We start from the raw sequence: 52,772 nt of genomic DNA on the forward strand, positions 1-52,772 counted from the left end.
ACCTGATGCAGGAAGTCCGTGCCGCGTTCCTGCTACAGCGCGCCCGCTATGGCGTCACGAATGTCAGCCACAGGGATGCACTGCGATGGGCGACCAGAGGCTCGGCCGCCTGTGTCGGCCGTCCCGAACTCGGCGAGATCGCGGTCGGCAAGGCTGCCGACCTCGCGTTGTTCAAGCTTGACGAGTTGCGCTTTTCCGGTTCCGGCGACCCGCTCGCCGCGCTGGTGCTCTGCGGCGCGCACCGTGCCGATCGTGTGATGGTCGGCGGCAGATGGGCCGTGATCGACGGAGCCATTCCCGGGCTCGATGTCCCGGACCTGATCCGCCGCCACAGCGCGGCCGCCGCTGCGATGCGCGCGGGATAGTGCACAAGGCGGCAGGCTCGGGCGGTATTGCCCGAGCCGAAGCGTGTCAGACCTACTTGCCGGGAATCTTGCCGTCGATCCCCTTGACGTAGAAGTTCATGCCGAGGATCTGGGTATCCTCAAGATGATCGCCGCCCTTGCATGCGACTTCCTTGCCGTCCTGCGCGACGACGGGACATTTGAATGGATGCAGCTTGCCGGCGGTGATGGCGGCCTGGGTGTCCTCCGCCATCTTCTTCACGTCGTCAGGCATGTTGGTGTAGGGAGCCATCTCGAACATCTTGCTTTCGAGGCCTCCCCAGGTGTCTTCGGATTTCCAGGTGCCGGCGAGTTCGGCCTTGACGCGCTCGATGTAGTAGGGCGCCCAGGTGTCGAGGATCGAGGTGAGCTGCGCCTTGGGACCAAACTTGACCATTTCGGAGTCTTGGCCGAATGCGAGCTTGCCGCGTTCGCCGGAGACCTGCATTGCCGCTGGGCTGTCGGTGTGCTGCATGATCACATCGGCCCCTTGGTCGAGCAGCGCCTTGGCTGCATCGGCTTCCTTGCCTGGATCGAACCAGGAGTTCACCCAGATGATCTTGACCTTGATGCTCGGGTTGATGGTCTGAGCGCCCAGCATCGTCGCGTTGATGCCTGACACGACCTCCGGAATTGGGAACGAGCCGATATAGCCGAGGACGCCGGCCTTCGACATCTTGGCCGCGATCTGACCCTGGATGTAGCGGCCCTGGTACCAGCGCGCCGAATAGGTCGACATGTTCTTGTCACGCTTGTATCCCGAGCAATGCTCGAAATGCACATTGGGATATTTCTTGGCAACCTTCAGCGTCGGGTCCATGTAGCCGAACGAGGTGGTGAAGATCAGCTTGTTGCCGGCGCGCACGAGCTGTTCAATCGCGCGTTCGGCGTCCGGTCCTTCCGGCACGTTCTCGAGGAATGTCGTTTCGATCTTGTCGCCAAGTTCCTTCACAAGAGCCTGGCGTGCCAGTTCGTGCTGATAGGTCCAGCCGAGGTCGCCGACCGGTCCGAGATAGATAAAGCCGACCTTCAGCTTGTCGGCGGCCCAGGCGCCGCTGTTGATGCATGCGGCCAGGAGAACCGCTGCCGCAAATAATGCTCTCTTCATTTCAATCTCCAAACGGGGAAACCATAGTTCGGAACGTGGGCGCCCCATCGCGGCACGTACCGACATCAAGCTAGCGGTCCGGCACGAATACGGTTCCGAGCGCAGCGGGCGCCGTCGAGCCGCCGGTGCGCGCGCGAGAGAGCAGAACAAGAACGATGATGGTCGCGAGATAGGGGAGCGACGACATGAACTGCGATGGAATTCCGATGCCGGCGCCTTGCGCGTGGAGCTGAAGAATGGTGACGGCGCCAAACAGGTAGGCTCCGACGACCAGCCGGGCCGGCCGCCAGCTCGCGAAAACGGTCAGCGCCAGTGCGATCCAGCCGCGTCCTGCCGTCATGCCGGGAATGAAGAAGGGCGTATAGGCGAGCGGCAGATAAGCTCCGGCAAGCCCGGCGCAGGCGCCTCCGAACATCACCGCATAGAGCCGGATCCGCAATACCGGATAACCCAGAGCATGGGCGGAGATGTGGTTGTCGCCGCAAGCGCGCAAGATCAGTCCGGCCCGCGTCCGATACAGGAACCACCAGACGCCGACCACCAGGGAGATCGAAAGATAGACAAATCCATCCTCTCCAAACAGGATGCGCCCAGCCAGCGGAATGTCGCTGAGGCCCGGAATGTGGAGGTGCGGTGCAGGTGTGATGCGTTCGCCGACGAAGCCCGCGCCGATCAGGCCGGATAACCCGATTCCAAGGATGGTCAGCGCGAGGCCGGTTGCAACCTGATTGACCGCGAGCCCGAGCGCCATCAGCGCAAAGATCAGCGACATCAGGATTCCGGCAACCATGCCGCAAAGTGCGCCGACGATGATCGAACCGGAGAGCCAGGCGCCGCCGAAGCCGCAAGCGGCGCCGACGATCATCATGCCTTCGACGCCGAGGTTGAGCACACCCGAGCGCTCGGTCACGAGCTCGCCGGTAGCTGCGAGCAACAGCGGCGTGGAAGCCGCCAGCACCGACAGGATGATAGCCTCAATGAGCCCCACTTTGCACCTTTGGCGATGTGGAAATAAGCCGAAAGCGGTAGAGGATCAGAGAATCGCAGGCGAGCACGTAGAACAGCAGGATGCCCTGGAACACCTTGGTGACGTCCAACGGGATTTTCATCGCGATCTGGGCCTGCTCGCCGCCGATAAAGGTCAATGCGAGGAACAATCCTGCAATTAATATTCCAATTGGGTTCAGCCGCCCGAGGAAGGCGACGATGATCGCAGTGAAGCCATAACCTGGCGAAATGCCGGGCTGCAGATGGCCGACCGGGCCGGCCACCTCGATGATGCCGGCAAGCCCGGCCAGCGCGCCGGAAATTGCAAAGGTCAGCAGCACCAGCTGGTTGGCGTTAAACCCGCCGAACCGCGCTGCCCGCGGCGCGGCGCCGACGACCCGGATCTCGAAGCCCTTGATGGTCCTGCCGAGCAGCACCGCGCCGGCGGCCACCACGAACAGTGCGATGATCGAGCCAAGATGCAGCCGGCCGCCTTCGATCAGCGTCGGCACGGTTGCCACCGGATCGAACTCGGCCGTGGTCGGGAAGTTGAAGCCTTGCGGATCACGCCAGGGACCGCGCACGAGATAGTCCAGCAGGAGGTCGGCAACATAGACCAGCATCAGCGAGGTCAGGATCTCGCTGGCGCCGAACCGCACCTTGCAGATCGCCGGAATCAGCGCGTAGAGCGCGCCCGCGATCGCGCCGAGCACGAGCATCGCCGGCAACACCCAATGGCTGGCATCGGTGCCCTGGGTCTTCACCGCAAGCCAGCTCCCGGCAACCGCGCCGATCAGGAATTGGCCTTCGGCGCCGATATTCCAGGCGTTGGCGAGATAGCACAACGACAGGCCGATCGCGATCATGACCAGCGGCGTCGCCTTAACCGCGATTTCCTGCAGGGAATAGCCGTCGGTCAGAGGATCGATGAAGTAGACGGCGAGCGCGGAAATCGGATTCTTGCCGAGCACTGCGAACACGATGCACAAGGTGACGATCGTCAGCCCGATTGCGATCAGCGGCGAGATGAGCGCGATCGTGGTCGAGCGCTCAGCCCGCTTCTCAAGCACGAGTTGCATGAGATGTCTCCGGTGCTTCAATGCTGCTGCCGCCCATCAGCAGGCCAAGCGTCTCGCGGCTGGCTTCGGAGGTTGGCACGGGGACCGACAAGCGGCCATGGAACATCACGGCGATGCGGTCGGTGATTTCGGCAAGTTCATCGAGGTCCTGGCTCGTCACCAGCACCGCGGCGCCGCCGGCGGCAAGATCGAGCAGGGCCTGCCGGATCACGGCGGCCGCACCCGCGTCGACGCCCCAGGTCGGTTGGTTGACGACGAGCACGAGGGGATTGCGGAGGATTTCGCGGCCGACGATGAATTTCTGCAGGTTGCCGCCCGACAGGCTCGCTGCCTCCGGGTCGCGCTTGGCCTTGCGCACGTCGAAGGTCTCGGTGGTGCGGTCGACGGTCTTCAAGGTTGCGGCGGTGTTGACGAAACCATGAAGCACCATGTTGCCGATGGCATGGCCGGTGAGGAGGGCGTTTTCCGAGAGCCGCATGCGCGGTGCTGTGCCGTGGCCGAGCCTTTCCTCCGGGATGAAGGCGGCTCCCAGCCTGCGGCGCCTGGTGATCGACAGGTGTCCCGCCGCGTGTCCGTCGATCACGATTGTGCCGGGGTCTTTCGCCAGCCGTTCGCCTGAAAGGGCTGCGAACAACTCGTCCTGTCCGTTACCGGCAACACCGGCAATGCCTAGTATTTCACCACCTCGGAGCTCGAACGAGATGTGCTCGAGCCGCACACCGTGCGGATCGTCGGGTGGAAGGCTGAGATCATTGACCAGCAGGCGAGGCACGGTGATCTGCCGGCTCGCCGCCGCCTTCACCTCCTTGATCTCGCCGCCGACCATCATGCGTGCGAGCGATGCCGCCGTCTCGGCCTTGGGATTGCAGGTCTCAACTTTCCGCCCGCCGCGCAGAATCGTTGCGGTGTCACAGAGCCGTTTCACCTCTTCGAGCTTGTGGCTGATGTAGAGAATCGCACGGCCTTCGGCCTTGAGCCGGTCCAGCACAATGAAGAGCTGATCGGCCTCCTGCGGCGTCAGCACGGCGGTCGGCTCGTCGAGGATCAGGAATTGCGGATTCTGCATCAATGCGCGCACGATCTCGATACGCTGCCGCTCTCCGACCGAGAGCTGCCAGACCTCCCGCTTCGGATCGAGTGGAAGCCCGTAGGTGCGGGACACCTGCTCAAGCCGCGCCGAGATGTCCTTGAAGGCCTCCTTGCCGTCGAGGCCGAGTGCGACATTCTCGGCGACCGTCAGGTTGTCGAACAGCGAGAAATGCTGGAACACCATGCCGATGCCGTGTGCGCGCGCATCCGACGGTCCCGACAGCACGATTATCCGGCCCTGCCAGCGAATCTCGCCCTCGCTCGGCTGAATCAGGCCGTAGATGGTTTTGACCAGCGTCGACTTTCCGGCGCCGTTCTCGCCGAGCAATGCATGGATCTCTTGCGGCCGAATATCGAGATCGATCTTGTCGTTGGCGGGAAACGTGCCGTAGCGCTTGGTCAAGCCGACCGTCTGCAGAAGCGGCGTGGCACCTGTGTGCTGCGCGGCAGATGTCGTGTCTAGCATCCCGGGATATCGCATGCGTGAGGAGAGCAGGCAGCAATAGTGAGCCAGTTTTGACGCACGCGTAAGTAGGGAAAAAGCGCCATTGCTTGCTTAAGCCTTCGGCACAATTGAGCCTTTTCCGTAGATTTGCGGGGACATCCGTCGCTCGACCCGCCATTCACTTCGGGGAGTGTTGTTGCGGAACTGCAACTGTCGATCCAATTCGAATGGGGGGTAGTCAACGATGACGCGAAGTTGAGCAGAGCGCATTTGCAGTATTCCGGACGGATTTTTCGCGCTCCAGCAGCGCTCTCCGCAGTGCGCGGAAATGTCGCGGAAATCGAGCAATGATGGGCACAATTTGAAAATTTCCGAATTTCATCGAAACCGAATCTCGCAGCGATCAACACATGGAAGACTGGTCGGGCTCGGTTGATCTTGCGGAGGCCGTTGATCAAACGCGCGTCAGCACGTGGAAAAACTTCAGGCTTTCCGTTCGCCCCGAAGCTGCGCAACCCTCTTGCGGGAGCATGAATTCCTTGCGCTTCACTCTGGGGGTCTTTTCACGATGTTCAACATTCGCCGAACCTTGTCGGCCGCCGTACTATCATTGGGATTGATACCGGCGGCCAATCTCGCGAGCGCCGCTGATCTGCCGGTCAAGGCGCCCAAGCCGGCCGCCGACCTGCCATTTTTTCTGGTCATCGACGATCGCGTGACCTACTCCTACATTTTCTCCGGCACCGATCCGGGCGTATTTTCCGTACGTCCCGACGGCAGCATCAACGGAAAGACCGCCAAGCAGGTTTATTCGTTCACCCACTTCGACATCTGGGCCTATGGCCAGAACTTCTTCACGATCTCGATGTACAAGTCGGATCATAATGACCCGGCGTCACCGTGCTCGAATGTCGGTGTGACCATCACGGGAGCTCCGGCAACCTGCGCCGGCGCGACCGAGATCTACGGCCTGTTCCGCTCGACCTTCGGCTGGAATCAGATCTTCAACACCAAGGCGTTCAGCATGGGGCCGCTGAACAATATCTCGTTCGAAGTCGGCATGGACGCCAACACGGAGAACAATTTCCTGGCGCCCGCCAAGCGTGACGTCGTCGCCGGTCTCCAGTTCGAGTTCAACCTTCCCTACAAGGGTTACATCAACGTGTCACCGTTGATGTACTACGAGTTCTCCAATCACAACGCGTTCGACCAGTGCGGCCTGTTCGGCCCGGGTGTGCCCGGCGTGACCTGCCTCACCGACGGCAATACAAAGTTCAACCCGACCTGGGCCGTCGAAGTAAACTACTACATGGATCTCGGCTTCCTGCCCGAGAGCATGCAGTACTTCTCGATCAGTGGCCGCGCCGGCTGGTACGGCAAGAAGGGCACCGAGAACGAACCGATGGCGTTCAATCCGGTCACCAACATCAGCACGGCCGTCGAGCTCAACTCCGAACCGATCCGTCTGACCTTCGACGCGAGCAAGGCGCTCTGGGGTCCGAAATATTCGCATTTCGTGGACGTCTGGGTCGCCTATCGCTACTGGCAGAACAAGTTCGGCCTCGATCACGCCAAGAGCGTCGTCTGCAATGTCTCGCCTGGCGTCAGCAACAATTCCTGCACCGAAGAATCGCTCTACTCCGGCATCTCGGTGAAGTTCTGATCCACCTGATCCGTTCCATCGGTGGATCCCGGTGGCGCCGCGACACACCGCGGCGCCACCTTCCACGTTCCTGCACGGCGGGTTTCCGGCCGACGGGGTCGCTGCGCGACTATCGGGTCCAGATGCCCTCGTGCACGACCGCGGCCTCGTCTTCAAGCAACGGGCCGACGACCTCGGTCTTGCGTTGACCGCTGTCGAACACGTTGCGACAGGGCAGATCGAGCGTCGGATTGTCGGGGTGATTGCCGGTCAGCTCGCGCAGTCGTTGTTCGCCCAGTCCGTAGACCACGCGGCCGATGCCCGCCCAATAGATCGCGCCGGCGCACATCGCGCAGGGCTCGGCGGATGAATAGAGCGTCGCAGCCGCCAGCACTTCCGCTGACAGCGTCGTGCATGCCATGGTCGCCAGCAGTCGCTCAGCATGGGCCGTGCCGTCGCGCGACGGCATGAAGCCGTTCTCGGCCTCGAGCAGGACGCTGCCGGTCTGATCGACGAGAACGGCTGCGAACGGATGATTGCCGTGGCTGACCGCCCGGCGCGCAATCGTGAATGCGTGTCTGAGAAAACGCTCGTCGTCCTGCGCATGGTTGGAGTGGTCCGTCTCTGTCATGAAACATCTCCTTGCCGCCGCAAACCGATCGCCAAGCCAGGGGAGCAGGTCTGTGAGCCGGCCTGTTCTCTGGCACAAAGCGCTACGATGGCATCATCGTCGGCGATGCCAAGTGCGCTGACTAATCCCCTTTGCCCGTTTCCACAATCGGTGAAACAGGAACGCAAGGCCGTCGATTGGCCGCGCGGTCTCGCGCCCGGCCGTACCCGAAAGCTGTCGCTCCAGATTGCGTGCAAAGTCTGCGGTCGGGCGCGCTGCGAGGTCCCGCACCAGTCCGTCGCGCGCGATTTGAGCCAGGATGCCTTGCAGGCTGTAGCCGATCGATAGTTCGACGCGGGTTGCGACACCGGCGTCGATCGGCGCGAGGCGGTAGCGGATTTCACCTGTGGTCGAGGAGCGGCTGCGCTGGTCGTCTCCCGTTCCGACGATCCGACCCGACATTGTATCGGGATCACGCTCGATCCGGGCGGCTCCGCGGAAAGTCGCGGAAATCGGACCGAGCTTAACGCGAATCTGGCCTTCGACATGCTCAGCTGCTGGGTTGCCGGTCAGCGAAACGCCGGGAAGGCAGGCGGCAACCTGCTTGATGTCGGCGAACATCGCAAACACTTTCCCGATCGGAGCGGCAATGGTGAAACTCTCATCGAAAGCCTTGTCAGGCGCGAACTCCGGAATTGCAATCTCGCGGTTCACGCGTTCCGGCAATTCGCCGCGGGCCACTTGTTGGATCGTTTGCGAATCTCCACTGGCTGCGCCGTTGCCGGAACCCACGGGTCCAAGCTGCTCGCGGCCCGCGCCCGACACAGGCCGGATGCCGCGCTTGCGCCTGTCCTCGATGACAGAGCGCACGGCGCGGACGATCCCGACGTAGCCGGTGCAGCGGCAGAGATTGCCGCTCAATCCAACGCGGATTGCGCGGTCGTCGGCGGCTTCGAGGCGCAGCACGAGATCGCGCGCCGAGATCAGCATCCCCGGCGTGCAGTAGCCACATTGCAAGGCGTGCTCGCGGGTGAACGCAGCGCGAAGTTCGGTTGCGATCTCATCCTTGTCGAGGCCTTCGATGGTCGTGATGCGCGCGCCGGCGCAGGCGGCCGCAAAGGTGATGCAAGACCGTGCCGGCATGTCGTCGATCAGCAGCGTACACGCCCCGCAGACACCATGCTCGCAGCCGAGATGCGTGCCGGTGAGGTCGAGATGATCGCGCAGGAAGTCGGCGAGATGCGTGCGCGGCGCGGCGGATGCTTTCACGGCACGCGCATTGACGTTGAGGTCGATCGTCGTCACGCCGCCGCCTCGCCGATCGCCCGGCGCAGCACCGTGACATGGATGTGGCGGTCGGCAGGGCTTGTCATCCCGGCCTGAGTCAAGAGCACATCAGCGGCGTGGGCGTCGAACTGGTGCTTGAAATTGCAGGTGATGCGACCGCCGAACAGCTGCGTCGCGTCGCCAAGGACGATCGGGGCGGCCTCGATAGCGCCAATCACGGCACGCGCCGTACCCAGCTCCGGGTCGATCATCACAGCGGCAATCGCGTGCGCAAACTCACCCGGCTTGCGGCAAGCCTTGACGTAGCCCCAGCGGGCTGACACGCGCATCACCGGCACGCGCACGGCCTCGACGATCTCGCCGGCCTGCAGCGCCGATTCGAGCGCGCCGGCGATAAAATCCTCGATTGCAAGGTCGCGGACACCGTTTGAACTGCGCAGCGTTACGCTGGCACCGAGTGCGGGCAGGGCGGAAACCCAGTCCGCGGCCGGATCGGCATGGCTGAGCGAGCCGCCGATCGTGCCGCGGTTGCGTACGGCGCGGTAGGCGATGGCGCTGGCCACGCGTTGCATGGCGCCGCGCGTGACGTCGGGGATGCGCCCGTCCTCGATGTCGCCGTGGGTCACGCAGGCGCCAATCACGAGTTCGTCGCCGCGGCGCTCCGCCTGTTTCAACTCGGCAAGCCCCGAGATGTCGATGATCAGCTCCGGCTGGACAAGGCGGAGGTTCAGCATCGGGCCGAGCGACTGGCCACCCGCCATGATTTTCGTCGATTCGCCTGCCTCTGCCACGAGCGCGATTGCCGCTTTCAGGTCGGCGGGACGTTCGTAGGCAAAGGGAGCTGCCTTCATGCGGCCGGTCTTTCCGCCTCGTGCGCCGCAAGAACGGCTTCCACGATCCGCCGTGGTGAGATTGGTGAGTGCAGAAGCTCGACGCCGAGCGGCCGCAACGCGTCGTTGACGGCGTTGGCGATCGCGGCCGGCGGCGCGATGGCGCCGCCTTCACCGATGCCCTTGACGCCGAACATGGTGTAGGGCGAGGGGGTCTCCATGTGATCGAGCCGCGGTTCCGGCACTTCCGTCGCCCCGGGGAGCAGATAGTCCGCCAGCGTTGTCGCGAGCGGCTGGCCTGCGCCGTCGAACGGCATTTCCTCGTAGAGCGCAGTGCCGATGCCCTGTGCGAGCCCGCCAAAGATCTGGCCGTCGACGATCATCGGATTGACCAGTACGCCGCCGTCCTCAACGATGACATAGTCGAGCAGCTCGACATCACCGAGATCGGGGTCCACCGCAACGGCGACCGCATGCACGGCATAGCTGAAGGTACCGCTGTCGCGCCGCGGCTTGTAGCCGCTGGTCGATTCCAGGCCCGCCGGATCGACATCAGGCGGCAGGTCTTGCGGCCGCCGGTACCAGGTATGCGCGATCTCGGAAAACGCGATGCTGCTGTTCGGTCCGCACACGCGGCCGTCGCGCAACGAGACCGAGGCGGGATCAAGCTGCAAGAGCTTGGCGCCGATGCGTTTCGCACGCTCGGCGATTTCGGCGCAGGCCGTCCCAACCGCGCCGCCGGCCATCACCATCGAGCGTGAGCCCCATGTGCCGGTGGAATAGGGGGTCAGTGCGGTGTCGCCATGGATAACCCGCACCTTGGCGGTGTCGATGCCGAGAATTTCGTGTGCGACCTGCGCCAGAGTGGTCTCGAGGCCCTGGCCGTGCGAATGCACGCCGACCCGGATCTCCAGCCCGCCGTCCGGCGTCATGCGCGCGGTGGCCTGCTCGTGGCCCGGCACCATCGGAATACCCCAACCGGCATAGACGGAGGTGCCGTGCGCGGCCTGCTCGCAATAGACCGAAAGACCCAAGCCGATCAGCCGCCCGTCCGCCTCCCCGAGGCGCTGGCGCCTGCGCCACGAGGTGACGTCGATTGTCGCGACGGCGCGCTTGACGGCTTGCGGATAATCGCCGCTGTCGAAGTGCTTCCTGGTGATATTGTCGAACGGCATTTCCTCGGGCCGGACCAGATTGCGCAGCCGCACTTCTGCGGGCTCCAGCCCAGCTTCTCGTGCCACCGCGTCGAGCATCAGCTCCAGCGCGAAGCAGACCCCGGTCCGCGCCACCCCGCGATAGGGCAGGATCGGGCACTTGTTGGTTGCGACCGAATATGTCCGGCAGCGATAGGCCGGCATGCGATAAGGCCCCGGCAGGATACTCGCGACTTGCGCGGCTTCGAGACAGGCGGAGAAGGGATAGGAGGAGTAGGCTCCGGAATCGACGATCGCCTCGCAATCGATGCCGCGCAACATGCCGTCGCGGTCGGCATAGACGGTGATGTTGTAGTGGTGTTCGCGGCAGTTGGCGCTAGCGGTCAAATGCTCGCGTCGATCCTCGATCCAGCGGACGGCAAGGCCCTTTTGCATTGCAAGCCATGCCAGGCATACTTCCTCGGGCAACAAGATTCCCTTGTGCCCGAATCCGCCACCGATATCGGGTGAAACGATGCGAATGCGTCCTTGCTCGATGCCGAGACAATCCGACAGGCCGTTGCGCACGATATGCGGCATCTGTGCGCCGGTGTAGATCGTGAGCTGGTCGAGGCGGTGATCGAAAGTGGCGACCACGCCGCGTCCTTCGAGCGGGGACATGCATTGCCGTGCCGTCGATATTTCGCGCGTCACCTTGATGGGGGCGTCGAGCGCAGGGGCGATGTCGACCTCGAACACGGTTTCGAGGAAGACATTGTCGCCCCAATGCTCGTGAACGAGCGCGGTTCCGGCGTCGCGCGCCTTGCGCATGTCGTGCACCGCCGGCAACGGTTCGAGCTCGAGGCTGACGGAGGCCGCGATATCTTCGGCTTCCGCCCGTGTCGGCGCCACGCACATGGCGACAAGCTCACCAACATGCCGAACCTTTCCATTCGCAAGCACCGGCTGTTCCGAGATCCTGAATCCCGGCAGCCCCGACACGGCACGGATCGGCTCGACGCCGGTGAGATCCACCGCCGTGAACACAACATCGGAGAACCGCTCCGGCACGTGAATGGCCTTGATGCGCGCATGTGCCAGCGGACTGCGAACGAACGCGACGTCCTTCAGCCCGGCAATGCGGATATCAGCCACATACTGGCCGCGCCCGCGCAGGAAGCGATCGTCCTCCTTGCGCGGCAATCGCGCACCGACGCCCTGACCGCCAGCAGCGGTCACGCCCGAGACGGAAACGCATTCGACGTCAGACATTTGCGCTCGCCCCTGCTTGAGCCCGCACGAAGCGGTCAGGCCGCCACGGCCTGCGGAAGGATGGGAGCGACCGCATCGTGGCGGACGCCGGCGCGCAGGCAAAACACCGGCTGCAGCAGCCGGTCTGCGATCACTTCGGTTTTGTCATTGTCGCGCAGGACATGCCGGCCGGGCTTCTCGGCGAGCACGCTGATATCGGCATCCATGCCGGGCTTGAGCGCGCCGATCTGGTCGGAAAGGCCGAGCATCTCGGCCGGATTCGAGGTCACCATAGGCACTACCTGCTCCAGCGTGAGGCCGAGCGCCATCATCGAGCTCATCGCCTGCACCAGGCTGAATTTCGCCTGACCCGCGAAAGGATGGTTTTCGTCATCTGCGTGCTCTTCGGGTGTGCCGGCCGGCGCCGGCACGTGGGTGTTGTAGCCGTGAATGTCGGCACCGAGCGTGGTCGGCACGATTCCGGACGCAATCGCCTTGCTGGCAAGGCGATAGGAGAAGTGGCTGCCGTGGCCGACATCGACGCGCAGCCCGCGGTCGAGCGCGGCCTGGATTACCGGATGCACCTCGCCCTCGCGATTGACGAAGCCGCCGGGATGCCGCGTGAAGGGATGGGCCAGAATGTCGCCGGAGCGCAGCAGCGGAATCACGCGCTCCAGGATGGTGTCGACATGCTCGCCGTTGGTGCCGCTCTCCGGCAGGCCCCACAATTGTCCAAAGTGCACATAGACCGGGAGATCGGCGCGGCGCCCGATCTCCGCCGCCATCTCGATGACGCGAATGCCCCAGCGTGCGAAGCCGCCGATCTCGGCATGGGCCTTGATGCCGCGGACGAGGTCGCGGTTCGCGGTCGCGGCCTTCACGGTGGCGTCGATATCGACGCAGTCGGGCCGGTAGAGGTTCGGATAATAATGTCCTTCCAGTCCACCGACGAGATAGGCCGAGAGGAAGGCATAGGTGCGTGACGACGATTTCTCGGCGATGAAGTGCCGGAAGCCAGGAAGGGTCATGCAGGAGGGCCCGCCCTGGTCGACCAGCGTCGTGACGCCGGACTGGACGCCTACCATGTCGGCGTTCATGCCGAAGCGGCCTGTGACATACTGATAGACATGGGCGTGGGTGTCGATCAGCCCTGGCAGCACGATCGTGCCGCTCACATCGACAACTTCCTGCGCGCTGCTCGGCAGGATGTCCGATTGCACAGCGGCGATCTTTCCGTTGCGGATGGCGACGTCCTTCACGCCATCGACGGCCGAGGCGGGATCGATGACGCGGCCTCCGCGCAGAAGCAGGTCGAAGCTGGTAATCATCGACATCGCCGATCTCCTCTCCCGCCCGGCGGTGCCTGCCGCCATGCAATTGCGAAGTATACTTCGTATTTTCTTACACCAGTTTCCGTGGCATAGACAGCTTCAAATTCATGCAGACGGCACGGCACCGCGCCGGGGAACGAACCTGATGGCAGCAAGAAGCGGGAAGACCAAGGGCCTGTGGCCGCTCGAGGAACGGCCGGGTTACCTGATCCGGCGGCTGCATCAGATTCACGTCGCCTTGTTCCAGGAAAGATGCGCAGCGTTCGAGATCACGCCGCTGCAGTACAGCCTCCTCACCGCGCTCGCGAAGCGTGGAACCGCTGATCAGACGACGTTGGCCGCCGACATCGCGCTCGATCGCACGACGACCACGGGGGCACTCAAGCGGTTGCAATCGCGTTGCTTTGTTGATCGCGCAACCGCACACCATGATCGTCGGTCGCAGCTCTGCCGCTTGACGCCAGCCGGCGCTGCGTTGCTGCGCAAGATGGAGAGATCGGTGAGAGCGGCCCATCTCGAAACCGTGGCCGGTCTCGGCAAGGTGGACCAGAAGCGCTTCATTGCCATGATGCAGAAGATCGTGGCGGCGCACTCGGGAACAGCCGGCGCTCCAGGTGCGGTTGATTGATCCGATCTCCGTCGCGGTCTCGCGACTATTATCTGTGCAATCTGCCTCAAAAACGGCAGTGCGGACCTTGGCGAGACCGCGCCGACGAGACTGCATGCGGACAATTGCGAAGCATGCTTCGCATTCTGGCTTGGCCACAATCGACCGATGCGAGCGATTTATCTTATTGTCCGGTGTGTTTCGCAGGATGATTGGCCTGGAAGTTCACGCTCGCAGTCGCCGGACGCGCAGAGACCCATCTGGCATGTCCCTTGCTCCAATTCTTGGCCATGAGTTGGCCGGACGAAATCCCGGGTAGCCAGGCCTGGCAAGTCCGGTCGGTGCCAAGCCCAGGGTTTTGGAAGGCCGGTGTGGAGTTGGCGATGGACCGTCTAGAACCACAACTTGCAACACTGGCCATCACGGCATCGCGGCCGGGCCCATCGATCATTCGTCGCTCTACCGGGAGGACCAGCTGATGTCGGCCTGTTCGGAGGCGGTTGCGCGGCGTTTTGGCGATGGTGGTCCCTTGGGCGAGGGGGCCGAGGAGGGTGATCTGATCCGCCGCGTCCTGTCGAGGAAAACTGTGCGGCGCTACAGCGACAGGATGCCGGCCGAGGCGCTTCTCGACCTGCTCGTCGCCTGCGCACTCAGTGCCTCTGCGAAATCCGATTTCCAGCAGGCCTCGATCCTGCGCGTGCGCGATCCTGAAAGGCGCGCCGCCATCGGCAAGCTGTTTCCAGCGATGCCATGGATCGGGATCGCGCCGGTCTTCTTCGTCTTCCTCGGCGACGCCAGGCGGTTGCAACGCATCGGCGAGATGCGCGGCAAGCCAGTCGAGAACGGAACGCTGGAAGGCTTCTTCAACGCCAGCATCGACGCGGCGCTCGCCATGCAGACCATGATCCTGTCGGCGGAATCGGTCGGCCTCGGGGCCTGTCCAATCAGCGTGATCCGCAACGAGGTCGATAGCGTCGCCGCTATTCTCGGCTTGCCCGACCTCGTCTTTCCCGTCACCGGACTGTGCCTCGGCTATCCGCAGGGCGAGGGCCATGTGAGCCTGCGGCTGCCGCGCAGCGTGACGGCCCATAACGACCGCTACGACGACAATGGGCTCGAAGCCGGTATCGACGATTACGACCGGCGGCGGGACGCGCTGCACGCGATCGCGAAGGAGCAGCAGCGCTCCAACGCCGAGTTCGGCGAGGCAGCCTTCTATGGCTGGTCCGAGGACAAGGCGCGCCAGGCAGCGAAGGCCGAAGGCGCGGCGTTTCCACCCTATCTGCGTGCCCACGGATTTAGCTTCGATTGATCTTCGACCGATACGCCAACGAAAAGGAGACTCATTATGAAGACCTGTTCGCTCGCTCGCTTCAGTCCGATCTCACGACGCCTGGCGCTGGGCCTCGTGGCCGCGCTCACGGCAATGCCGTTGCTCGCTGGCAGTGTGCGGGCTGGCAGCCTCGATGAGATCAAGAAGCGCGGACTGATCGCCGCGACCGAGGACGATTTCCGTCCCTTCGAGTTCGTGAAGGACGGCAAGCCGACCGGCTTCGACAACGAGCTGATCGAGGATCTGCGCAAATACGCTCCCTTCGAGATCAAACAGCAGGTCCTGCCGTGGACCGGCATTCTCGCCGGCGTGAGCACCGGCAAATATGACGTCGCCATCACGGCCGCGATCATCACCAAGGAGCGCAGGCAATCGCTGGATTTCACGAGCCCGATCGCGGACGCCACGCACTATTACGTCAAGCGCAAGGACGACAAGAGCATCTCGTCGATCAAGGACCTGAACGGCAAGACGGTCGGCGTGCAGGCCGGCAGCGCCCTGCTGGGGCGGCTGCCTGAACTCGGCACGATGCTGGAGAAGGACGGCGGCAAGCTCGGCAAGATCGTCGAGTATACATCCTATCCGGAAGCCTATCAGGATCTGGCGCTCGGCCGCGTCGACTATGTCGTCAACACGGTCATCAATCTGCAGACGCTGGTCACCGAGAAGCCGGGCGTCTTCGAATTGGGACAGGCCGTGTCGGGAAAGTCGTTTCCGGCCTGGGCCGTGGCCAAGGGCAATACCGAGCTCGTGGAATTCCTGAACGGCTTCATCGCCAAGGAAAAGGAGAGCGGTCGGTTTGCCGAGCTGCAGAAGAAGTGGTTCGGGCAATCCTTCCCCGATCTGCCGGTTTCGTTCGAACCCGAGTTCTGACTTGGCCGGTGCGAGCTGATCGGTCATGAGCGGTGGTGACATATTGGCCATTCTTGGGGGTGCCGTGGTGACAGTGACGCTGTCGCTGGTCGGCATCCTGATTGGGCTGCCGATCGGCCTTGGCCTTGCAGTACTGCGCTGGGCCGACGTGCCGGTCGTTGCGCGCATCGTTGCCGTCTATGTCAGCATCCTGCGCGCAACCCCGCTCGTGACCTTGCTGCTGCTCCTGTTCTTCGCGCTACCCAATATCGGAATCGCCATCGGCCCGATCTCGGCCGCCATCCTTGCGCTCGTCATGAACACGGCGGCGTTCAACTGCGAGGTCTGGCGCGCGTCGCTGATGAATTTCCCCAAGGATCAATATGAAGCTGCGCAATCGGTCGGCATGAGTGCCGGCCTGCGCTTCCGCCGTATCGTGCTGCCGCAGATCGCCCGCGTCAGTCTGCCGGGCCTCGTCAACGAGATGTCGCTCTTGATCAAGGTGACCCCGGTGCTCGCGGTGGTCGGCGTCGTCGATATCACGCGGGCGGCGGTGCGGATCGGCGCAGAGACCTACGAACCGCTGCCGCCGTTTCTGGTCGCGGTGGCGCTCTATGCGCCGATCGTGTTTGCGCTTGTGTCCCTGCAGCGCTGGATCGAGCGGCGCCAGATCACGGCCGAGGCGGCGGCATGATCCACGATTTCGGCATTGTATGGAGCGAGCGCGGCCTTCTGCTGAACGGGCTGGGCAACACCACGATCCTGTCGGTACTGTCGGCTGTGGCCGCACTCCTGATCGGATTCGTCCTGACTCCGGCGTTGATGTCGAAACGGCGCCGGCTTGCCGGCGTCGTGCGCGGCTTCGTCGACGGCATGCGCTGTGTCCCGTTCCTGCTGTTCGCCTATATCGTCTATTACGGGCTGCCGTCGCTCGGCATCAGGCTGGACAACTGGACCTCCGGTCTCGTTGCCCTGACGATCTATAACGCCGCTTACATGGCTGAGATATTGCGCGGTGCCTGGATGACGCAGCCGCGCGAGCCGATCGAGGCCGGGGTCGCCTTCGGCTTCTCCAACATCGCGCTGTTCCGCCGCATCGTGCTGCCGCCGCTGCTGCTTGCCGCCGGGCCCGTGATCGGTAATCAGATGATCCAGATCATCAAGGATAGCGCATTCCTGACCATCATCGCTTTGCCGGAGCTGACCCACGCCGCAAGCTCGATCCAGTCCCGGCATTACGTGCCGTTCGCGGCATTCATCACCGCGGTGTTTCTCTATTGGGGCCTGTGCCTCGTGATCGAGGCGGGCGTCGGCTCGATCGATCGCCTGGCCGCGGCGAGACGCTAGGTATCCGAGATGACAGTGGGGAGCAGGGTTCTCGACGTGGCCGGGGTGTCGAAGCGCTTTGGCGCGCTCGAGGTGCTCTCGGACATCAGCTTTCAGGTCGCGAAGGGCGAGACGGTCTGCGTGCTCGGTCCTTCCGGCTCGGGGAAATCGACGCTGCTACGCTGCATCAACTGGCTCGAGCGGCCCGATGCCGGCCAGATCTATCTGAACGGCGCGCAGATCGGGGTCAACGGCGCCGGGCTGGTCATGAACGACCGCGAGCTGTCGCGGATCAGGACCCGGATCGGCATGGTGTTTCAGCATTTCGCGCTCTGGCCCCATCTCACGGTACTGCAAAACCTGATGGAGGCGCCGGTGCAGGTGCAGAAGCGGCCCAAGGCCGAGGTGCGGGACGAGGCGCTGGAACTGCTCGCAAAGGTCGGACTCGGCGACAAGCGCGATTCTTTCCCGGCCAAATTGTCGGGAGGGCAGAAGCAGCGCGTCGGAATCGCACGCGCGCTCGCGATGCGGCCCGATCTTCTGTTGTTCGACGAGCCCACCAGTGCGCTCGATCCCGAGCTTGTCGGCGAGGTGTTGGTGGTGATGCGTGAGCTGGCCCGTGAGGGCAGAACCATGGTGGTGGTGACCCACGAGATGGGGTTTGCGCGCGATGCGGCGACGCGGATCCTGTTCCTCGACCGTGGGCGGGTGGTCGAGACGGCCGCCCCGGAGCCGTTCTTCTCCAGTCCCGAAACCGAGCGCGCTCGCCAATTCATCCAGCGCTACGCAGGACACGTCGCGAACGGCGGACGCTGAACCTTGATCAAGGAGGAATGCCATGGATCCGATTTTCCATCTGTTGCCCGATGCGCCGAAGCCGGTTGCGCCCTATAGCCACGCCGTCGAGGCCGGACCGTTCGTGTTCGTAACGGGACAGCTTGCCACTGATCCCGATGATGACGATCTTCCGATTCCGCCGGGCATCGAGGCGCAGACGCGCAAGGTGATGGATAATCTGGCCCGCGTGCTCAGGGGCTGCGGGCTGGCCTTTGCCAACGTCGTCTTCGTCCGCATCTATCTGACCGATTTCAAGCGCGACTACGCCGCCATGAATGCGATCTTCTCGACCTACTTCAACGCAGATCGCCGGCCCGGGCGGACCACGGTCGGTGTTACCGACCTGGCGCGCGGCGGTATCATCGAGATCGACTTGATCGCCTTCAAACGGTGAGGAGCCGGTGTGATGGAAACGCGCATCGAAATTCCCGCTCGGCGCGGCAAGGCCGCCCTTGTTGCTGCCGGACAGACGATCACCGTCATCAACACCCATGGCGAGCAAGTCGTCGACACCTGGGCCTTCAACCGCGGCGATCTTGCCGAGTTCATGTCGAACGAGCACACCCGGGCCCATACGCTTCATCTGGTACCGAAACCGGGAGATGTGCTGCGCACCAACAAGCGCCGGCCGATCCTGACCATGACTGAAGACACTTCGGGCGGCGTGCATGACACGCTGATTGCGGCGTGTGATCGCTATCGTTACACCTTCCTCGGCGTCGACGGTCACCATGACAATTGCACTGACAATCTCTTTGCGGGAATGGCGGAACTCGGCCTCGTGCCGCCGGAGGTACCGAGCCCGCTCAATCTTTTCATGAATATTCCCTGGAGCGCGGACGGCGCACTCGGTTTTGCGGCGCCGCCGCGGCCGGTGCCTGGCGGCTACGTGCGCCTGCGCGCCGAAATGGATCTGGTGATCGCCTTCTCTGCCTGTCCGCAGGACATTCTGCCGATCAACCGCAAGGCCGGAAGACCGGTCGAAGCGCATTTCACGGTGACTGGCGAAGCGGTCGGAGCCAGTTCGACGTGAGCCAGACGCAGCAGATCGAGGCCAGTCGGCGGCCTAGCAAGAACTCGGGGCGGCTCGTCAGCAACTGACTCCGGAGAGCTTGCCGGAGCCGGGCGCACTCTGAGCACGTCGAGGGATACGCGGATCGGCCCCACCGCGGATCGTCCGTGCAGCGGATTGGTCGGCAGTTCGTCACCGTTCTGACAACGGGAAATTCTGTAGCGATCTCAATGCGCCAAAAACGCCGAAAATGTCAAAGCGGCTTTTGGAAACACTATAGTTTTTTTGGACCTCCCAAGCTGGATACGAAGGTTTGCTTCCCTTCACCCGCTCCATCCTACGATTTCTACCCGCCCTGCGCCTTTCTGCGATCTGGCTCGCTTTTGAACGCCGCGCTCACTAGTTGACCTCCTTGAGACACAGGCCGATCTCGACGGCTGGCTTGCTCTTCTCATCTTGCGGAGCGGAGCTGCCGATCTGGCGCCAACGCGCCGAGCACGCCCTTGTGAGAGACCTTCCGGGACGTAACGCCACCCGAGTTCACGGTCGACGTATCAACGCCGACCCGTCGCGTCTGGCGTAGGCATCGCGCTCCAAGGATTCTGGCATTCAGAAGGGATCGTCCACGATTTCGATGATTCTGACTCCTCTGTCAGAAACTAACTCATTCGTCATCGCGGACATTGCACGTTATTCCGCGAGAAATAGGAACCGCGGCCGGTCAACTGCATTCAACCGTTCGGCGCTGTCAGCGAACCTGGCGCGCCTCGGCGTACGCAAACCAAACAGGAGTTGATGATGAGAACATTCGCAATCCTTGCGGCAGGCGTATCATTGCTTGCGGGGACCTACCCCGGTCAGGCATCCGACCATCTGTTCACGGCGGTGGGTGCCGGCGGCCTGACGACCTCCAGCAACCCGTTCGTCAAAACCAATGGACGGTCAGCCGACACCGTGCCGGGTCAGGGAAGCCCGCTGTCCGGTGCAGATCACACAACCCCAGCGGCCGAAATAGGGTCGTTGCTCACGCATCACTTCACGCAGCCCAACACCAATGCCAATCCCGGCAACGGCACCCTGAAGACACCACCACCGGTCACGGCCGGAAAGACGGCGCCCTCAGCCAACAGTCCGCATACCGCGGTCATCATACCCTGATCCAGCCGACAGCGATCGCTTCCGATCGCACTCCGCGGCGGCGCGCGTATGTCTCAATCTATCTGAGACGCTTGCGCTGCCAGCGGCAGCAGAACGAAAGGCGCCTATCCTTAAAATGGAGCACCGCATCAGCTAGCGCGGCGAGATCACCATTCGCACGGACAATCAGCCGAGTTTCTCTCGAAGCCTTCTGGTGCGTGTAGCGCTGGGAGCTTTGGCGATTGCCGTCACTTATCCGCTGTGGGTCCCGGACAACTCGGTCTCCGCGATCGGGGACGATCGCGACGAGCTGCGCTATGTCAGCATCGCCCGCGACAACGTCGTGCAGAATGTCACCGCCTCCGGAACGCTCGAAGCGGTCGACACGGTCGAGGTCAGCTCCCAGCTGTCGGGTCAGGTCGCCAAATTGATGGCCGATCACAATTCCCGCGTCCGGGCCGGTGAGCCGCTTGCGGCGCTCGACAGCGCGACCTTTGAAGTCCAGGTCAAGGAAGCGGATGCCGCCCTTGCGGTCGCGTTGGCACAGCACGAGGAGGCCAAGTCAGCCGTCGAGGGCGCACAGGCACGCCACGATGACGCCCTGCGCGATCTTCAGGTCAAGAGCACGCTCAGCAGGAACGGCAGTGTTTCCCAGCGTGACGCCGAGCGCGCGCAGATGACGGCTCGATCGCTCGCCTCCGAATTGTCCGCGACCAAGGCGCGTGAGCAGATTCGCGCGGCCGGAGTGATGGCTGCGCGCGCTTCTCTCGAACGGGTTCGGCTCGATCTCGAGCGAAGCATCATCAAATCGCCGATCGACGGCGTTGTCATTCGGCGCAGCGTCGAGCTTGGTCAAACCGTGGCCGCGAGCCTGCAGGCGCCGACACTGTTCACGATCGCACGCGATCTTTCGGATATGCGCGTCGATGCATCCGTCAGCGAGGCCGACATCGGCGCGGTGCGAACCGGGCAGCGCGCTCTATTCGGCGTCGACTCATATCCCGGGCGCACGTTCGAAGGCCGCGTGCTTGAGATCCGAAAGGCGGCACGGATGGTGCAAAACGTGGTGACCTACACCGTGATGATTTCGGCACCCAATCCCGAAGACTTGTTGCTTCCCGGCATGACCGCGGACGTCCGCATCGTGGTTCAGGAGCAACAAGACGCGATGGTCGTTCCCAACGCTGCGCTGAGTTTTCGGCCAAAGCAGGACGGCGCAAGCAACCCCGCTCCCGGAAAGGGGGTGATCTGGGTCCGCACGAAATCGGGCGCGTTGAAGTCCGCCGCGGTGTCACTGGGTGCTAGCGGAGATTCCCTGACCCAGATCCTTTCGCCAGATCTCCAAATAGGTGAACGGGTTGCCATCGGTTATCGGAGTAAACCTTAGTGGAGCCACCCGGCAGTTGGCGCATGAGTTCGCTCGTCACCCTCGATCAGATCCACAAGCAACACCGGCTCGGCAGCCAAACCGTTCAGGCGCTTTCGGACGTCTGTCTTAAGATCGATCGCGGGGAATTCGTCGCCGTTGTGGGTCCCTCGGGATCGGGAAAATCGACCTTGCTTTCGATCCTGGGCTGCCTCGACCAGCCGTCATGCGGGCGTTACCTTCTTCACGGCGAGAATGTGTTTGTGCAGTCGAAGAGCCGCTTGAGCGAGCTGCGCAATCGGCGCATCGGCATCGTCTTTCAAAACTTCAACCTGTTGCCGCGCCTCTCCGCGCTCGAGAATGTCGCGTTACCGCTGCTCTACCGAGCCGAGCCGCTGCGGAATCCGGTGGCGCGTGCGCGCACGGTGCTCGAACGGGTCGGTCTCGGCCCCCGGATGCACCATGTGCCCGCCCAACTGTCGGGGGGAGAGCAGCAGCGCGTTGCGATCGCGCGCGCGATTGTCAACGGTCCCGACCTTCTGCTGGCGGATGAACCGACCGGCGCACTGGATACCAGCACGCGCGATGCCATTCTCGCGCTCCTCTGCGAATTGCAGCGCGCCGCACTCACGGTCGTGCTGGTGACGCACGACCCCGAGGTCGCAGGGTGCGCGCGGCGCACGATCAGGTTACGGGACGGCGTCATCGTCGGCGAATCGGGACGTCACGACACCTCATGAACTCTTGCTCAATGCGGGATTCCCATGCGATCGTTCAACTATGTTGATCTGGCGTTTCGGTCGGTACGCGCGCATATATTGCGGTCTATTCTCGCTGTGACCGGCATTGTCATCGGCATTGCTGCTGTCGTGATTGTCGTCGCTGTGGCGGAAGGGGCGCGTGCGGAGATCTCGAGGCAGATAAATTCGCTTGGCTCAAATCTGTTGCTTGTGCAACCCGGCGCGCAACTCGCGCAGGGCGTGCGACATCAGGCGGGCACCATCCTCTCGCTTACGACAGCCGATGCGCTGGCGATCGCTCGCGAGGTACCCGACGTTGACATTGCGGCACCGTTCGTCGGTGAGCAGAAGACGACGATATCAGGGGACCTGAACTGGTCGACGCTGGTCGCCGGTGTCACGCCGAAATTTTTTGAAGCGCGGGGCTGGAGGCTCGCGGAAGGCCAACTCCTTAACGACGACCATGTCGCATCGGCCGCAAAGGTCGCGGTTGTCGGCCGTACTTTGGCCCGTGAACTGTTCAGGGGCAGCGACCCGCTTGGCCGTTTCGTCCGCATTGACCGCTCGTCCTATCTCGTGATCGGAGTGCTGGCCGAGAAGGGTCAGGATTTCACGGGTCGGGACCAGGACGACGTCTTGTTCATTCCGTTGTCGTCCGCCAAAATCTTCACGATCGGACGCAGTCAAGCCAACCCGGATGCGGTGCATACGATCCTCGTGAAGACGGAGTCCGCTCAGTCGATGCAAGCAGCGGAAACGGCAATTGCTCGCGTGCTGCGGCTGCGTCACAGGATCACGGGGCGCAAGGCTGACGATTTTCGCATTCAAAACCTCATCCAGATCGCCCAGACGGGCGACCGGGCCTATCGCCAGTTCACCTTGCTGGTGTCCACGCTCTCGGGAATTTCCCTGCTGGTCGGCGGCATTGGCGTGATGAACATCATGCTCGTATCGGTCACTGAACGGATCAACGAGATCGGAGTCCGACTGGCGTTCGGCGCCCGCCCACAAGACATACGGAAACAGTTTCTATTGGAAGGCGTGCTCCTGTGCACCATCGGTGGCCTGTTGGGACTCATTGTTGGCTACGTATGCGCACGCGTGGTCCCCTCCGCTCTAGGTTGGCCTGTCGAGTTCAACGGACAGATGGCGTTGATCGCGATCGCCTGCTCCAGTCTCGTCGGTGTTCTCTTCGGTCTTCTGCCCGCTGAGCGGGCGGCGCGTTTGGATCCGGCGGTGCTGCTAAGGTCCGGGTAGTCGTGCCAAGACCACGCGCTAGCCAGCGTAGCCGCGTTCGCCGAACACTGTCCCGAGCGTTTGTCGTCTGGCGGCCCACCAACATCCCATGAAACGTCCAACAAAGCGTTCCAACACAAGTATTTGTCGTCCTCCTAAGTTGCTGATATATGGGGGAAATCGGCTCGAAGAAATTGAATCGGCGCGCTTCACCCGCTCCAATTCCGCTAGAACAGCCAGGCCTCACGATAGACGGCGCGATCGATGTGCCGGCCGATCGGCCATGCTGCAGCTGCAAGTTGAGACACGGAATGAACGTGCATTCCACCGAGATCCGCCGCCTTGTGCATGCCGACGCTGCTCTCTATCGCGACATCCGTCTCGAGGCGCTGCGCTTGAGCCCTGAGGCGTTCGGCAGTGCGTATGAGACGGAGAGCGTGCATCCCGTCGGCTGGTTTGCGGAGCGGCTCGCGCACGGCGCCGTGATGCTTGGGGCGTTTCGGGGCGGCGAACTCGCAGGCATCGTTGGCTTCGTCGCGGCGGAAGGGCCGAAGCGGCAGCACAAGGGCGCGCTGGTTGGCATGTATGTGCGCCAGGCGGCGCGGCGCGCGGGTGTCGGCCGCCGCCCTGGTCGAAGCCGCACTCGAACTCGCCGCGCAGTCGGTCGAGCTGGTGCAACTGGCTGTGGTAAAGGACAACGTGCCGGCCGTTCGGCTCTACGAGAGCACGGGCTTTGTGGAGTACGGGCTGGAGACGCACGCGTTGAAGATCGGCGGCCGCTACTATGACGACATCCTGATGGCGAAGGATCTGGCCGGGCGCAGCTGACTGCGCGCTCGGTCAAGCGACACAATTCCGGCGCGGCGTTGCGATAGGTGCATCCGCGCATTGCGCATTCGCTTGCCGCCATTGCCCTGGGGAAACGCCATGCCGAAGATCGACCTGACAAAAGTGCCGGAACGCAAGGGGACCGGCTATCCGGCTGAATTCGCCGTGCCATGTGCGGAGCGGGTGCGGCAACGTCTCGGCGACGCCGGCGGGCTCGCCGACTTCGGCGTCAATCTGATGCAGCTGCCGCCGGGCAACTGGTCAAGCCAGCGCCACTGGCATTCGGACGAGAACGAGTTCGTCTATGTGCTCGCGGGTGAGGTGGTGCTGATCGAGGACGGCGGCGAGACGGTGCTGCGGGCTGGTGATTGTGCGGCGTTTCCGAAAAACTCCGGCAACGGGCATCACATGATCAACAGGTCGCAGATCACCGCCACCTATCTCGAGGTCGGCTCGCGCTCGCGCACCGACGTCATCACCTGCTCCGACATCGACATGATGAGCCCGAGCTCCGACGGCCGCTTCCTGCACAAGGACGGCACGCCGTACTGAAGTGAGAAGGTCGAGGTGAATCCCGTGATTTTCTGGATAGCGAGTGTGACGGGATTGGCGATCGCCTACCTTTTCGGGGCGACGCCGACGGGCTATCTGGCGGGGAAATTGCTCAAGGGCATCGATATCCGGGAGCACGGCTCCAAATCCACTGGCGCAACGAACGTATTGCGGACCTTGGGGAAGTGGCCTGCGCTGGTGGTTCTTCTGGTCGATGTCCTGAAAGGTGCTGGGGCGATCGCCTTTGCCCGCTGGTTTTATCCTTGGCTTTATACACTGCCGTCCGTCATGCCACCGGCAGCACTCGACCTGCAAACCTGGGTGCCCTGGGCGGTTGGTCTGGCCGGACTGGCCGCGTTGCTGGGGCATGGTCGCTCGATCTGGCTGAATTTTACAGGGGGGCAAATCCGCCGCGACGGGGCTCGGCGTGCTGCTGGCGCTGTCCTGGCTCGCGGCTTTGGGTGCTGTGACCGTTTTTGGCGTTACGCTGGCAATCTTCCGGATTGTTTCCCTGAGTTCGATGCTCGCGGCGTTGACGGCGATCGCCCTGATCTGCGGCCTCGAGCAACCGTTGCCCTACCGGATACTGGTGATTGCAGGCAGCATTTATGTGATTGTGCGCCATCGCGCCAACATCCAGCGGCTACTGGTTGGGACGGAGCCGCGCCTGGGGCAAGGCAGCCCGGAATCGAACGCCGAATCCAAAATCTAGTGCGCGCGCGTCCAGGAAGCGCGGGCCGGCCGAAGCATCCGGCGGCAACAAGAATCCTCGATCAGCCGTTGCAGATACGCCAGCGAGGCGCCAAACTTGAGCTATGCCGGTCGTCGGACGCTTGCCATGACGCAATGGTACTTCATTTGGGTTGAAGGTCTGCGCGGACCTGAGCCGCAGAAATGGTCGTCGGAAGGGCTCGTCGGACAGCTGGCCCGTCAGGACGTGATTGTCCGCTTTCCCTTGACCGATCGAGAAGCCCATCTCTCGCTCGACCAGCTGGCAAAATTGCACCCGATTCCTGAATGAATGCCCGTCCACGCGCGTGCGGCCGTCTCACACCACCAGCCGGCCTTCGCGATCGGCGACCGTGATCTGCGCTTCCGTCCCCGAATTGAAGTCGAGCCGATCGGCCTCAATGCCGTCGCTGAAGATCACGCCGTTCTCCGGCATCAGCGAACGCACACTGAGATGCCCGGTGCGTTCGAGGCTGCCGCAGACGAGGGTCACCTGCGAGGTGCGGCTCGGAAACGGCTCACGCACGGCAAAGCGGAGCACGCCGGCGTCCCATGCCTGCGGCAGATAGGGCGGGCTGCCGCTGCCGCCGAAGGCGCCGGCGATTGCGAGCGAGCCGGTGACGATGCTCTTGAACCAGGCGGTCGAGCCAAGCCCGGTCGCGACGATCAGGCCGCTCGACGACTGCCGTTCCTTCTGTTCGGCGAGCGCGATCTCGTAGATCGCCGACGTATGCGTGCGCGCACCGATGAAGAGGTCGTTGACGGCGTACAGCACTTGGCCGTTGGTGAGCTCGGCCCTGGCCATCGTCACCGCCTTGTGGCCGCGCTTGTCGGATGCGACCTCGCGCAGCAGGGCCGGGAGATCGCGCGGCACGAAGGGTAGCAGGACGCCGTCGTAGCGCCTGGCGTCCGGATTGAGTCCGATCAGCGGATGTCGGTCGAGATACTTCATCGTGTTGGCGACGACGCCGTCCTGGCCGAGCGCCACCACGATGTCGGAGCGGCCGAAGATGAAGTTCGGCAGAAAACTCCGGTCGATGATCTGGTAGCGGCCCCATTGCTCCAGCGCCTGCACGGTGACGCGGCGCTCGCCCTGGTAGACATCGTGCTCGCGCTGGTAGTCGGAGAAGTCAGCGCCGAGATGCTCGACATAGAAGCGGGCCTGCGCCGCCGTCAGATATTTTGCGATCAGCTCCTCGAGCCGGGTCTTGCGGGTGACGAGGACGATCTTGCGGTCATTGTCGGCGGGCACGGGGAGCCTCCACAGCGGGCCTTTCCAGCAGCGTGTTGAGCAGATCGGGCGAGACGTTGAGCTGGCCGATCTTCTCGGCCTTTTCGGCAATGCTGCTGAAGGCCTGCGCGATCAGCTGTCCCGGCTGCATGCCGGCTGCGGCCAGCGCCTGGATCACGCGGGTGTCGACGCCCTCGAAGATCTTCATCAGTGCGCCGACCCGGTAGGCCTCGGCATCGGCCAGCGTGCGGGTGTTCTCCGCATTCAGGCTAACAAAGTCCTTGCGCTTGCTCTCCAGCGTGATGTCGGCGACCATGCCGGCCTCGCGCAGCTCGGCCTGCTTGGCCGCGACGCTCGCTTCGGCATCCATCTGGGTCTCCCGGATCGAGCGCTTCTTCTGCTCGACGGCGATCTCGGTGTCGAGCTCGCTCTCGCGGATGGCGCGTTCCTGCTCCACCGCAAAGTTGCGCCGCGCGAAGATCGCCTCGTCGGCGCTCTTGAGGATCGCTTCGCGCGCTTCGGCCTCCAGCGCCTTGGCAGTGTCGGGCGTCGGCTTCACACCGCGGATCGAGACCCCCAGGATTTCGAGACCGAGGGAGGTGATGTCGGCGCGGCCGCGCAGCTCGCCCTCGATCAGGCCGGCGATGCGGTCGGCGGCCTGCAGGGCTTCCTTCAATGTCAGCTCCTTCACCGCCCGCTGCGCCAGCACCTCGACGGTCGCGAGAATCCGCTGCGGCAGCTTTTCCGGGTCGTCGGACTCATAGGTCTTGCCGTCGGCCTTGAGGGTGAAGTTGAGCATCGCGGCGGCCTTCTGCGGCTCGCTGATCCGGTAGGTGACATGGCCTTGGATGGTCAGCGCCTGAAAGTCGCGCGCGATCTGCTGGAAGATGAAGGCGGCGTCGCGGCTGCCGATCGGGACTGCAACCAGCGAGATGACCGGCCCATAATAGAAGCCGGACAGGCCGGCGCCCTGCTGGGTCACCGCGCCGCGGCGGTATTTCATGAGATAGGTGGTCGGCTGGACCTTGATGAAGCGGAGACCGAACATGGCGTGCACTCCAGAGTAAGTGTGTCTGAACAACTAAGTTAGTTGGACTGTACAACTAAGTATGCTATTGTCAAGCCGGGACGTGAAACGGTTCACGCCGTCAGGAGGAGCGGGGGAGAGCATGCCCGAGAAGCCGGAACCCGACTTTCCGAGGCCGCTGACGACAGTCGACGTCGTCATTTTCGCCATCAGGTCAGACGCGCTCCAGGTCCTGCTGGTTCAACGCCCGAAGGCGGAAACCGAGCCGTTTCCAGGATCTTGGGCGTTGCCCGGCGGCTTCGTCGATATCGCCGGCGATCGCGACCTCGAAGCCTGCGCGGCGCGCAAGCTGAAGGACAAGACCGGCGTGATCAGTCCCTATCTTGAGCAACTCGGCAGCTGGGGCAGCGCGTCGAGGGATCCGCGTGGCTGGTCTGCGACGCACGCCTACTTCGCATTGCTGCCGGAGCATGCAGCCAGCGGAGCGCTGGCCGCGGATGCGCAGTGGTTCGCGGTCGAGGGCGAAAAGGTGAGGCCAAAGCTTGCCTTCGACCATGGCGAGATCCTGCAAACCGCGATCCAGCGCCTGCGCAGCAAGGTCGAGTACACTTCGCTGCCCGCCTATCTGATGCCATCGGAATTCACGCTGCCGGAGTTGCAGCGCACCTATGAGATCGTGCTTGATCGCCCGCTGGAGAAGAGCGCATTCCGCACTCGCATGCTCGCCGCCGACCTGATCGAACCGGTCGCGAAGATGCGCAAGGGGCCGAACCGGCCGGCACAGCTCTACCGATTGAAGAAGGCCAGGGCGCCGGTGTTTTTCACGCGGACGTTCAATCCGCCGGCATGAGACTCCTGATGGGGCGTCAAACCGAAAGGTCGAAGCCGGGCGTCGCGATGCCGGAGAAAAACGAAGCCAGGAACATCTTTCCAAGCGGCATGCGCTGCATCGCGCTCAGCCGGCGGAAGTGCATCGAGATCACGCATGCGCAAAAAGTTAGCATGACCGCTATGCATGTCGAAATCGCAATGAAGCGCGGTTCCCGAGCTTCAATCGCTGGCAGCGCGCGGCGAAGCATGAAACAATGGCGCAAAAATCAAGATGGGCAAGATGGGAGAGAAATTGATGTCGTTCGAGCGGGGGTTGCATTGCGCCGTTGCGTGCAAGACCGTCAAGTGCAGATCATGGATCGCGTTGCCATTATTCTGCCTGATCGGCACGTTCGGAGTGATACATAACGCCGTCGCGAACGAATCCCTGCAGATTGTGGATGCGCGTGTACCGGCGGTCGATAAAGCGGGCGGGGACCTTCCCTTGACGATGACGATCAAGAACGAGGCCGACAGCGCCGACGCGCTGCTCCGCGTCCGCTGCCCGGTCGCGAATTTTTCCGAGCGTCACATCGTCGACCGTGGCGAAGGCGCGCCTGCGATGCGCTCGATATCCAATATACCAGTCGCGGCCAAGGCAACGCTCGAGCTGAAGCGTGACGGTTATCACGTGATGCTGCTGCAGTTGCGTCAGGTACTCGCACCGGGCGAGACCTTCAAATGCGCAATCGTTTTTCAGAAAGCAGGCACCATCGAGACGGAGGTACAGGTCCAGAAGTGACCCAAGATATAGGTGACTAAGGAAGGCGGCGGGCGGCACAGCCGATCGCCGGGACTCAAGGCTTCTCGCGCGGTCGCCCGTATGTGACGGGCGGTTCGATCAATGAAGAATGCTAGATCCGGAGGAAATAAACCGATGACAAGGTTGAATTGGGTTAAATCGCACGTGCTTGCGGCGGCAGTAGCATCCGCTGCGACCTTCGCGGGCTCGTTCGCGCTCGCCGACGATGTCAGCCAGGAGCGTCTGCTCAATGCTGACAAGGAAGCAGGCAACTGGCTGCATCATCACAAGAACTATTCGGCGACCCGCTTCTCGTCGCTGACGGATATCAACAAGGACAACGTCAAGAACCTGAAGGTCGCTTGGACCATGCATCTGGGCGGCGTTGAGGGCGGCGGCATCTGGGCGCATGGCGGCCTGGAAGGAACTCCGATCGTCGAGAACGGATTCATGTACGTCACCGACGGCTGGGGCTCGGTCTACAAGATCGATGCGCACGGCGGCAAAGGCGTGCTGGTCTGGAAGATGGATCCCAAGACCGACCACGACTGGGCCGGCGCCGTCGCCTGCTGCGGCGTCGACAACCGCGGCGTCGCGCTGTGGAACAACCTCGTCATCTCGCACACGCTTGACGGCCGCCTGATTGCGACCAACAAGGAGACCGGGCAGGTCGCATGGCAGCGTCAGGTCGCCGATCCCGACAAGGGTGAGGTGATCACCGGCGCGCCATTGATCGTCAAGGACATGGCTGTCACCGGTGTGGCGGGCGCCGAATACGGCATTCGCGGCTGGATCGCCGCGACCGACCTGAAGAGTCAGAAGGAAATCTGGCGCACCCACACCATCCCGGGCAAGGACGAGCCGGGTCACGAGACCTGGAAGGACGACAAGAACGCCAAGGCAAGCGGTGGCGGATCGACCTGGGTCACCGGCAGCTACGACCCGTCGACCAACACCATCGTCTGGGGTGTCGGCAATCCCGGACCGGACTGGGACAACGAGTACCGGCCCGGCGACAACCTCTACACCGACTCTTCGCTTGGTCTCGATGCCGACACCGGCAAGATCAAGTGGCACTACCAGCACACGCCGAACGATCCCTACGACTATGACAGCGTGGCGGAGAACGTGCTGGTCGACGTTCCCGGTCCGAACAACACGACGCTGAAGCTCGCGCTCGAGGCGGACCGCAACGGCTTTGCCTATGCGGTCGATCGCAACACCGGCAAGTTCATCTGGGGTCTGCCCTTCGTCAAGAAGGTGACCTGGACCAAGGGTCTCGATCCCGAGTCCGGCAAGCCGGTGGAGTATGATCCGAAGCAGGGCGTGCAGAAGTACAATGCGTCGGTCACGCCGAGCCGCACCAACAAGGAGACGGACATCTGCCCGGGCAACATGGGGGGCAAGAACTGGCCGCCGACCGCGTATAATCCGAACCTCAAGCTCTGGTACATCCCGGTCATCGAGAGCTGCAACCGGATCAAAGTCGAGGAGATGACGCCGGACAAGGTGAAGGCGCGCGAGTTCTTCACCGGCGGCGGACCGAGCCAGCCGGTCAAGATCACCGGCAGCGTGACCGCGATCGACGTCACCACCGGCAAGGTGGCGGGAAAGGCGGAGACGCAATTCCCGAACCTCGGCGGCATCCTGGCGACGCCCGACCTCGTGTTCTCTGGACAGCCGTCGGGCGAGGTGATCGCCTATGACGCGAAATCGCTGCAGCAGCTCTGGCAGTTCAACACCGGCGGTGGCGTCAACGCGCCTCCGATGACGTTCTCGGTGGACGGCAAGCAGTACGTCGCGGTCCTGGTCGGCCTCGGCGGTGCCTGGGACAAGTGGTTCATCGATGCCACGCCCGAGCTGAAGCGGATGCAGCCGGGCTCGATGCTCTACGTGTTCGCGCTCTGACATCGCAAGCGCGGGAGGCTTCAGCGAGAGGCCTCCCGCGTCGATCTCGCCGAGAGAAACAGAATAAATGAAACAAGTATGGCTGGTTGGCGCGTGGCTCGGCTACGCGCTCGTGACGGGATTTGTGAGTACGGCGCAGGCACAGTCGGCGGGCGATCCGACCGATGCGGGCAAGGCGGTGTTCAAGCGCGGCAATTGCGTCGGCTGCCACAAATGGCACGGCAATGGCGGCGGCGGCTATGGCGGCGACGCGCTGTCGCTGCGCAAGACCGAGCTGACGCGGGAACAGATCATCGAGACCGTGACGTGCGGGCGGCCGGGCACCGGCATGCCGTTCTTCGTGCGCGGCTCCTATGACACCACGAAATGCTACGAGATGACCCGGCAGGATGTCGCGGACCGCATGCCGCCCGAGGCGAATGTGTTCCTGCGGCCGAACGAGATCGAGGCGGTCGCCGATTACGTGCTCGCCCACGTCAAGGGCAAGGGCGAGCCAACCTATGACGAATGCATCGCTTTCTTCGGCGACGGCTCGCGCGTCTGCAATATCTACAAGGAGGCCGGGCACGCGGCCGCGCCGTCCGACCAGAGCGAGAAGGCAAAGCCATGAGCAAGCACCGATCGGCAATTCGTGGTTTGGTTTTTGCTGCAACCGTCATCGCGACCGTCCCGGCGCTGGCCACCGCGGGAGACCTGCGCGACATCAATGTCGGAATGGCCATCAGCAGCGTTCCGGACGCCGGATACATCAACCTGACCTGTGTCGGCGAGAAGACGCACAGATTGGCGGACTGGGCGCAGTGGCCGAGTTGCCCGGCCGGGCCGGACCAGCTGCGCGGCATTCGCTTCGAGTACGATCGCGAGACCGCGCGGGAAGGCACCATGGTCGGCGGCCATCCGGCGATCCTGACCGTGATGATCGACCAGGACGCCAAGATCGCGGCGCTGACGATCGAGACCGACCCGAAGGCGCGGCTCTATCTGCGCAAGAAGGCGTTCCTGCTCGGCCTGCAGGCGAAATCGCGCTATGGCGAGGACGGCTGGAGTTGCTCGGACGCGCAGCCGGGCGGCGACAAGCAGCCCGTCGGCGGCAGCTTTGTCGACCAGATATGCAGCAAGACGACCGATGGCCGAACGATCGAGATCGAGCGGCATCTCTTTCGCGAGCCGAACAAGGAGCTCAAGGATATGACCGACGAGACCCGGATCACGATCCGCCGCGCCGGGTCTTGAGAGCCCGAGCGGTACAGCGTTCTCGGCGGCCTTCTAAACGACTCATATGGCTCTATTTTTTTCACGGCTTTGTCCCGGCCATCCACGTCTTTCTTGCGCGCAGCAAAGACGTGGATGTCCGGCAGCCGGCTACACCAAGGCTTCGCCGGGCTTTGTTGCAAGTCTCGCCGAAGCTTCAGCGAAGGCGGACACAGGGCCGGCGTGACGGAGCAGCCTAATGCCGCGCCAGAAGCACCACGATGATCAGGGCCAGGATGGCGCACAGCACCTTCCAGAAGGTCACGGGATCGCGGTCGTGCAGCGATTTGCGGGTCGTGACGGCGGGGCCGGCCCAGGTCGCGCCGTTTTCCAGTTCGTGCGCGAACTCGATGGCGTCGCCGAAGCGTTGCGCGGGCTCGATGCTGAGCGCCTTGCCGATCACGGCATCGAGCCAGGCCGGCAGGTCCGGCCGGTAGCGTGACAGCGGCGCGGGCTTGCCGAAGCGTGGCCGCGAGAAAGGCTCGATCTCGCCGAACGGATAGTTCGCGGTGAACATGCGGTAGACGGTGACGCCGAGCGCGAACAGGTCGGAGGCCTCATCGCCGGCCTTGCCGCCGAACAGTTCGGGCGCCATGTAGCTCGCGGTTCCCGGAATGTCCTCGGCAGGAAAATCCTCCAAGAGCGGCACGCGCGCGACGCCGAGATCGACGAGGCGCAATCCGCCGTCCTTCGAGAGGATCACGTTCTCGGGCTTGATGTCGCGATGGATGATGCCGGCGCGGTGCAACGCCGTGACCGCGCACACCAGCTTGGTTGCAATCGCGATGCCCTCGGTGAGCGAGAGCCGCGGTGCGTGGTTGAGCCGCTGCTCCAGCGTTTCGCCTTCGTAGAGCGGCATCGCCGAATAGAGCCTGGTCTGCCGCTCCGCCGGCACTTCGATGATCTCGCCGATCCAGAGGCTGCGCACGCGCGCGGCGACCCACGCCTCGCGCACGAAGGCGAGGCGGTAGGAGCCCTCGCTCGCGACCCGCGGATGCGGAAATTTCAGCACGACCTCGCGGCCTGCGCGCTTGTCGGTCGCTTTGAACAGGCGGCTGTAGCGTCCGTCGGACAGCACGTCGCCGAGCGCGAAATCGTCGATCGTGTCGCCGCTTTCCGGCAAATCGAGGATCGGCAGCGTCGCGATCGCGTGGGTGAGATCGTCGCGATCTGCCGGCGGCAGGTCGACGACGTCGAGCACCAGCGCGGTCGTATTGTCGCTGCTGCCGGCCGCGAGCGCGGCATCGACGATGCTGTGCGCCGACTCGTCCGGCGGCGTGCGTTCCTCCAGCAGTTGCTGAAGGCGGGAATCGCCCAGCGCGCCGTGAACTCCGTCGCTGCAGATCAGGAGACGATCATGCTGCCGGAGCCCGACGGAGGTGGTATCGAAGCGGGCGAACTCCTCGAAACCGATGGCGCGGTTGAGCAGATGGGCGAGGTCGCCGCGGCCGGCGATATGGTCCTGCGTCAAGCGTTCTAGCCGTCCGTCGCTCAGGCGATAGGCGCGGGTGTCGCCGATATGGATCACATGGCATTGCCGCCGCGACAGGATGATGGAGGAGAAAGCGCAGGCCATGCCGCTGCGCGCGGCATCGACGCGGCCCTGGCCATAGATCCAGCTGTTCGCGGCTTCCAGCGCCCGCGCGGCGCGGCGGCGGACGCCGAGCGTCTCGGGCAGCGAATAGTAGGCGTCGATGAAGCTGCGGACGGCGACCTCCGCGGCCTCGCGTCCACCCTTGTGGCCACCGACGCCGTCGGAGACCGCGGCCACGACATCGCGATGAAGCGAGCCCGGCCTGCCGAGGCAGGCCGCGACATAGTCCTCATTGGCGGCGCGCTTGCCGGTCTCGCTGGCGAACCCGACGCGAACGCCCAGATCCCTTTGCAAGTCGCGCTGCAAATTCCGTTGCGAGCCGTTCGCCACGTCCGAGCCCGTCCTCTCCGGCACTAGAGCCCCGTTCCGATTGAATTGGAACGGGGCTCTAGACTTTTGTTTTGACGCGTTTTCTTCCGGCGAACCGGCGTCCACTTCGCTCGAAAACGCTGTGCCCGTCAGACGCGCGCTCCCGACACCGCGCCCCAGGTGGTGCGCCAGCGGACCTTGACCATGGCAAGTCCGATGAAGCCAAGCAACGCCAGCATGCCGAAGAACAGGAAGCCGGCGCCGAAGCCGCCGGTCATGCCCTTGGCGGCGCCGAGCGTCTGGGCGAGGAAGAAGCCGCCGACGCCGCCGGCGCAGCCGACGAGCCCAGTCATCAAGCCGATCTCGTGACGGAAACGCAGCGGGATCAGCTGGAACACCGCGCCGTTGCCCATGCCGAGCGCCAGCACGCCGATCGAGAACAGCAGCACCGAGATCCAGGCGATGCGCGGCAGCTCGGTCAGCGCCCAGCCGCCCTGCGTCGCTGCCGCCGGCCCTTCCGGCATGAAGGCGATCACGACATAGGCCGCGACAACGACGCCGAACAGGATCGACAGCGAACGAATGCCGCCGATACGGTCGGCAATCATGCCGCCGACGGGACGGAATCCCGAGCCGAAGGCAACGATCAGCGCGACCAGCATGCCGGCTGCGACGCCGGACACATGATACTGCACGGTGAAATAGAGTGGTAGCGCGTTGGCGAGGCCGACGAAACCGCCGAAGGTGATGAAGTAGAAGAACATGAACCAGCGGCTGTCGGAATCCTTCAGCAGCGCGCCGTAGGCCTTCAGCGAAATCGGCTTGCGCTCGCCCGGCGCGTCCTTGGCTGCGAACGTGTAATAGGCGAGCACCATCAGCATCGGAATCAGCAGGCATCCGAACACGGCCTGCCAGCCCCAATGTTCGGCAATGGTCGGCGCGAGCAGCGTGTCGAGCACGACACCCATATTGCCGGCACCGGCGATCCCCATCACCACGCCCTGATATTGCGGCGGATACCAGCGGCTCGCCTGGGGCAGGGCGACCGCGAACGAGGCGCCACCGACGCCGAGCGCAAGCCCGAACAGCTCGATCGCGAGCTTGCTGGTCAGCCCGAATTGCCAGACCGACGCGGTCGCGGCGATCACGACGAGCTGGGCGATGATGCCGGTGCGCTTGGCGCCGATGATGTCGGCGAGAATGCCCATCGGCACGCGCAACAGCGCGCCGGCCAGCACGGGAATGGCGACCAGGGTGAACTTCTCGTTCACCGCCAGATTCATGTCGCGCGCGATGTAGACGATCAGCGGTCCGAGCGCGACCCACGCCATGAAACTGATGTCGAAGTACAGGAACGCGGCGAGCAGTGTCGGCCAGTGACCGGCCTTCTTGAACTCGGCTAGCTTCATCGCAAGCGTCTCGCGGTGATGCGGCGGAGACCGCCGCTGACATGCGGCGATCTCGGGCGCTGACAAATCGAATGTGGGTGAATGTGTGAGCGCGCTCGTCGTTGAGACGCACTCCATCAACAGTTGAGGTCAGCAATTACCGTGCCATCGAATCGATTGCGTCGCTTTGCCTTGCAGTCGCAAGATGTTGCTGCCGGTCCGCAAACTGCGTTCCGCGACCGCGCCTGGCGTGGCTTGCAGCAAGTGCCGCCGCGCAAATGCGCACGCTGGTGCTTTTTTGTGCGATGCGCCACCGGCGTGCGATGGCGGATCAACCGCGGGTTCGCGTTCGTCATCGCGGCTGTTGATGCTGTGATGCACAAGAGATCATCGGCGTGGCTAAAAATTCGGCCGGTTGTCCGCGCGGCGCGGCATCTTGCAGCTTCGATCTCGTCGATAATCTATTGATTTTGCGGCGATATCAGCCAGTCGCGAGTTGGCACGCGTTTTGAATATCAACCAATAACGGAACATCGATCGTCATTGAGGACGGTCTGCGCCCGCGGCTGGGCTTCCTACAACTCCAAACCTTTATCGGTGCCAATCAACGACGCACGACGCGTCGCCGGGCAGCCGTCGGATTTGAAAGGCAGACCATGCTCGACAAGGTGATCAAGCAAAAGCTGGTGGTGATCGGCAACGGGATGGCCGGCATCCGTACGGTGGAGGCGCTGCTCGAGCGCGCGCCCGATCTCTACGACATCACAGTGTTCGGCTCCGAGCCCTACGGCAATTACAACCGCATCCTGCTGTCGCCGGTGCTCGCCGGCGAGAAGACAGTCGACGACATCATGCTGAACACCGTCGACTGGTACGAGGACAACAACATCACGCTGCGCAAGGGCGAGACGATCAGCATGATTGACCGTCGTACCTGCGAAGTCGTCACCGATGCCGGGGATCGCGTTCCCTATGACCGCCTGCTGATCGCGACCGGCTCAAACCCGATCATGCTGCCGCTGCCGGGCAAGGACCTGCCGGGCGTGATCGGCTTCCGCGACATCTATGACGTCGATCGCATGATCAAGGCCACGACCGACTATCGCAACGCAGTCGTGATCGGCGGCGGCCTGCTGGGCCTCGAGGCCGCCAACGGCCTGATGAAGCGCGGCATGAACGTCACGGTGGTGCATCTGCTCGACACCTTGATGGAGCGTCAGCTCGATCCGGTGGCCGGTGGATTGCTGCGCAAGTCGCTGGAAGAGCGCGGCATGGTGTTCAAGATGCCGGCGCAGACCCAGGCCATCCTGGGCGAGGACCGCGTCACCGGCGTGCGCTTCGGCGACGGCACCGAACTGCCGGCCGATCTCGTGGTGATGGCGGTCGGCATCCGGCCGAATTTCGAGCTGGCGAAGAAGGCCGGCCTCCACTGCGAGCGGGGCGTCGTGGTCTCCGACACCATGCAGACCTATGACGGCCGCATCTATGCGGTCGGCGAATGCGTGCAGCACCGCCGCCAGACCTATGGTCTCGTCGCGCCGTTGTTCGACCAGGCCAAGGTCTGCGCCAACCACCTCGCGATGAAGGGCTTTGCCACCTATGACGGCTCGGTCACCTCGACCAAGCTGAAGGTCACCGGCATCGACCTGTTCTCGGCCGGCGACTTCGCGCCGGGGCCGGACAAGGAGGAGATCGTGCTGCAGGATGCCAATCGCGGCGTCTACAAGCGCATCATCCTGAAGGACAAGAAGATCGTCGGCGCCGTGCTGTATGGCGACACCATCGACGGCCCCTGGTACTTCCAGCATCTGCGCGACGGCACCGACGTCTCGCATATGCGCGAGCGCCTGGTGTTCGGCGCCGCCAATCTCGGCGATGGCGGCGTCAGCGGCCAGAACTCGGTTGCCGCGATGAGCGACGCGACCGAGATCTGCGGGTGCAACGGCGTCTGCAAGGGCGCGATCGTCAAGGCGATCAGCGAGAAGAAGCTGTTCACGCTCGACGACGTCCGCGCCCATACCAAGGCGTCGTCGTCCTGCGGGTCCTGCACCGGCCTCGTCGAGCAGGTGCTGGCGTTCACGCTCGGCGGCGACTATTCGGCGGCGCCGAAGGTCAAGCCGCTGTGCAAATGCACCGATCACAGCCACGACGATGTCCGCCGCGTCATCGTCGAGCAGCAGCTCAAGACCATTCCTGCCGTCATGCGCTTCATGGAGTGGAAGACGCCGAACGGCTGCCATTCTTGCCGTCCGGCGCTCAATTACTATCTGCTCGCGACCTGGCCCGGCGAGTATCGCGACGACCAGCAGTCGCGCTTCATCAATGAGCGCGTCCACGCCAACATCCAGAAAGACGGCACCTATTCGGTGGTGCCGCGGATGTGGGGCGGCGTCACCACGCCGAGCGAGCTGCGCGCCATCGCCGACGTCGCCGAGAAGTTCAACATCCCGACGGTGAAGGTCACCGGCGGCCAGCGCATCGACCTGCTCGGCGTCAAGAAGGAGGACCTGCCGGCGGTGTGGGCCGATCTCAACGACGCCGGCATGGTGTCGGGTCATGCCTATGCCAAGGGCCTGCGCACGGTGAAGACCTGCGTCGGCTCCGAATGGTGCCGCTTCGGCACCCAGGATTCCACCGGCCTCGGCGTCAAGCTCGAGAAGTTCATGTGGGGCTCCTGGACCCCGGCCAAGGTCAAGCTCGGCGTCTCGGGCTGCCCGCGCAACTGCGCGGAGGCGACCTGCAAGGACGTCGGCGTGGTCTGCGTCGATTCCGGCTACGAGATCCACTTCGCCGGCGCCGCTGGCCTGCATATTAAGGGCACCGAGTTCCTGACCAAGGTCGAGACCGAGGACGAGACGCTCGAGGTGATCGTGGCGCTGACCCAGCTCTATCGCGAGGAGGGCTGGTATCTCGAGCGCATGTACAAATGGTGCGACCGTGTCGGTCTCGAGCAGATCAGGAAGCGGGTGGTCGACGACGTCACGAACCGCAAGGCGCTGTTCGCCCGCTTTGCCCATTCGCAGCAGTTCGCGCAGACCGATCCGTGGGCCGAGCGCGCCAGCCGCGGCGTCGACCGCAACGAGTTCGCGCCTCTCGCCGAATTGGAGCTCGCATGACCCAGTGGATCGAAATCGGCGCATTGACCGACATTCCGCGGCTCGGCTCGCGCGTGGTGCGGACGCCGAGCGGCAATATCGCGGTGTTCCGGACCGAGGGCGACGAGGTGTTCGCGCTCGATGACCGCTGCCCGCACAAGGGCGGACCGCTGTCGCAGGGCATCGTGCACAACAAGCGCGTGACCTGTCCGCTGCATAACTTCGTCATCGAGCTTGCGAGCGGGCAGGCCGTCGCGCCCGACGAGGGCTGCACCCATACCCATCCGGCCAAGGTCGAGAACGGCGTCGTCTGGCTGTCGGTGCGCCAGGCGGCTGCGGTGGGCTGAGGGCCAGGCATGCCCGTCAAGACCACGTGTCCCTACTGCGGCGTCGGCTGTGGCGTCATCGCGTCCAAGGATGCGGCAGGCGCCGTCCGGGTCGAGGGGGACAGGCAGCACCCGGCCAATTTCGGCCGGCTCTGCAGCAAGGGCTCGGCGCTCGCCGAGACCATCGATCTCGACGGACGTCTGCTCGAGCCTGTCGTCGACGGCGCGCCGGCTGCGTGGGACGATGCGCTCGATCGCGTCGCCGACGGCTTTGGCCGGATCATCCGCGAGCACGGGCCCGACGCAGTCGCGTTCTATGTCTCCGGCCAGCTGCTGACCGAGGACTATTACGTCATCAACAAGCTCGCCAAGGGCTTCGTCGGCACCGCCAATATCGACACCAATTCGCGGCTGTGCATGGCCTCGAGCGTGGCGGGGCACAAGCGCGCCTTCGGCAGCGACACCGTGCCGGGCTGTTACGAGGACCTCGAGCAGGCGGACTTGCTGGTGCTGGTCGGCTCCAATGCCGCCTGGTGCCATCCGATCCTGCACCAGCGCATGCTGGCGGCAAAGGAGAAGAACCCGGCCTGCAAGATCGTGGTGATCGATCCGCGCCGCACCGCGACCTGCGAGGGTGCCGATCTGCATCTGCCGCTGCGCTCGGGCAGCGATTCCGTGCTGTTCAACGGGCTGTTCGCATTTCTGGCCGGCAGCAATGCGGTCGATCGCGGCTTTGTCGGCAATTGCACGACGGGTATCGTCGACGCGCTCAAGCAGGTGGCCGGCCAGACCCTGGCGCAGACGGCTGCGACCTGCGGCCTGACCGAGGGCGCGGTCGGGCTGTTCTTCGACTGGTTCACGCGGACCGAGCGTGTCGTCACGCTGTATTCGCAGGGCATCAACCAGTCGTCGAGCGGCGTCGACAAGGTCAACGCCATTATCAATTGCCATCTTCTGACCGGGCGCATCGGGCGTCCCGGCATGGGGCCGTTCTCGCTGACCGGGCAGCCCAATGCAATGGGCGGCCGCGAGGTCGGCGGGCTCGCCAACCAGCTTGCCGCGCATATGGAGATCGAGAACCCGGCGCATCGCGAACTGGTGCAGCGGTTCTGGCGCGCCCCAGTGATTGCGGAGAAGGCCGGGCTGAAGGCAGTCGACATGTTCGACGCCATCGCCAGTGGCCGCATCAAGGCGGTGTGGATCATCTCCACCAATCCGGTGGTGAGCCTGCCCGATGCCGATCGCGCTCGGGCCGCGCTCGACACCTGTGAGCTGGTCGTGGTGACCGACTGCATGCGCGACACCGACACAACGCGCCATGCCGACGTGCTGCTGCCGGCCTTGGCGTGGGGTGAGAAGGACGGCACCGTCACCAATTCCGAGCGCCGGATCTCGCGGCAGCGGCCGTTCCTCGCAGCACCAGGCGAAGCGCGCGCCGACTGGCGGATCATCTGCGACGTCGCTACCCGGATGGGATATTCCGGCTTCGACTACGCCTCTGCCGCAGAGGTTTTCCGCGAACACGCCGAACTGTCGGGCTTCGAGAACCAGGGCCAGCGAGATTTCGATATCTCGGCGCTGGCTGCGCTCGACGACGGCGGCTATGACGCGCTGGCGCCGGTGCAGTGGCCGGTGACATCGGACCATCCGGCCGGCACGCCGCGGATGTTCGAGGGCCAGACATTCTTCACGCCCGACCGCAAGGCGCGCTTCGTGCCGGTCGCGCCGCGCGCGGCGCGGCATGCGACCAGCCGCGAGTTTCCGCTGGTGCTCAACACCGGTCGCGTCCGCGATCAGTGGCACACCATGACGCGGACCGGGAAGACCGGACGGCTGCTGTCGCATATCTTCGAGCCCTATGCCGAGTTTCATCCCGAGGATGCGCGGCAGGCGGGCCTGCAAAACGAAGGGTTGGCGCGGCTGACCAGCAGCTGGGGCGAGATGATCGCGCGCGTCGTGGTCAGTACCGACCAGCGCCGCGGCTGCGTGTTCGTGCCGATGCACTGGAACGAGGAGTTCGCCGGCGAGGGACGCGTCAACGCGGTGGTCAATCCGGCGGTCGACCCGCTGTCCGGTCAGCCGGAGTCGAAGCACACGCCGGTGAAGGCCGATCCTTACGCGCCGAAATGGCACGCCTTCGTCCTGAGCCGCGACGCGATCAGGCGTCCGGCGAGCGGCTATTGGGTTTACGGCAAGGCCGGCGATTGCACGCGGCTTGAGCTCGCGCTCGACGTCCGCCCGGAGAGCTGGCGCGACTGGGCGAGGGCGCAGCTCGGCCTCGACGGCGTCGAGATCGAATGGATCGCCTATCGCGATCCGTCCGCGGGACGCTTCCGCTACGCGGCGGTGCACGACGGCCGGCTCGAGGGCTGCGTCTTCATCGCGCCCGATCACACGCTGCCGTCGCGGGCCTGGCTGATCGGGTTGTTTGCCGAACAGCAATTGTCGGCCAATGCGCGGATGGCGCTGCTCGCAGGACGGCCGTTCGGCGCGGGCGAGGATGTCGGTCCGATCGTCTGCTCCTGCTTCAGCATCGGACGGCACCAGATCACGGCCGAGATCAGGAAGGGCGCCGACAGCGTCGATGCGATCGGCCGCTGCCTGAAGGCCGGCACCAATTGCGGTGGCTGCAAGCCCGAGATCGGCAAGCTGATCGGCGCCACCGCGCAGCCGCGGCACGCGATCGCGTCCTGAGTCCCCGGATCCGCGTAAGGTGGGCCAAGCCAACTAGCAGCCGCGGCAGATGCTCTTCAGCTTGCTGTTGAGCAGGCGGTCCTCCTCGTCGGAGGCCGCCTTGGTGTAGGGGTCGTCGGCGTGGCGTTTGTCGGCGGCAAATCCGCCGCCGCGATTGGCGCCGCCGGCATGCATGCCGTGCAAGCCGCCGCCATGGCCGTGGCCGCCGCGCGCGTCCACCGGCGGCATCGCGGCCGCAAGCAGGGTGAGCAGCAGCCCAGCCGTCGTGATCGTCCGCATGGTGTCCTCCTCGTCGCGGCAAGATACCGCTGACGCTGAGGCAAATCGGTGTCGGCCATCTTCACAATTTCGCGTGGCGGCAATCGGCCCGATTCTCGCGGCCGGTTCCGTAGAGGCGCCAGCGGTGCGCCGCACATAGGCCGTCCGGAGATGGCTTCATGCCGACAACGCAGTGCTCGCGGCACCAAAATGGTGTATCGGCAGGCTCTGGCGCGCCAGGGACACGGTCCGGCGCCACATAATCAAGATTTTCAAGATATTGGAGGAACGTTCATGTCGGCTCTGCCACTCTCGGGCATCAAGATTCTCGACCTGACGCGGGTGCTCGCGGGCCCGCTGTCGGCCCAGATGCTGGCGGATCTCGGCGCCGAGGTGATCAAGATCGAGCGGCCCGGCGGTGGCGACGACGCCCGCGCCTTCGGCCCGCCCTATCTCGCCGATCCCGAAGGCAAGCAGAACAACAACAACTCGTTCTACCTCTGCGCCAACCGCAACAAGAAGTCGGTCACGGTCAATATCGCCAAGCCCGAAGGGCAGGCGATCATCCGCGAGCTCGCCAAGTCGGTCGACGTGATGATGGAGAACTACAAGGTCGGCGATCTCAAGCGCTACGGCCTCGATTACGACACCATCAAGCAGCTCAACCCCGGTATCATCTATTGCTCGGTGACCGGCTTCGGCCAGACCGGCCCCTACGCCACGCGCGCCGGCTATGACGCGATCCTGCAGGCGATGGGCGGCTTGATGAGCGTCACCGGCCACATCGACGGCGAGCCAGGCGCGGGCCCGATGAAGGTCGGCCCCTCGATCGTCGACTACATGACCGGCATGAACACCTCGATCGGAATTCTTTCGGCGCTCTACCATCGCGATGCCAACAACGGGCAAGGGCAGCATGTCGACGTCTGCCTGTTCGATACGGTGATCGCCTCGCTGTCGCACTGGTTGCAGATCTACCTCGTCAACGGCAAGATGCCGCCGCGCCGCGGTACCTGGGGCAATGGCGGCATGCCGGCCGGTGTGTTCCGCTGCACCGACGGCGAACTGATGCTGGTGGTCGGCAATGACGGCCAGTTCCAGCGCACCTGTGCCGTGCTCGGCGAACCCGAGCTCGCCAACGACAAGCGCTTCGTCAAGAACAACGACCGCGTCGTGCACGGCAAGGAGATCATGGCGATCTTCGCCGGCCTGTTCCTGAAGCATCCGGTCGCCTACTGGCTGGAGAAGCTCGAGGAGGCCGGCGTGCCGTCGGGCCCGATCAACAATTTCGAACAGGTGTTCAATGATCCGCATGTGCAGTCACGCGGCATGCGGGTGAAGGTCGATCATCCGTTCGAGCCGGATCTGTCGCTCATCCGCAACGCGCTGACCTTCTCGGGCACGCCGATCACCGAATACCGCGCCCCGCCGCTGCTCGGCGCCGACACCAGGGACGTGCTGGCGACGATCGGCTATGACGACGCCAGGGTTGAAGGACTGAAGGCACAGGGGATCGTGTAGACCTTCGCTGTCTGCTTCGACACTTCGGCCTGTATCGAAACATGGTTGACGCAGCCGTGCTAGATTGGCGCCATCGATCCCTTATCGAAGGTGCCAATCATGAAACGGGAAGTGGTCCGCGTCGAACCGATCTCGAGCTGGCTGGAACGCTGGAAGGCGCCGGCGTCGGCGGTCACGCGCGCCGGCAACATGATTTTTGTCTCCGGCCTGCCGCCGTTTGATCCGGCAACCGGCGAGATCGCCGCCGGCGCCTCGATCGAGCGGCAGAGCGAGCTGGTCATGCAGCAGCTCAAACAATGTCTCGAAGCCGCCGGCGCGTCCTTTAACAACGTGATGAAGTGCAACATCTTCTGCACCTCGGCAAAGCACTTCGCGACCTTCAACACGATCTACCGGAGATATTTCCAGGACGATCTGCCGGCGCGGATCTTCGTCTGCATCCCGGAATGGACCGGGCCGTTCGACATCGAGATCGACTGCATCGCGATGGTTTAGAGCGCGAAGCCTTACAGATCCTGGCGCGTCAGTCGTCCGTGCACCATGACCGGCCGCATCGCCGGCTTGCTCGGCACGTCGCCCATCGTCAGCGCCATCACCGAGACCGTGACCACGCGGTCGATGATGGCGCGGACGTCGTCGAGGTCGCATTTGCCTTCCGACAGCCGCAGCAGGCGCTCCTTTTCGCGGATGGTGTGGTGTGCCATCGCGAGCGCGAAGTGCAGGCCCCAATACAATTCGGTGTCGTCGCGACCCGGCATCGCGCGGCGCATCGCGGCGGCGAATTTGCGTAAGTGATCGACTTCGCGGTTCTTGATGCGGCGGATCGGCGGCACGGATTCGATCGAGGCGCGGATCATGAAGCGCGCCGCGGTCGAGCCTTCGCGATCGGGTCCGAGGCAGCCGCGCAGGGTCGGGCCGACGAGGGCGCGCATGATGTCCTCGATCGAGGCGCGGCCGCCGCCTTTGTCCTCTGCCGCCTTCAATTCATTGAGGCGTTCACGGTTGGTCTGGATGCTGCGGGTGACGAACAGCTCCGCGATCAATTCGTCCTTGGAGCCGAAATGATAGTTCACCGCCGCGAGGTTGACGTTCGCCTCCGCGACGATGTCGCGCAGCGTGACGTCGCCGAAGCCGCGGTCGGCATAGAGCCGCTCGGCGGCGGCGAGAATGGCGGATCGGGTCTGATCGCTGGCCATGGCCTAGAGCCTTTCCATCATTGCGCGGCACGGCGCGCCGGAATGACGAAGACGACAGGGAGTTGCATTTCAAACATTTGTATGAAACTATCGTTTGAACAGCCGGAATGTCAATCCGCAACAACGCGGGCGGCATTCTGGCACACCACCACCGTCAGTATCGCGAACGCCCTTGCGGTGCGCAGGCGCGAGGTGGAAAGTGCGGCCCAAAAGGCCAAGGCCCAAGTCTAGAGGAAACGAGGAGCGTCCCATGGATTTCACGATGTCGGCCAGGCAGAAGGAATGGCTTGAACGCGTTCAGGCTTTCATGAAAACGCATGTCCGGCCCGCCGTGCCGATCTATGACAAGCAGGACGCCGAAGGCCCGCGCTGGAAGGTGATCCCGATCCTCGAGGACCTGAAGAAGAAGGCGAAGGCCGAAGGCCTCTGGAACATGTTCATGCCGCCGTCCTCGCATGAGGACGACGAATTCCACGGCGCGGGATTGAGCAACCTCGAATACGCGCTGCTGTCGGAAGAGATGGGTCGCATTTCCTGGGCGTCGGAAGTGTTCAACTGCTCCGCCCCCGATACCGGTAATATGGAAGTGTTCATCCGCTACGGCACCAAGGAGCAGAAGCGCAAATGGCTGCGCCCGCTGATGGACGGCGAGATCCGCTCCGCCTTCCTGATGACCGAGCCGGCGGTCGCGTCGTCTGACGCCACCAACATCGAGACCCGGATCGAGAAGGACGGCGATCACTACGTCATCAACGGCCGCAAATGGTGGTCGTCGGGCGTCGGCGATCCCCGCTGCAAGGTCGCGATCCTGATGGGCAAGACCGACTTCAACGCCGCCAAGCATCAGCAGCAGTCGCAGATCCTGGTGCCGCTCGACACCCCCGGCATCAAGGTCGAGAAGATGCTGCCGGTATTCGGCTTCGACGATGCGCCGCACGGCCACGCCCAGGTGCTGCTCGAAAACGTTCGCGTGCCGAAGGAAAACATCCTGCTCGGTGAGGGCCGCGGCTTCGAGATCGCGCAGGGCCGCCTCGGTCCGGGCCGCATCCATCACTGCATGCGCACCATCGGCAAGGCCGAGGAGGCGCTGGAGAAGATGGTGAAGCGGCTCGCCTCGCGCACCGCGTTCGGCAAGAAGATCATCGAGCATTCGGTCTGGGAGCAGCGCATCGGCGAGGCCCGCGCCGACATCGAGATGAATCGCCTGCTGTGCCTCAAGGCGGCCGACATGATGGACAAGGTCGGCAACAAGACCGCGCAGGCCGAGATTGCGATGATCAAGGTCACCGCACCAAACATGGCGCTGAAGATCATCGACAACGCGATCCAGGCCCATGGCGGCGGCGGCGTCTCCGACGAGGCCGGGCTCGCCAAGGACTACGCCCACATCCGCACGCTCCGTCTCGCCGACGGTCCGGACGAGGTGCACAATCGCGCCATTGCCAGACTTGAACTTCGGAAGTATGCAAACAAGAGCAGCTAACGGGAGCGCCTGCGATGGCGCTCCCCAAGAACCAGTAGGGAGCGTCATCGTGGCGGACGGCGTCAGGAAAGACGAAGAATTTTCCGGCACAAGGGAAGTCGAGGAACGCCATCGCGTCAACGAGGCGAGCCTCGATGGCTGGATGAAGGAACACGTCGAGGGCTATCAGGGTCCGCTCAAGGTCCTGCAGTTCAAGGGTGGCCAGTCCAACCCGACCTACAAGCTCGAGACCCCCGGCCGCAACTACGTGATGCGCCGCCGTCCGTTCGGTAAATTGTTGCCGTCGGCCCACGCGGTGGACCGCGAGTTCCGCGTGATCGCGGCGCTCGGCAAGCAGAATTTCCCGGTCGCCAAGGCCTACGCGCTGTGCACCGACGATGCCGTGATCGGCTCGGCCTTCTACGTCATGTCGATGGAGGAGGGGCGGGTGTTCTGGGATCCGACGCTGCCGAGCCAGCAGCCCGACGCGCGCCGCAAGATATTCACCAGCAAGATCGAGACGCTGGCGAAGCTGCACATGCTCGATCCCGAAAAGATCGGCCTTGGCGATTTCGGCAAGCCCGGCAATTATTTTGCGCGTCAGGTCGACCGGTGGACCAAGCAGTACCGTGCGTCCGAGACGCAGCATATTCCCGAGTTCGAGAAGCTCGCGGAGTGGCTGCCGAAGACGGTGCCGGAGCAGAAGCGCGTCTCGGTCGTGCATGGCGACTATCGCCTCGACAACATGATCTTCCATGCCACCGAGCCGCGGGTGCAGGCGGTGCTCGACTGGGAATTGTCGACGCTCGGCGATCCGATGGCCGACTTCACTTATCTCCTGATGCAGTGGACCATGCCGGGCCTCGCCAACGCCGACCTCAAGGCGCTGAACATTCCGAGCCAGGACGAGGCCGCGCAGATCTATTGCAACGTCACCGGCATGGCTGTGCCGGATCTGAACTGGTACTTCTCCTACAACCTGTTCCGCCTCGCCGGCATCACGCAGGGCATCGCGGGGCGGGTCCGCGACGGCACCGCCGCGAATGCCAAGGCCCTCGAGTCGGCCAAGCGCACCGTGCCGCTGTCGCAGGCGTCATGGGAATACGCGCAGAAGGCCGGCGCGATCTGATATTGCGGGTTAGCGCAGCTTCTCTCTTAACCTCGCCCCGCGTGCGGGGAGAGGCAAAGGCCGCCTCCGGCGGCCGTCTTCTAGAACGCCGAAGCGGAGCCTCGGCGGTGTCGCATCGTAGATGCGGTCCGGGTGAGGGGGACTCTCGGCAAGTCCGTCTTTCACCGAGTTTGCCGAGACAGCCCTCACCCCAACCCTCTAAGAGCGAGCTTCGCTCGTCTCGACCCCGCAAGAGCGGGGCGAGGGAGAAAAATCGCGCCGTTTCTGCGAGGTGCGGCATGTTTCCGCATTGTAGACATCTGTGACTTGAGTTCGAAGCGCCGCCTTGGCAAGCCAGTCCGGTCAACGCCCGCCCTGGTCCTGATCGGACACCCTCATCTTGACCCTCTCCTCGAATCTTCGCGGCAGCCTGTTCATGGCCGCGGCCATGGCCAGCTTCACGGCCAACGACACCATCACCAAGGCGGTGTCGGTGGAGCTCAACATCGGCGAGATCCTGCTGGTCCGCGGCCTGGTCGCGATGGTGCTGGTGGCAGTGCTCGCCTGGTACCGCGACGCGCTGCGCAGTTTTGCCGCGCTGTTGATATGGCCGGTCGGATTGCGCGTCATGGGCGAGATCGGCGGCACGCTGACCTACCTCTCGGCGATCTCGCAGATCCCGCTCGCCAACGCCTCGGCGATCTTCCAGGCGCTGCCGCTCGTCATCACATTAGGTGCGGCGTTGGTGTTCGGCGAGCCGGTCGGCTGGCGGCGCTGGCTCGCGATCGCCGCCGGTTTCATTGGCGTGCTCGTCATCGTTCGGCCGGGCGCGGAAGGCTTTAGTCAGGCCGCGCTCCTCGCGCTGGCGTCGGTCGGCTTCTGCGCGGTGCGTGATCTCGCGACGCGCCGGATCCCGAAGCATTTGCCGACGGTGTTCATCACGCTGCTCACGACCGTGACGGTGACGACGGCGGGCGCTGCCGTGCTGGTGCCGCTTGGCGGCTGGCGGCCGCCGTCCGGCCATGCCCTCGGCCTGCTTGTGTTCGCCGCGGTCCTGATCCTGATCGGCTATCAATGCATCATCGTATCGCTACGCACCGGCGACATCTCGGCGGTGGCGCCGTTCCGCTACACCGCGCTGCCATGGGCGATGCTTACAGGCTATCTCGCCTTCGGCCACAAGCCCGACGGCTCGATGCTCGCCGGTGCCGCGATCATCGTCGCCTCCGGCCTCTATGCCTTCTACCGCGAGCGCAAGCGCGACAAGCTCCGCCCGGCCGCGACGGGTCCGGGCCTGCCGCCGGATGGGCTATGACCCATCCGCGGACCGCAGGATGGTTGGAGCGCAGCGATGCCCATCAAGCCGGCAGCATCGTGTCGCGCGGAAGGACGATGGGTTTCGGAAGAACTCAACCCATTCTGCGCGATTTGTATGCTCGTTCGACCAGGGCTAGTACCGCGCGATGCCAGATCTTGGTTTATCGAACGACCCTCGTTGGCGCCGCCTGTGGGAGCGACCTTGGCGCTGCAATTCATGCGGGGATGAGCACCAAGGGATTTTTGATCTCGCATGCGGGAAAGCCGGGACAAGTCGCCTATGCGGGCTACGGCGTCATTTGCCGCGCCGGACGTCGAGAATATCCAGGACCGGGCATTCCGGCGCGGTCGTTCCCGAGCATCGCGCGACCGTCGTTGCCAGCAGGCGTTCGAGCTTGCGGAGATCGCTGATCTTCGCTCTGATGTCGTCGAGGTGCAGCGTCGCGATGTCCCGCACTTCCCGGCATGACGCCTTGTCGGGACCTCCCAGCCGCAACAGCGCCCGGATTTCATCGAGTGAGAAGCCGAGTTCGCGTGATCGCCGAACGAAGGCAAGCACGCGCGATTCATGCGGGCCATAGACGCGCCGGCCATTGGCTGCGCGCGGGGGAGGCGGCAGCAGCCTGATCTTCTCGTAGTATCTGATGGTTTCAATGTTGACGCCGGTCAGTTCGGAAATCTGCCCGATCGTCATGCCGTCCGCTCGCGAAGCCGTGATCCCGCGCATGCCCGGTTCCCTTGATCCTGTAGTCACTACAGGATGTAGCGTGGCTGGCATGATGGTCAAGGAAGACGAGATTTCCACGCAATCCAGCCGCGGGTCGGCCCTGCTGGCGACCGGCGGCCTGGTGGCCGCATTGGCGGCGTCGTCGTGCTGCATTGTGCCGGTGCTGCTGTTCAGCCTCGGCATCAGCGGCGCGTGGATCGGCAGCCTCACGCGGCTTGCGCCCTACCAGCCTTATTTCATCGCGGCGACAATCGCATTTCTCGGCGGCGGCTATTGGCTGACGTATCGCGCCTCGAAGATCACCTGCGCCGAAGGCGCAGCCTGCGCGCGGCGGCTGCCAAGCCGCCTGGTGAAAACGACGCTTGTCGTGGCTACCTTGCTCGTCGTCGCGGCCTTCGGCTTCGACTTCCTGGCGCCGCTGTTGTTCGACACCTGAATGGAGTTCACATGAACGAACTGATTGCTTCCTCCGCATTCGTGCTTTCCCTGCTGGCGTCGCCGTCGGCGTTCGCCGCCGAGAGGACGGTGACGCTCGCCGTCAGGAACATGGATTGCGCGGCGTGTCCTCACACCGTGAAGGCCAGCCTTGAAGCCGTGCCCGGCGTCACAAAAGTCGCGGTGTCGTTCCGGGAGAAAATCGCGGTCGTGACCTATGACGACGGCAAGGCCGATCTGAAGGCACTCACGACCGCCACAACGAATGCTGGTTATCCTTCAGCTCCCAAAGGCTGAATGGAAAGTGGGGCCGGGAGCTGAGCGTCATGATTCTGCAATCCGTCATCACCTGTCCGCATTGTGGTACCGCGAAGTCGGAGACGATGCCCGCCGACGCCTGCCAGTTTTTCTATGTCTGCACGGGCTGCGCCGAGCGGCTGCGACCGAAGCAGGGTGATTGCTGCGTGTTTTGCTCCTATGGCTCGGTGCCGTGTCCGCCGATCCAGGCCGAGCGCTCGGGCGCGGCGGACGCGGCCTCATGCTGCCGCTGCTGAGCGCGGTGGGTTTCTCGTCGACCCCGGTGTCCCGCGACTGGCTTGGCAACTGGCGCAGCAGCGCGCTGGCCTGGTGAATAGCGCACGCGGGCCTGCTCGCCGGCCTGCTGGCGTCGGTGCCGGTCCGTGTGGCTGTGTGGACTGCGGCACTGGTTCGGATGGGCCTGGCGTGTATCCTCAACTCCCGTCGATGCGCAAGGACGCATTGCTGCTACACCGGGCCCTACTATCTGTCGATGATGGTGCCGGTGCTCGTGATCGGCCTCGTAATCCGGTCTGATGACATTCTGGCGTGGCTCATCCTCGGCATCGCCATCGTCGGAGGAAGCAAACTCATCTGGTGGGCGACGGAGCGCGCCTAGGGCACGTTCTCCTAGGACCGGTTCGGGCGGGCTAACGCGACCATTTGTGCGGCGTCACTTCGCGCAGTGCGCGATCAGCCGCGCGATGAATCCTCCGCAAGCCTCGAGCTGCGACATCTCGACGAACTCATCCGGCGTGTGGGCCTGCGCGATCGAGCCGGGGCCGATCACCACCGACGGCACATCCGCCATGCTGACGAACAGGCTGGCCTCGGTGCCGAAGGCCACCTTGGCGTGGTCGTTGCGGCCGGCAAATTGCTTGGCGAGCGTGACGATGGCAGCGTCCGCCGCGGTATCGAGCGCGGGGTAGTCGAGGATCTCCTCGAAATCGATGCCGCACTCCGGATGCCGCTTGCGCATCGCCGGCTCGATCTCGGTCTTCGCCCAGGCGATGATCGCGTCCGTTACCTGCCTGGACTCGGTGATGCCGATGCCGCGACATTCGAATTCCACCACGCAACTGTCGGGCACGATGTTCAGCGCGGCGCCGCCATGCACGATGCTGGTGAGCAGGGTCGAGTGCGGAACGTCGTAGAGGCCGTCTCGCTCGGCATCCGCGGCCAGTAGCGAGGCACGGCGGCGGATTTCGGTGATCAGGTCGGCCGCGTATTCGATGGCGTTGACGCCGTCGGGCGCGATCGAGGAGTGGCGGGCGAGCCCGCGGAACGTGGCGCGCACGCCGTGCTTGCCCTTGTGCCCGATGATCACCTGCATCTGGGTCGGCTCGCCGACGAAGCAACCGAGCGGCTTTACCGGCCTGCGCGCGACCTCGCGCAGCATCGGGCGGACGCCGACGCAACCGATCTCCTCGTCATAGGAGATCGCCAGATGGATCGGCGTCTTCAGATCGGCCGCGAGCATTTCCGGAACCATCGCGAGACAGACGGCGACAAAGCCCTTCATGTCGGTGGCGCCGCGGCCGTAGAGCCGGCCGTCATGCTCGACGAGTTCGAACGGGTTGTGGGTCCAGTCCTGTCCTGCAACCGGCACGACGTCGGTATGCCCCGACAGCACCAGGCCCGCTCTGTCCTCGGGGCCGACCGTGACCCACAGCGAGGACTTCTGTCCGGTTTCATCGACGATGCGCTGGCTGCCGACGCCAAGCGAGGCGAGGTAGCGCTCGATGTAGTCGATCAGCGGCAGATTGCTGCGGTCGCTGACCGTGTCGAACGCGACGAGGTCGGCCAATAGCTTGCGGATACGGTCGGGACGTTGGTTTTGCATGGATTGGGTCACTAGCGCGAATGGATCAGCGAACCATAACAACGAAAACGTGAAAGGGAAAAGAACTCGCAGCGCCGGGTGAGCGGCCTGTCCACCATAGCTCCAGGAGCGGAGGCGGAGGCCAGACCCGTCGTACGAAGTACGGTTGCTCGGACCAGTGTTGCCCATTCGACACGACGGGCAACTCAGCCAAAACCTGTCAATCTCGCGCAGCAAAAATAATTCGTTTTATCAGAAGCGCAACTCAGTGTATGGTTCGCTCGTCTCACCCGATCGAGGGGCGGATCGCGGTCGTCACGAACGCGGTGTGGGATGCGGTGGACGTCGAGCGTGCAACTGACGAGAGCGCGCAAGGCGGACGGTGAAGTCGTGCAGGCCTGACGCCCTAGTGGCAGGTGTCCTCTCCTAAAGAAGCTAACGCTTCTCAGGGAAGGCGGTGACAA

At 63.9% G+C, this 52,772-nt stretch carries 52 protein-coding genes and 2 pseudogenes (1 of these 54 running past the window's edge); 36 read left to right on the forward strand and 18 right to left on the reverse strand.

Going from position 1 to position 52,772, the window contains the following annotated elements:
- Window positions 1-365: the final stretch of an 8-oxoguanine deaminase gene (locus tag ABIB78_RS25495; protein ID WP_429029395.1), read on the forward strand. The gene continues 985 nt to the left of window position 1, outside the view; the window shows 365 of its 1,350 coding nt (coding positions 986-1,350); the start codon falls outside the window, past its left edge; the stop codon is at window positions 363-365.
- Window positions 366-417: 52 nt separating this feature from the next.
- On the opposite strand, the gene ABIB78_RS25500 is transcribed toward ABIB78_RS25495, so the two are convergent.
- The 4 genes from ABIB78_RS25500 to ABIB78_RS25515 form a co-directional block, all read right to left on the reverse strand.
- Window positions 418-1,491, reverse strand: a complete 1,074-nt coding sequence (locus ABIB78_RS25500; RefSeq protein ID WP_429029337.1) for a BMP family ABC transporter substrate-binding protein — start codon at window positions 1,489-1,491, stop codon at window positions 418-420.
- Between the two features lie 70 nt (window positions 1,492-1,561).
- Window positions 1,562-2,479 (reverse strand): ABC transporter permease, encoded by a 918-nt coding sequence (locus ABIB78_RS25505; RefSeq protein ID WP_429029338.1) that lies wholly within the window; start codon window positions 2,477-2,479, stop codon window positions 1,562-1,564.
- Window positions 2,466-3,557, reverse strand: coding sequence for an ABC transporter permease (locus tag ABIB78_RS25510; RefSeq protein WP_429029339.1), 1,092 nt, complete (start codon window positions 3,555-3,557; stop codon window positions 2,466-2,468). Before ABIB78_RS25510 ends, ABIB78_RS25505 begins: the two co-directional genes overlap by 14 nt.
- Window positions 3,541-5,112 carry an ABC transporter ATP-binding protein gene (locus ABIB78_RS25515; RefSeq protein WP_429029340.1) on the reverse strand — a complete coding sequence of 524 codons (1,572 nt, stop codon included), beginning with the start codon at window positions 5,110-5,112 and terminating at the stop codon, window positions 3,541-3,543. Before ABIB78_RS25515 ends, ABIB78_RS25510 begins: the two co-directional genes overlap by 17 nt.
- Before the next feature lie 547 nt (window positions 5,113-5,659).
- On the opposite strand from ABIB78_RS25515, the gene ABIB78_RS25520 reads away from it, so the two are divergent.
- The gene (locus tag ABIB78_RS25520; RefSeq protein ID WP_429029341.1) at window positions 5,660-6,754 is read left to right on the forward strand and encodes a hypothetical protein; all 1,095 of its coding nucleotides are present in this window, start codon (window positions 5,660-5,662) and stop codon (window positions 6,752-6,754) included.
- A gap of 109 nt (window positions 6,755-6,863) precedes the next feature.
- On the opposite strand, the gene ABIB78_RS25525 is transcribed toward ABIB78_RS25520, so the two are convergent.
- The 5 genes from ABIB78_RS25525 to ABIB78_RS25545 form a co-directional block, all read right to left on the reverse strand.
- The gene (locus ABIB78_RS25525) at window positions 6,864-7,364 is read right to left on the reverse strand and encodes a nucleoside deaminase (protein WP_429029342.1); all 501 of its coding nucleotides are present in this window, start codon (window positions 7,362-7,364) and stop codon (window positions 6,864-6,866) included.
- A 93-nt stretch (window positions 7,365-7,457) separates the two neighbouring features.
- Complete coding sequence (locus tag ABIB78_RS25530; protein WP_429029343.1) at window positions 7,458-8,648, reverse strand: xanthine dehydrogenase family Fe-S subunit; 1,191 nt, start codon at window positions 8,646-8,648, stop codon at window positions 7,458-7,460.
- Window positions 8,645-9,481, reverse strand: a complete 837-nt coding sequence (locus ABIB78_RS25535; protein ID WP_429029344.1) for an FAD binding domain-containing protein — start codon at window positions 9,479-9,481, stop codon at window positions 8,645-8,647. The genes ABIB78_RS25530 and ABIB78_RS25535 overlap by 4 nt, the downstream gene beginning before the upstream one ends.
- Window positions 9,478-11,865 carry a xanthine dehydrogenase family protein molybdopterin-binding subunit gene (locus tag ABIB78_RS25540; protein ID WP_429029345.1) on the reverse strand — a complete coding sequence of 796 codons (2,388 nt, stop codon included), beginning with the start codon at window positions 11,863-11,865 and terminating at the stop codon, window positions 9,478-9,480. The genes ABIB78_RS25535 and ABIB78_RS25540 overlap by 4 nt, the downstream gene beginning before the upstream one ends.
- Before the next feature lie 35 nt (window positions 11,866-11,900).
- Window positions 11,901-13,178 (reverse strand): amidohydrolase/deacetylase family metallohydrolase, encoded by a 1,278-nt coding sequence (locus tag ABIB78_RS25545; protein ID WP_429029346.1) that lies wholly within the window; start codon window positions 13,176-13,178, stop codon window positions 11,901-11,903.
- On the opposite strand from ABIB78_RS25545, the gene ABIB78_RS25550 reads away from it, so the two are divergent.
- The 17 genes and pseudogenes from ABIB78_RS25550 to ABIB78_RS25630 all read left to right on the forward strand — a co-directional run bounded on the left by ABIB78_RS25550 (window position 13,129) and on the right by ABIB78_RS25630 (window position 26,022).
- Window positions 13,129-13,803, forward strand: a complete 675-nt coding sequence (locus ABIB78_RS25550) for a MarR family winged helix-turn-helix transcriptional regulator (protein ID WP_429029347.1) — start codon at window positions 13,129-13,131, stop codon at window positions 13,801-13,803. The genes ABIB78_RS25545 and ABIB78_RS25550 overlap by 50 nt on opposite strands.
- 457 nt (window positions 13,804-14,260) lie before the next feature.
- Entirely contained in the window at window positions 14,261-15,094 is an 834-nt protein-coding gene (locus tag ABIB78_RS25555; protein ID WP_429029348.1) for a nitroreductase family protein, read from the forward strand.
- 36 nt (window positions 15,095-15,130) lie between these two features.
- Window positions 15,131-15,988: a transporter substrate-binding domain-containing protein gene (locus ABIB78_RS25560; protein ID WP_429029349.1), complete on the forward strand. Its 858-nt coding sequence runs from the start codon at window positions 15,131-15,133 to the stop codon at window positions 15,986-15,988.
- Window positions 15,989-16,013: 25 nt separating this feature from the next.
- Window positions 16,014-16,661: an amino acid ABC transporter permease gene (locus ABIB78_RS25565; RefSeq protein ID WP_429029350.1), complete on the forward strand. Its 648-nt coding sequence runs from the start codon at window positions 16,014-16,016 to the stop codon at window positions 16,659-16,661.
- A complete protein-coding gene (locus tag ABIB78_RS25570; protein ID WP_429029351.1) occupies window positions 16,658-17,314 on the forward strand; it encodes an amino acid ABC transporter permease in 657 nt (218 codons plus the stop codon). The genes ABIB78_RS25565 and ABIB78_RS25570 overlap by 4 nt, the downstream gene beginning before the upstream one ends.
- Window positions 17,315-17,323: 9 nt before the next feature.
- The gene (locus ABIB78_RS25575; protein ID WP_429029352.1) at window positions 17,324-18,109 is read left to right on the forward strand and encodes an amino acid ABC transporter ATP-binding protein; all 786 of its coding nucleotides are present in this window, start codon (window positions 17,324-17,326) and stop codon (window positions 18,107-18,109) included.
- Between the two features lie 22 nt (window positions 18,110-18,131).
- On the forward strand, window positions 18,132-18,524 hold the full coding sequence (locus ABIB78_RS25580) for a RidA family protein (RefSeq protein ID WP_429029353.1): 393 nt from the start codon (window positions 18,132-18,134) through the stop codon (window positions 18,522-18,524).
- Window positions 18,525-18,536: 12 nt separating this feature from the next.
- A complete protein-coding gene (locus tag ABIB78_RS25585) occupies window positions 18,537-19,163 on the forward strand; it encodes a DUF1989 domain-containing protein (RefSeq protein ID WP_429029354.1) in 627 nt (208 codons plus the stop codon).
- Between the two features lie 777 nt (window positions 19,164-19,940).
- Entirely contained in the window at window positions 19,941-20,300 is a 360-nt protein-coding gene (locus ABIB78_RS25590; RefSeq protein WP_429029355.1) for a hypothetical protein, read from the forward strand.
- Window positions 20,301-20,622: 322 nt separating this feature from the next.
- Window positions 20,623-21,666 (forward strand): efflux RND transporter periplasmic adaptor subunit, encoded by a 1,044-nt coding sequence (locus ABIB78_RS25595; protein WP_429029396.1) that lies wholly within the window; start codon window positions 20,623-20,625, stop codon window positions 21,664-21,666.
- Between the two features lie 23 nt (window positions 21,667-21,689).
- Window positions 21,690-22,385 (forward strand): ABC transporter ATP-binding protein, encoded by a 696-nt coding sequence (locus ABIB78_RS25600; RefSeq protein WP_429029356.1) that lies wholly within the window; start codon window positions 21,690-21,692, stop codon window positions 22,383-22,385.
- A 24-nt stretch (window positions 22,386-22,409) separates the two neighbouring features.
- On the forward strand, window positions 22,410-23,642 hold the full coding sequence (locus ABIB78_RS25605) for an ABC transporter permease (RefSeq protein WP_429029357.1): 1,233 nt from the start codon (window positions 22,410-22,412) through the stop codon (window positions 23,640-23,642).
- Window positions 23,643-23,932: 290 nt separating this feature from the next.
- Window positions 23,933-24,178, forward strand: a pseudogene (locus ABIB78_RS25610) (GNAT family N-acetyltransferase); the annotation flags it as partial.
- A 28-nt stretch (window positions 24,179-24,206) separates the two neighbouring features.
- On the forward strand, window positions 24,207-24,449 hold the full coding sequence (locus ABIB78_RS25615; protein ID WP_429029397.1) for a GNAT family N-acetyltransferase: 243 nt from the start codon (window positions 24,207-24,209) through the stop codon (window positions 24,447-24,449).
- 99 nt (window positions 24,450-24,548) lie between these two features.
- Window positions 24,549-25,001 carry a cupin domain-containing protein gene (locus ABIB78_RS25620; protein ID WP_429029358.1) on the forward strand — a complete coding sequence of 151 codons (453 nt, stop codon included), beginning with the start codon at window positions 24,549-24,551 and terminating at the stop codon, window positions 24,999-25,001.
- Window positions 25,002-25,025: 24 nt separating this feature from the next.
- Window positions 25,026-25,713: pseudogene (gene plsY, locus ABIB78_RS25625) on the forward strand (glycerol-3-phosphate 1-O-acyltransferase PlsY).
- Window positions 25,714-25,809: 96 nt separating this feature from the next.
- Window positions 25,810-26,022: a hypothetical protein gene (locus ABIB78_RS25630; RefSeq protein ID WP_429029359.1), complete on the forward strand. Its 213-nt coding sequence runs from the start codon at window positions 25,810-25,812 to the stop codon at window positions 26,020-26,022.
- A 27-nt stretch (window positions 26,023-26,049) separates the two neighbouring features.
- Here the strand turns inward: ABIB78_RS25630 and ABIB78_RS25635 are convergent, their stop codons facing one another.
- Complete coding sequence (locus ABIB78_RS25635; RefSeq protein WP_429029360.1) at window positions 26,050-26,982, reverse strand: sugar kinase; 933 nt, start codon at window positions 26,980-26,982, stop codon at window positions 26,050-26,052.
- Complete coding sequence (locus ABIB78_RS25640; protein ID WP_429029361.1) at window positions 26,966-28,009, reverse strand: SPFH domain-containing protein; 1,044 nt, start codon at window positions 28,007-28,009, stop codon at window positions 26,966-26,968. The genes ABIB78_RS25635 and ABIB78_RS25640 overlap by 17 nt, the downstream gene beginning before the upstream one ends.
- Before the next feature lie 121 nt (window positions 28,010-28,130).
- Between ABIB78_RS25640 and ABIB78_RS25645 the strand changes: the two genes are divergently transcribed.
- Entirely contained in the window at window positions 28,131-28,838 is a 708-nt protein-coding gene (locus ABIB78_RS25645) for an NUDIX hydrolase (RefSeq protein ID WP_429029362.1), read from the forward strand.
- A 16-nt stretch (window positions 28,839-28,854) separates the two neighbouring features.
- On the opposite strand, the gene ABIB78_RS25650 is transcribed toward ABIB78_RS25645, so the two are convergent.
- A complete protein-coding gene (locus ABIB78_RS25650) occupies window positions 28,855-29,067 on the reverse strand; it encodes a hypothetical protein (protein WP_429029363.1) in 213 nt (70 codons plus the stop codon).
- A 23-nt stretch (window positions 29,068-29,090) separates the two neighbouring features.
- On the opposite strand from ABIB78_RS25650, the gene ABIB78_RS25655 reads away from it, so the two are divergent.
- The 4 genes from ABIB78_RS25655 (at window position 29,091) to ABIB78_RS25670 (ending at window position 32,741) form a co-directional block, all read left to right on the forward strand.
- On the forward strand, window positions 29,091-29,600 hold the full coding sequence (locus ABIB78_RS25655) for a copper chaperone PCu(A)C (RefSeq protein ID WP_429029364.1): 510 nt from the start codon (window positions 29,091-29,093) through the stop codon (window positions 29,598-29,600).
- 135 nt (window positions 29,601-29,735) lie between these two features.
- Window positions 29,736-31,508, forward strand: coding sequence for a PQQ-dependent dehydrogenase, methanol/ethanol family (locus ABIB78_RS25660; protein WP_429029365.1), 1,773 nt, complete (start codon window positions 29,736-29,738; stop codon window positions 31,506-31,508).
- Window positions 31,509-31,575: 67 nt separating this feature from the next.
- On the forward strand, window positions 31,576-32,118 hold the full coding sequence (locus tag ABIB78_RS25665; RefSeq protein ID WP_429029366.1) for a c-type cytochrome: 543 nt from the start codon (window positions 31,576-31,578) through the stop codon (window positions 32,116-32,118).
- Complete coding sequence (locus ABIB78_RS25670) at window positions 32,115-32,741, forward strand: hypothetical protein (RefSeq protein WP_429029367.1); 627 nt, start codon at window positions 32,115-32,117, stop codon at window positions 32,739-32,741. Before ABIB78_RS25665 ends, ABIB78_RS25670 begins: the two co-directional genes overlap by 4 nt.
- Window positions 32,742-32,955: 214 nt before the next feature.
- On the opposite strand, the gene ABIB78_RS25675 is transcribed toward ABIB78_RS25670, so the two are convergent.
- Together ABIB78_RS25675 and ABIB78_RS25680 are read right to left on the reverse strand one after the other, a co-directional pair.
- Window positions 32,956-34,647, reverse strand: a complete 1,692-nt coding sequence (locus ABIB78_RS25675; RefSeq protein WP_429029368.1) for a protein kinase domain-containing protein — start codon at window positions 34,645-34,647, stop codon at window positions 32,956-32,958.
- A gap of 164 nt (window positions 34,648-34,811) precedes the next feature.
- Window positions 34,812-36,071 carry an MFS transporter gene (locus ABIB78_RS25680; protein ID WP_429029369.1) on the reverse strand — a complete coding sequence of 420 codons (1,260 nt, stop codon included), beginning with the start codon at window positions 36,069-36,071 and terminating at the stop codon, window positions 34,812-34,814.
- A gap of 635 nt (window positions 36,072-36,706) precedes the next feature.
- Here ABIB78_RS25680 and nirB point away from each other — a divergent pair.
- From nirB to ABIB78_RS25695, 3 genes are read left to right on the forward strand one after another with little or no spacing between them, the layout of a single operon-like run.
- Window positions 36,707-39,166, forward strand: coding sequence for a nitrite reductase large subunit NirB (gene nirB, locus ABIB78_RS25685; RefSeq protein WP_429029370.1), 2,460 nt, complete (start codon window positions 36,707-36,709; stop codon window positions 39,164-39,166).
- The gene (gene nirD, locus ABIB78_RS25690; RefSeq protein WP_429029371.1) at window positions 39,163-39,492 is read left to right on the forward strand and encodes a nitrite reductase small subunit NirD; all 330 of its coding nucleotides are present in this window, start codon (window positions 39,163-39,165) and stop codon (window positions 39,490-39,492) included. The genes nirB and nirD overlap by 4 nt, the downstream gene beginning before the upstream one ends.
- Window positions 39,493-39,501: 9 nt before the next feature.
- Entirely contained in the window at window positions 39,502-42,165 is a 2,664-nt protein-coding gene (locus ABIB78_RS25695; protein WP_429029372.1) for a molybdopterin-dependent oxidoreductase, read from the forward strand.
- A 33-nt stretch (window positions 42,166-42,198) separates the two neighbouring features.
- On the opposite strand, the gene ABIB78_RS25700 is transcribed toward ABIB78_RS25695, so the two are convergent.
- The gene (locus ABIB78_RS25700; RefSeq protein ID WP_429029373.1) at window positions 42,199-42,444 is read right to left on the reverse strand and encodes a hypothetical protein; all 246 of its coding nucleotides are present in this window, start codon (window positions 42,442-42,444) and stop codon (window positions 42,199-42,201) included.
- A gap of 273 nt (window positions 42,445-42,717) precedes the next feature.
- Between ABIB78_RS25700 and ABIB78_RS25705 the strand changes: the two genes are divergently transcribed.
- Complete coding sequence (locus ABIB78_RS25705) at window positions 42,718-43,944, forward strand: CaiB/BaiF CoA transferase family protein (protein WP_429029374.1); 1,227 nt, start codon at window positions 42,718-42,720, stop codon at window positions 43,942-43,944.
- Between the two features lie 99 nt (window positions 43,945-44,043).
- The gene (locus tag ABIB78_RS25710; protein WP_429029375.1) at window positions 44,044-44,439 is read left to right on the forward strand and encodes a Rid family hydrolase; all 396 of its coding nucleotides are present in this window, start codon (window positions 44,044-44,046) and stop codon (window positions 44,437-44,439) included.
- A gap of 11 nt (window positions 44,440-44,450) precedes the next feature.
- Here the strand turns inward: ABIB78_RS25710 and ABIB78_RS25715 are convergent, their stop codons facing one another.
- Window positions 44,451-45,140, reverse strand: coding sequence for a TetR/AcrR family transcriptional regulator (locus ABIB78_RS25715; protein ID WP_429029376.1), 690 nt, complete (start codon window positions 45,138-45,140; stop codon window positions 44,451-44,453).
- Window positions 45,141-45,390: 250 nt separating this feature from the next.
- Between ABIB78_RS25715 and ABIB78_RS25720 the strand changes: the two genes are divergently transcribed.
- The 3 genes from ABIB78_RS25720 to ABIB78_RS25730 all read left to right on the forward strand — a co-directional run bounded on the left by ABIB78_RS25720 (window position 45,391) and on the right by ABIB78_RS25730 (window position 49,025).
- A complete protein-coding gene (locus ABIB78_RS25720; protein WP_429029377.1) occupies window positions 45,391-46,623 on the forward strand; it encodes an acyl-CoA dehydrogenase family protein in 1,233 nt (410 codons plus the stop codon).
- A 49-nt stretch (window positions 46,624-46,672) separates the two neighbouring features.
- Window positions 46,673-47,731, forward strand: coding sequence for a phosphotransferase family protein (locus ABIB78_RS25725; RefSeq protein ID WP_429029378.1), 1,059 nt, complete (start codon window positions 46,673-46,675; stop codon window positions 47,729-47,731).
- Window positions 47,732-48,110: 379 nt separating this feature from the next.
- Window positions 48,111-49,025 (forward strand): DMT family transporter, encoded by a 915-nt coding sequence (locus ABIB78_RS25730; protein ID WP_429029379.1) that lies wholly within the window; start codon window positions 48,111-48,113, stop codon window positions 49,023-49,025.
- Window positions 49,026-49,322: 297 nt separating this feature from the next.
- On the opposite strand, the gene ABIB78_RS25735 is transcribed toward ABIB78_RS25730, so the two are convergent.
- Window positions 49,323-49,754 carry a MerR family transcriptional regulator gene (locus ABIB78_RS25735; protein ID WP_429029380.1) on the reverse strand — a complete coding sequence of 144 codons (432 nt, stop codon included), beginning with the start codon at window positions 49,752-49,754 and terminating at the stop codon, window positions 49,323-49,325.
- Window positions 49,755-49,803: 49 nt separating this feature from the next.
- Here ABIB78_RS25735 and ABIB78_RS25740 point away from each other — a divergent pair, with 49 nt between their 5' ends.
- The 4 genes from ABIB78_RS25740 (at window position 49,804) to ABIB78_RS25755 (ending at window position 51,105) form a co-directional block, all read left to right on the forward strand.
- Window positions 49,804-50,190 (forward strand): mercuric transporter MerT family protein, encoded by a 387-nt coding sequence (locus ABIB78_RS25740; RefSeq protein WP_429029398.1) that lies wholly within the window; start codon window positions 49,804-49,806, stop codon window positions 50,188-50,190.
- Window positions 50,191-50,201: 11 nt separating this feature from the next.
- Entirely contained in the window at window positions 50,202-50,486 is a 285-nt protein-coding gene (gene merP, locus ABIB78_RS25745; RefSeq protein WP_429029381.1) for a mercury resistance system periplasmic binding protein MerP, read from the forward strand.
- Window positions 50,487-50,515: 29 nt separating this feature from the next.
- Window positions 50,516-50,743, forward strand: coding sequence for a GDCCVxC domain-containing (seleno)protein (locus tag ABIB78_RS25750; protein ID WP_429029382.1), 228 nt, complete (start codon window positions 50,516-50,518; stop codon window positions 50,741-50,743).
- A gap of 128 nt (window positions 50,744-50,871) precedes the next feature.
- Window positions 50,872-51,105, forward strand: a complete 234-nt coding sequence (locus tag ABIB78_RS25755) for a hypothetical protein (RefSeq protein WP_429029383.1) — start codon at window positions 50,872-50,874, stop codon at window positions 51,103-51,105.
- A 54-nt stretch (window positions 51,106-51,159) separates the two neighbouring features.
- On the opposite strand, the gene argE is transcribed toward ABIB78_RS25755, so the two are convergent.
- Entirely contained in the window at window positions 51,160-52,329 is a 1,170-nt protein-coding gene (gene argE / locus ABIB78_RS25760) for an acetylornithine deacetylase (protein ID WP_429029384.1), read from the reverse strand.
- Window positions 52,330-52,772: the final 443 nt, after the last annotated feature.

The sequence above is a fragment of the Bradyrhizobium sp. I1.14.4 genome, assembly GCF_050435825.1.
In the GTDB taxonomy this organism is placed as follows: Bacteria; Pseudomonadota; Alphaproteobacteria; order Rhizobiales; family Xanthobacteraceae; genus Bradyrhizobium.

Bases quoted from the DNA above. Each gene is read 5' to 3' on its own strand.
- ABIB78_RS25500 (WP_429029337.1), bottom strand. From the start codon at position 1,491: ATGAAGAGAGCATTATTTGCGGCAGCGGTTCTCCTGGCCGCATGCATC.
- ABIB78_RS25510 (WP_429029339.1), bottom strand. From the start codon at position 3,557: ATGCAACTCGTGCTTGAGAAGCGGGCTGAGCGCTCGACCACGATCGCG.
- ABIB78_RS25515 (WP_429029340.1), bottom strand. From the start codon at position 5,112: ATGCTAGACACGACATCTGCCGCGCAGCACACAGGTGCCACGCCGCTT.
- ABIB78_RS25520 (WP_429029341.1), top strand. From the start codon at position 5,660: ATGTTCAACATTCGCCGAACCTTGTCGGCCGCCGTACTATCATTGGGA.
- ABIB78_RS25525 (WP_429029342.1), bottom strand. From the start codon at position 7,364: ATGACAGAGACGGACCACTCCAACCATGCGCAGGACGACGAGCGTTTT.
- ABIB78_RS25535 (WP_429029344.1), bottom strand. From the start codon at position 9,481: ATGAAGGCAGCTCCCTTTGCCTACGAACGTCCCGCCGACCTGAAAGCG.
- ABIB78_RS25540 (WP_429029345.1), bottom strand. From the start codon at position 11,865: ATGTCTGACGTCGAATGCGTTTCCGTCTCGGGCGTGACCGCTGCTGGC.
- ABIB78_RS25550 (WP_429029347.1), top strand. From the start codon at position 13,129: ATGACGCGGCCTCCGCGCAGAAGCAGGTCGAAGCTGGTAATCATCGAC.
- ABIB78_RS25545 (WP_429029346.1), bottom strand. From the start codon at position 13,178: ATGTCGATGATTACCAGCTTCGACCTGCTTCTGCGCGGAGGCCGCGTC.
- ABIB78_RS25555 (WP_429029348.1), top strand. From the start codon at position 14,261: ATGTCGGCCTGTTCGGAGGCGGTTGCGCGGCGTTTTGGCGATGGTGGT.
- ABIB78_RS25560 (WP_429029349.1), top strand. From the start codon at position 15,131: ATGAAGACCTGTTCGCTCGCTCGCTTCAGTCCGATCTCACGACGCCTG.
- ABIB78_RS25565 (WP_429029350.1), top strand. From the start codon at position 16,014: ATGAGCGGTGGTGACATATTGGCCATTCTTGGGGGTGCCGTGGTGACA.
- ABIB78_RS25570 (WP_429029351.1), top strand. From the start codon at position 16,658: ATGATCCACGATTTCGGCATTGTATGGAGCGAGCGCGGCCTTCTGCTG.
- ABIB78_RS25575 (WP_429029352.1), top strand. From the start codon at position 17,324: ATGACAGTGGGGAGCAGGGTTCTCGACGTGGCCGGGGTGTCGAAGCGC.
- ABIB78_RS25580 (WP_429029353.1), top strand. From the start codon at position 18,132: ATGGATCCGATTTTCCATCTGTTGCCCGATGCGCCGAAGCCGGTTGCG.
- ABIB78_RS25585 (WP_429029354.1), top strand. From the start codon at position 18,537: ATGGAAACGCGCATCGAAATTCCCGCTCGGCGCGGCAAGGCCGCCCTT.
- ABIB78_RS25590 (WP_429029355.1), top strand. From the start codon at position 19,941: ATGAGAACATTCGCAATCCTTGCGGCAGGCGTATCATTGCTTGCGGGG.
- ABIB78_RS25600 (WP_429029356.1), top strand. From the start codon at position 21,690: ATGAGTTCGCTCGTCACCCTCGATCAGATCCACAAGCAACACCGGCTC.
- ABIB78_RS25605 (WP_429029357.1), top strand. From the start codon at position 22,410: ATGCGATCGTTCAACTATGTTGATCTGGCGTTTCGGTCGGTACGCGCG.
- ABIB78_RS25615 (WP_429029397.1), top strand. From the start codon at position 24,207: ATGTGCGCCAGGCGGCGCGGCGCGCGGGTGTCGGCCGCCGCCCTGGTC.
- ABIB78_RS25620 (WP_429029358.1), top strand. From the start codon at position 24,549: ATGCCGAAGATCGACCTGACAAAAGTGCCGGAACGCAAGGGGACCGGC.
- ABIB78_RS25640 (WP_429029361.1), bottom strand. From the start codon at position 28,009: ATGTTCGGTCTCCGCTTCATCAAGGTCCAGCCGACCACCTATCTCATG.
- ABIB78_RS25645 (WP_429029362.1), top strand. From the start codon at position 28,131: ATGCCCGAGAAGCCGGAACCCGACTTTCCGAGGCCGCTGACGACAGTC.
- ABIB78_RS25650 (WP_429029363.1), bottom strand. From the start codon at position 29,067: ATGCTTCGCCGCGCGCTGCCAGCGATTGAAGCTCGGGAACCGCGCTTC.
- ABIB78_RS25655 (WP_429029364.1), top strand. From the start codon at position 29,091: ATGGGCAAGATGGGAGAGAAATTGATGTCGTTCGAGCGGGGGTTGCAT.
- ABIB78_RS25660 (WP_429029365.1), top strand. From the start codon at position 29,736: ATGACAAGGTTGAATTGGGTTAAATCGCACGTGCTTGCGGCGGCAGTA.
- ABIB78_RS25665 (WP_429029366.1), top strand. From the start codon at position 31,576: ATGAAACAAGTATGGCTGGTTGGCGCGTGGCTCGGCTACGCGCTCGTG.
- ABIB78_RS25670 (WP_429029367.1), top strand. From the start codon at position 32,115: ATGAGCAAGCACCGATCGGCAATTCGTGGTTTGGTTTTTGCTGCAACC.
- ABIB78_RS25680 (WP_429029369.1), bottom strand. From the start codon at position 36,071: ATGAAGCTAGCCGAGTTCAAGAAGGCCGGTCACTGGCCGACACTGCTC.
- nirB (WP_429029370.1), top strand. From the start codon at position 36,707: ATGCTCGACAAGGTGATCAAGCAAAAGCTGGTGGTGATCGGCAACGGG.
- nirD (WP_429029371.1), top strand. From the start codon at position 39,163: ATGACCCAGTGGATCGAAATCGGCGCATTGACCGACATTCCGCGGCTC.
- ABIB78_RS25695 (WP_429029372.1), top strand. From the start codon at position 39,502: ATGCCCGTCAAGACCACGTGTCCCTACTGCGGCGTCGGCTGTGGCGTC.
- ABIB78_RS25700 (WP_429029373.1), bottom strand. From the start codon at position 42,444: ATGCGGACGATCACGACGGCTGGGCTGCTGCTCACCCTGCTTGCGGCC.
- ABIB78_RS25705 (WP_429029374.1), top strand. From the start codon at position 42,718: ATGTCGGCTCTGCCACTCTCGGGCATCAAGATTCTCGACCTGACGCGG.
- ABIB78_RS25710 (WP_429029375.1), top strand. From the start codon at position 44,044: ATGAAACGGGAAGTGGTCCGCGTCGAACCGATCTCGAGCTGGCTGGAA.
- ABIB78_RS25715 (WP_429029376.1), bottom strand. From the start codon at position 45,140: ATGGCCAGCGATCAGACCCGATCCGCCATTCTCGCCGCCGCCGAGCGG.
- ABIB78_RS25720 (WP_429029377.1), top strand. From the start codon at position 45,391: ATGGATTTCACGATGTCGGCCAGGCAGAAGGAATGGCTTGAACGCGTT.
- ABIB78_RS25735 (WP_429029380.1), bottom strand. From the start codon at position 49,754: ATGCGCGGGATCACGGCTTCGCGAGCGGACGGCATGACGATCGGGCAG.
- ABIB78_RS25740 (WP_429029398.1), top strand. From the start codon at position 49,804: ATGATGGTCAAGGAAGACGAGATTTCCACGCAATCCAGCCGCGGGTCG.
- merP (WP_429029381.1), top strand. From the start codon at position 50,202: ATGAACGAACTGATTGCTTCCTCCGCATTCGTGCTTTCCCTGCTGGCG.
- ABIB78_RS25750 (WP_429029382.1), top strand. From the start codon at position 50,516: ATGATTCTGCAATCCGTCATCACCTGTCCGCATTGTGGTACCGCGAAG.
- argE (WP_429029384.1), bottom strand. From the start codon at position 52,329: ATGCAAAACCAACGTCCCGACCGTATCCGCAAGCTATTGGCCGACCTC.